Genomic DNA, 56,673 nt, shown 5'->3' on the forward strand with positions numbered 1-56,673 from the left:
GCCGCGATGCCGAGCAGCCACCACGGCGTGGTCCGGCGGTCTCAACCGGCCGGTGCCGGGTACCGTGCCGCAGCGCGCGCAACGGCGGTGTCGGTGCCGTGGCATAGGCTCACTGCTGTGGAACCCGACCTGTTCACCGCCGCCGCCGAAGAGCGCCAGATCCGCGAGCCGGGCAGCAGCCCCCTGGCTGTCCGGATGCGTCCGCGCACCCTGGACGAGGTGGTGGGCCAGCGTCATCTCCTCAAGCCCGGATCACCACTGCGCCGGCTGGTCGGCGAGGGCGGCGGCGGGCCCGCCGGGGCGTCCTCGGTGATCCTGTGGGGCCCGCCCGGTATCGGAAAGACGACGCTGGCGTATGTGGTCAGCCAGGCGACCGAGAAGCGGTTCGTCGAGCTCTCGGCGATCACCGCGGGCGTCAAGGAGGTCCGCGCGGTCATCGAGAGCGCCAAGCGGCAGTCCGGCGGCTATCAGCGTGACACGGTGCTCTTCCTCGACGAGATCCACCGCTTCAGCAAGGCCCAGCAGGATTCCCTGCTGCCCGCCGTGGAGAACCGCTGGGTCACCCTGATCGCGGCCACCACCGAGAATCCGTACTTCTCGATCATCTCCCCGCTGCTCTCCCGCTCCCTGCTGCTCACCCTCGAGCCCCTCACCGACGAGGACCTGCGCGCACTGCTGCGCCGGGCGCTCACCGAGGAGCGCGGGCTGAATGGCGCCGTGCGGCTCCCGGAGGACAGCGAGGCACATCTGCTGCGGATCGCCGGCGGGGACGCGCGGCGTGCCCTCACCGCGCTGGAGGCGGGTGCGGGGTCGGCCATAGCGAAGGGCGAGGAGGAGATCACCCTCGCCACTCTGGAGGACGCCGTCAACCGGGCCGCGGTCAGGTACGACCGGGACGGCGACCAGCACTACGACGTGGCGAGTGCCCTGATCAAGTCCATCCGCGGCTCGGACGTGGATGCCGCGCTGCACTACCTCGCCCGCATGATCGAGGCCGGCGAGGACCCGCGCTTCATCGCGCGGCGGCTGATGATCTCCGCCAGCGAGGACATCGGTCTGGCCGACCCGACCGCGTTGCCCACCGCCGTGGCGGCAGCCCAGGCGGTCGCGCTCATCGGCTTCCCCGAGGCCTCGCTCACCCTCAGCCATGCCACCATCGCCCTCGCCCTGGCCCCCAAGTCCAACGCCGTGACGACCGCGATAGGGGCCGCGCTCGCCGACGTACGGGCGGGCAAGGCCGGGCCGGTGCCGCCGCATCTGCGGGACGGGCACTACAAGGGCGCCGCCAAGCTGGGGCATGCCCAGGGGTATGTGTATCCGCATGATGTGCCGGGTGGCATCGCCGCCCAGCAGTATGCGCCGGACGCGATTCACGGCACCCGGTACTACGAGCCCACCCGCCATGGCGCGGAGGCCCGCTATGCCGACGTGCTGGACCGTGTCCGTGGGCGGCTGGCGGGGGAGCAGTAGCCGGTCACTCTTCACTCCCTGGCCGCCGCCTCGTGCGCGAGGGTGAAGAGCGCATGCATGACCCGGTGCAGTTCCTGGTGGCCGGCTCGGGGAATTCGAAGCGGGCGTCGAACATCCCGCCGTCGCCGCTGAACCGCACCCGCAGCCGGAACCGGTCCAGCGCCAGGGGCACGGCGCTCAGGGCCTGTCCGGCCCCGGGACCGCGCCCGTCGGTGAGGGCGCGGAAGCACCCCACCTCGTTTCCGTGGGCGGCGGCCAGGTGCTGGAGCAGTTCGGCCTCGTGCGCGGCGAGCGGGTCGGGGAAGGCGGCCGTGAAGTCCTCGGGCTCGATGGGCTCGGCGCCTCACAGGTCGTCCACCGAGCCCTCGCGGACCTCCAGCCGCAGCTGGGCCCAGCCGGGGGCCGTGCGGTCCCAGTGACGTGGTGACCCAGCCCTCGAGCCAGGCGCGGCCGCGGATCCGGCGCGGCACCACGACGGGGGCTGGGTCACGACGTCACCGTCACCCTCGGTGTGGCGCGCCGCACGGGCGGCCGGGGAAGCGGAGGGAAAGAAGAGCAGCAGCACATCTCCGTCGGCGGTCACGCTCCGTTCAGCGGGTACCATGTGCTGTAGGTCCACGCGGTCCAGCTCTGGGATGACCAGTACGCCGGACGCGTTACCCTGCACGAGGGTTCGTGCGTGCTCGGCTGCCGATGGCAACCGGGCCGTTTCGTCTGCTTCGGGACGCGGCTGACCGTGCCTACTGGGCATGGGGTTCCCGGGACGGAATATGCGATCTCCTCCGATAAGGTAAGCCTAACCTAACCCACAATGGAGGTCTGGAGAACGTGCCTAACCAGTCGCGTCCCAAGGTCAAGAAGTCCCGAGCGCTCGGTATCGCGCTCACCCCGAAGGCTGTGAAGTACTTCGAGGCTCGCCCCTACCCGCCGGGTGAGCATGGCCGTGGCCGCAAGCAGAACAGTGACTACAAGGTCCGTCTGCTGGAGAAGCAGCGCCTCCGTGCGCAGTACGACATCTCCGAGCGGCAGATGGCCCGGGCCTACGACCGCGCTCGGAAGGTCGAAGGCAAGACCGGCGAAGCGCTGATCATCGAGCTTGAGCGCCGTCTGGACGCGCTCGTCCTGCGGGCCGGCCTGGCCCGCACGATCTACCAGGCCCGCCAGCAGGTGGTCCACGGTCACATCGAGGTCAACGGCCGCAAGGTCGACAAGCCGTCCTTCGTGGTCCGCCCGGACGATGTCGTCCAGGTCCGCGAGCGCTCCCGTGCGAAGACCCCGTTCCAGGTCGCCCGTGAGGGTGGCTGGGCCGGCGAGGGCGAGACCCCGAAGTACCTGCAGGTCAACCTCCAGGCGCTGGCTTTCCGCCTGGACCGCCTGCCGAACCGCCGCGAGGTCCCGGTGATCTGCGACGAGCAGCTCGTCGTCGAGTACTACGCCCGCTGATCCGGCTCCGCCGGAGGGTTCCAGCCCGTCGTCCCCCCGCCCCTCGCGGCAGCGGGACGACGGGCTGTCGCATGTTCAACCCGGCGCTCGCCGGGTTCGGACGAGACCGCCCGCACAGCACCCCCGGTTAATGCGGTAGGGAGCGCGAGGCCAACCGCGATAAGGTCGGTATCTGGTTTTCCCGGCAATCGAGGAGCGCAGCGCAACGTGTCCGGTGGAGAGGTAGCCAGCCTCATCGTGGCCGTCTTCTGGGCGATCCTGGTGTCCTTCCTGGCCGTGGTCCTGGTACGGCTCGCCCAGGCACTCCGGCAGGCCACAAAGCTCGTGGCGGACGTCACCGAGCAGGCCGTACCGCTGCTCGGCGAGGCCTCGACGGCGCTCCGGTCCGCGCACGCGCAGCTCGCGCGGGTCGACACGATCACCGCCGATGTGCAGGAGGTCACCGCCAACGCCTCCGCGCTCTCCTCGACCGTCGCCGCCACCTTCGGCGGCCCGCTGGTGAAGGTCGCCGCCTTCGGCTTCGGCGTACGCCGCGCGGTGAACCTCCAGGCCGGCGACCGTACGAAGACCCGCACCGTGCTCGTCGGCAAGGCGCTGCCGGGCCGGCGCCGCCGAGGATCGAAGGGCTGACACGCAGATGTTCCGCCGCCTGTTCTGGTTCGTCACCGGCGCCGCCGCCGGCGTCTGGGCCACCACCAAGGTCAACCGCGCGATGCGCCGCCTGACCCCCGACAGCCTCGCCGCGGGCGCCGCCGACAAGGCGGTCGAAGCCGGTGCCCGGCTCAAGCTCTTCGCGTCCGACGTCCGGACCGGCATGGCCGTGCGTGAAGCACAGCTCAATGACGCACTGGGCCTCGCCGCCCCCGAGGCGGAACATCCCGAACTCCCCGCGCCGCGTCGCAAGGGGATCGCACGCGACACGCACAACCGGAAGGACGATCACTGATGGAGTCGGCAGAAATCCGCCGCCGCTGGCTGCGCTTCTTCGAGGAGCGCGGGCACACCGTCGTGCCGTCGGCGTCCCTCATCGCCGACGACCCCACCCTGCTGCTCGTCCCCGCCGGAATGGTGCCTTTCAAGCCGTACTTCCTCGGTGAGGTCAAGCCGCCCTTCCCGCGTGCCACCAGCGTGCAGAAGTGCGTTCGCACCCCCGACATCGAAGAGGTCGGCAAGACCACCCGGCACGGCACTTTCTTCCAGATGTGCGGCAACTTCTCCTTCGGCGACTACTTCAAGGAAGGCGCCGTCAAGTACGCCTGGGAGCTGCTCACCAGCTCCGTGGCGGACGGCGGCTTCGGCCTGGACCCGGAGCGGCTCTGGATCACCGTCTACAAGGACGACGACGAAGCCGACCGGATCTGGCGCGAGGTCGTGGGTGTCCCCGCCGAGCGCATCCAGCGCCTGGGCATGAAGGACAACTACTGGTCGATGGGCGTCCCCGGCCCCTGCGGACCGTGCTCGGAGATCAACTACGACCGCGGCCCGGAGTTCGGCGTCGAGGGCGGCCCGGCCGTCAACGACGAGCGCTATGTGGAGATCTGGAACCTGGTCTTCATGCAGTACGAGCGCGGTGAGGGCGCCGGCAAGGAGGATTTCCCGATCCTCGGCGACCTGCCCGCCCAGAACATCGACACCGGCCTCGGTCTCGAACGCCTCGCCATGATCCTGCAGGGCGTGCAGAACATGTACGAGACCGACACCCTGCGCGTCGTCATCGACAAGGCCACCGAGCTCACCGGAGTCGCCTACGGCGCCGCCCATGAGTCCGACGTCTCGCTGCGCGTCGTCGCAGACCACGTACGGACGTCGGTGATGCTGATCGGCGACGGCGTCACCCCCGGCAATGAGGGCCGCGGCTATGTGCTGCGCCGCATCATGCGCCGCGCCATCCGCAACATGCGGCTCCTGGGCGCCACCCAGCAGGTCGTCGGCGACCTCGTGGATGTCGTCATCAAGACGATGGGCCAGCAGTACCCGGAGCTTCTCGAGGACCGCAAGCGCATCGAGACCGTCGCCCTCGCCGAGGAGGCCGCCTTCCTCAAGACACTGAAGGCCGGCACCAACATCCTCGATACCGCCGTTACCGAGACCAAGGCATCCGGCGGCCAGGTGCTCTCCGGCGACAAGGCGTTCCTGCTCCACGACACCTGGGGCTTCCCGATCGACCTCACCCTGGAAATGGCCGGCGAGCAGGGCCTGTCCGTGGACGAGGACGGCTTCCGCCGTCTGATGAAGCAGCAGCGCGACCGTGCCAAGGCCGACGCCATGGTGAAGAAGAGCGGCCACGTCGACCTCTCCGCGTACCGGGCCGTCGCCGACTCGGCGGGCACCACCGTCTTCACCGGCTACACCCACAACGAGGGCGAGGCCACCGTCGTCGGCCTGCTCGTCGACGGTGTGCCGGCTCCGGCCGCCAGCGAGGGCGACGACGTCGAGGTCATCCTCGACCGCACCCCGTTCTACGCCGAGGGTGGCGGCCAGCTCGCCGACACCGGCCGGATCCGGATCGACACCGGCGCCGTCATCGAGGTTCGCGACGTCCAGCAGCCGGTGCCCGGAGTCAGCGTGCACAAGGGTGTCGTCCAGGTCGGCGAGGTCACCATCGGTGCCGTCGCGCTGGCCCAGATCGATCTGGTCCGCCGCCGGGCCATCGCCCGCGCCCACAGCGCCACCCACCTCACCCATCAGGCGCTGCGCGACGCCCTGGGTCCGACCGCCGCCCAGGCCGGCTCGGAGAACTCCCCGGGCCGCTTCCGCTTCGACTTCGGCTCGCCGACCGCCGTCCCCGGCACAGTGCTCACCGACGTCGAGCAGAAGATCAACGAGGTGCTCACCCGTGAGCTCGACGTAACGGCCGAGGTCCTGCCCATCGCCGAGGCCAAGAAGCAGGGCGCCATCGCCGAGTTCGGCGAGAAGTACGGCGAGCAGGTCCGCGTCGTCACCATCGGCGATTACTCCAAGGAGCTGTGCGGCGGCACCCACGTCGGCAACACCGCCCAGCTCGGCCTGGTCAAGCTGCTCGGCGAGTCCTCGATCGGCTCCGGGGTGCGCCGTGTCGAGGCACTGGTCGGCGTGGACGCGTACAACTTCCTCGCCCGCGAGCACACCATCGTCTCCCAGCTCACCGATCTGGTGAAGGGCCGTCCCGAGGAGCTGCCGGAGAAGATCTCCGGCGTGCTCGCCAAGCTCAAGGACGCCGAGAAGGAGATCGAGCGCTTCCGCGCCGAGAAGGTCCTGCAGGCCGCCGCAGGGCTCGCCGCCGGCGCCGAGGACGTCAAGGGCGTCGCGCTGGTCACCGGTACCGTCCCCCAGGGCACCGGCGCCGACGACCTGCGCAGGCTCGTCCTCGACGTCCGCCAGCGTGTCACGGGCGGCCGTCCGGCCGTCGTGGCCCTGTTCACCGTCAGCGGCGGCCGTCCGCTGACCGTCATCGCCACCAATGAACCGGCCCGCGAGCGCGGCATCAAGGCAGGTGAGCTGGTCCGCACCGCTGCCAAGACGCTCGGTGGCGGCGGTGGCGGCAAGGACGACCTCGCCCAGGGCGGTGGCCAGAACCCCTCCGCCGTGGACGAGGCCGTCGCCGCGGTCCAGCGGCTCGTCGCCGAGAAGGCCTGACGGCAGATGCGCAGGGGCCGCCGGATCGCCGTCGACGTCGGGGATGCAAGGATCGGGGTCGCCAGTTGCGACCCCGACGGGGTCCTCGCCACCCCGGTCGAGACCGTGCCGGGGCGGGATGTGCCGGCGGCGCTGCGCCGGCTCTCCGCGATTGTCGGGGAGTACGAACCGATCGAGGTCGTCATCGGCCTCCCGCGGTCCCTGAGCGGGAGCGAAGGGCCGGCGGCGGCCAAGGTCCGGGCCTTCGCCCAGGATGTGGCGAAGATCATTTCACCGGTCCCGGTCCGGCTCGTCGACGAGCGGATGACCACGGTCACCGCCACCCACGGGCTACGAGCCTCGGGCGTCAAGGCCAAGAAGGGCCGGGCGGTGGTCGACCAGGCGGCTGCGGTCGTGATCCTGCAGAGCGCTCTGGAAGCCGAACGGGTGTCGGGTAAAGCTCCCGGCGAGAGCGTCGAACCGTTTATCTGATCGCGGTACGGTAACGTTCCGCGCGGCACAGCGGCTCCACAGGGGGCGCCGTGCCGACGGGGCGGGCCCCATGGCCGCGCCACAAGCGCAAGCCAGCTGCCGCCTCGCAAGGTTTAAGGGACCGCGATGACTGACTATGGCCGGGACTCCGGTTCCGAACAGTGGCACCCCGAGGACCCACTCTTCGGAGACCAGTGGGGCGACCAGCAGCAGTACCAGCAGAACCAGACCCAGCACCAGCAGCAGCAGTACCAGCAGAACCAGACCCAGCACCAGCAGCAGCACCACCAGCAGAACCAGACGCAGCAGCAGCACCAGCAGAACGAGCAGCAGCAATATCAGCAGCAGCACGGCGGCTGGCACGAGCCCTACGCCAACGGGCAGCCGCAGTACCAGCAGCAGCCGCAGTACCAGCAGCAGTACGCGCCGGAGCAGTACGCCCAGCCGCAGTACCAGCAGTGGGACACCGCCACCTATGGCACCGGCCAGGGCGATCCGTACGCCGATCCCTACGGCGGCCAGCAGCAGCCCGACTTCTACGGCCAGGGCGGCTACCCCCCTCCCCAGCCGCCGCCGTACGAGGAGCAGCAGGCCCACCAGACACAGCAGCAGCCCCCTCCGCAGCAGCAGCGGCAGGAGCCGCTGACCGACACACAGCAGGCCCCCTCGGACTGGGACGCGGACGCCGAGCTGCTTCCCGACGACACCGAGCACGCCTTCTTCTCCGGCGGCCAGGACGACGAGGACGAGGATGACGCGCCCGCCGGCCGCCGGGCAGGCAAGAAACGCGGTGGAAAGGGCAAGGACGGCGGCGGCAAGAAACGACGTAGCGGAATGGCCTGCCTGATGGTAGTTGTCGTCCTCGGCGGCGGTGTCGCCGGCGTGGGCTACTACGGCTACACGTTCTACCAGAACCATTTCGGCCCGGCGCCGGACTTCTCCGGCAGCGGCAAGGGCGACGTCCAGATCGAGGTCCCCGCCGGATCCTCGGGCGTGGCCATGGGCAACATCCTCAAGAAGGCGGGCGTGGTCAAGAGCGTCACGGCGTTCACCGACGCGGCCGAGAAGAACCCCAAGGGACGCACCATCCAGCCCGGCATCTACATCCTGCGCAAGGAGATGTCGGGGGCCGCCGCCGTCTCGATGATGCTCAATCCCAAGGCGCAGAGCTTCCTGATCGTCGCCGAGGGCATGCGCGATTCCCAGATCTACGCGGCGATCGACACCAAGCTGAAGCTGGCTGCCGGGACCACCAAGAGCATCGCCAAGGCCCAGGCCAAGAGTCTGGGCCTGCCGAGCTGGGCGAACGACAACGCCAAGATCAAGGATCCGCTGGAGGGCTTCCTCTACCCGACCCGATACAGCGTTGGCGCGAAGACCAAGCCGGCTGACCTGCTGCGGCAGATGGTCACCCAGGCCAGCAACGAGTACGCGAAGACCGATCTCAAGGCCGAGGCGAAGCAGCTCGGCCTGGGCTCGCCGCTCCAGGTGATCACCGTCGCCAGCCTGGTGCAGGCGGAGGGCAAGACCGACAGCGACTTCCGCAAGATGGCCCGCGTCGTCTACAACCGTCTGAAGCCGACCAATACCGAGACCAACGGCAAGCTCGAGTTCGACTCGACGTTCAACTACCTGAAGAACCAGAGCAAGATCAATATCTCGCTCGCCGAGATCCGCAATTACAACGACCCGTACAACACATACTTCTACAAGGGGCTCCCGCCCGGTCCCATCGGCAATCCGGGGGCCGCGGCCCTCAACGGCGCGCTGGACCCGGAACAGGGCGGCTGGTACTACTTCGTCTCCGTGGACGGCAAGACGACGCAGTTCGCCAATACGCTGGCCGAGCACGACAAGCTCGTCCAGGAGTTCAACGCAGCCCAGAAGAAGAAGAACGGTCAGTGACCCATCGACACCGGGCGGCGGTCCTCGGCTCGCCCATCGAACACTCCCTCTCCCCAGTGCTGCACCGCGCCGCCTATGCCGAACTCGGCCTGAGCGGCTGGTCCTACGACCGCTTCGAGGTCGACGAGGCCACGCTGCCCGGCTTCCTGAAGGAGATCGGATCCGGGCAGGACATCTGGGCCGGGCTGTCCCTCACGATGCCCCTCAAGCGGGCCGTGATCCCGCTGCTCGACGCCATCAGCGACACCGCGGCCTCCGTCGAGGCCGTCAACACGGTCGTCTTCACCCATGACGGCCGCTGCGTCGGCGACAACACCGATATCCCCGGCATGGCCGCCGCTCTCCGTGAGCGCGATGTACGGCAGGTCGAATCCGCCGCGGTCCTCGGCGCCGGTGCCACCGCCTCCTCCGCGCTCGCCGCCCTCGCCCAGATCTGCACGGGGGAGGTGACCGTCTACGTCCGAACCCCCGCCCGCGCCGCCGAGATGCGGCAGTGGGGCGAGCGCCTCGGCGTCGCCGTACGCATCGAGGACTGGGCGGACGCCGCGCTGGCCCTCACCGCGCCGCTGGTGATCGCCACCACCCCGGCGGGCGCCACCGACGTCCTCGACGCCGCCGTCCCCGACCGCCCGGGCGCGCTCTTCGACGTTCTCTACGACCCCTGGCCGACGCCGCTCGCCGCCGCCTGGGCGGCGCGCGGTGGCGCCGTCCTCGGCGGCCTGGACCTCCTGGTGCACCAGGCGGTGCTCCAGGTCGAGCAGATGACCGGCCGGTCCCCGGTCCCGCTGGCCGCCATACGGGCGGCGGGCGAGGCCGCGCTCTCGGCCCGTACGACCTGACACAATCCCGTCCATTCTCTGGACCGGCGGCGGGGCACAGCCGCCGGACGTGGGAGGATCGGGGTTGGCGGGCCAGGGCCGCGCACCCGGCCGCGCTGAAGGAGTCGTAGGCGCGAGCAAGAGGAGCACCGTTGAGCAGGTTGCGCTGGCTGACCGCGGGGGAGTCGCATGGCCCCGCACTCGTCGCGACGCTGGAGGGACTGCCCTCCGGTGTGCCGGTCACCACGGACATGGTGGCGGACGCGCTGGCGCGGCGGCGGCTCGGCTATGGCCGCGGTGCCCGGATGAAGTTCGAGCGTGACGAGGTCACCTTCCTCGGCGGCGTACGGCACGGTCTGACCCTGGGCTCCCCGGTGGCGGTCATGGTGGGCAACACCGAGTGGCCCAAGTGGGAACAGGTCATGGCGGCCGACCCGGTGGACCCGGAGATCCTGGCCAATCTGGCGCGCAACGCCCCGCTGACCCGCCCGCGCCCCGGCCACGCGGATCTGGCCGGCATGCAGAAGTACGGTTTCGACGAGGCCCGGCCGATCCTGGAGCGCGCCAGTGCCCGGGAGACCGCCGCGCGGGTCGCACTGGGCACGGTGGCCCGTTCGTACCTCAAGGAGACGACGGGCATCGAGATCGTCAGCCATGTCGTCGAGCTGGCGGGGGTGAAGGCTCCGTACGGTGTCGTGCCGGTGCCCGGGGACGAGACGAAGCTCGACGCCGACCCGGTGCGCTGCCTGGACGCCGACGCCGGCAAGGCGATGGTCGCCGAGATCGACCAGGCCCACAAGGACGGCGACACCCTGGGCGGTGTCGTGGAGGTCCTCGCCTACGGTGTGCCCGTCGGCCTGGGCAGCCATGTGCACTGGGACCGCCGGCTGGACGCCCGCCTCGCTGCGGCGCTCATGGGCATCCAGGCCATCAAGGGCGTGGAGGTCGGCGACGGCTTCGGGCTGGCCCGGGTGCCCGGCTCCAAGGCCCACGACGAGATCGTCCCGACAGCGGACGGCATCCGCCGCACATCGGGCCGCTCCGGTGGCACCGAGGGCGGACTGACCACCGGTGAGCTGCTGCGGGTGCGGGCCGCGATGAAGCCGATCGCGACGGTGCCGCGCGCTCTGGCCACCATCGACGTCACCACTGGCGAGGCCGCCCAGGCCCACCACCAGCGCTCCGACGTCTGCGCGGTGCCGGCCGCCGGGATCGTCGCCGAGGCGATGGTCGCCCTGGTCCTGGCGGACGCGGTCGCGGAGAAGTTCGGCGGCGACAGCGTGGCCGAGACCCGCCGCAATGTCACCGGCTACCTCGACAACCTGGTCATCCGGTGAGCGGGACGGGACCAGTGGTCGTGCTGGTCGGTCCGATGGGCGTGGGCAAGACCACCGTCGGCGAGCTGATCGCCGAGCGGCTGGGTGTGTTCTGCCGGGACACCGACGCCGATATCGTCGCGGCCCAGGGAAGACCGATCGCGGACATCTTCGTGGAGGACGGCGAGGAGCACTTCCGCGCCCTGGAATCCGCCGCCGTGCGCACCGCCCTCGCCGGCCACCCCGGTGTCCTGGCGCTGGGCGGCGGCGCGATCCTCGACCCCGCCACCCGTAGGCTGCTGGCCGGGGTGCCGGTGGTCTTCCTGGACATGGGCCTGCGCGAGGCGGTCAAGCGCGTCGGGCTGGACACCGCGCGCCCGCTGCTCGCCGTGAACCCCCGGCAGAAGTGGCGCGAGCTGATGGAGGCCCGCCGCCCGCTCTACACCGAGGTCGCCCGAGCGGTCGTCAGCACCGAAGGCCGCACCCCGGAGGACGTCGCGGACGCCGTTATGGACGCACTGGAGCTGAAGACCGTATGACCACCCCCGCCCCCACCCGTATCCACGTAGGCGGCTCCGCGGGCACCGCACCGTACGAGGTGCTCGTCGGCCACCAGCTCCTCGGCGAGCTGGCCGGCCTGATCGGCACCGCCGCCAAGCGCGTCGCCGTACTGCACCCGGAAGCGCTGGCCACCACCGGCGAGGCGCTGCGCGAGGACCTGGCGGCCCAGGGCTACGAGGCGATCGCCATCCAGCTGCCCAATGCCGAGGAGGCCAAGACCGTCGAGGTCGCGGCGTACTGCTGGAAGGCGCTCGGCCAGACCAACTTCACCCGCACCGATGTGATCGTCGGCGTCGGCGGCGGTGCCACCACCGACCTCGCCGGCTTCGTCGCCGCGACCTGGCTGCGCGGGGTGCGCTGGATCGCCGTACCGACCACCGTGCTCGGCATGGTGGACGCCGCAGTCGGCGGCAAGACCGGCATCAACACCGCCGAAGGCAAGAACCTCGTCGGCGCGTTCCACCCGCCCGCCGGAGTCCTCTGCGACCTCGCCGCGCTGGACTCCCTCCCGGTCAACGACTTCATCAGCGGCCTCGCCGAGATCATCAAGGCCGGGTTCATCTCCGACCCGGTGATCCTCGACCTGATCGAGGCCGACCCCGTCACCGCCCGCACCCCGGCCGGACCGCACACCGCCGAGCTCATCGAACGCGCCATCCGGGTCAAGGCCGAGGTCGTCTCCGCAGACCTCAAGGAATCCGGCCAACGCGAGTTCCTCAACTACGGCCACACCCTCGCCCACGCCATCGAGAAGAACGAGCGTTACAGCTGGCGGCACGGCGCCGCCGTCTCCGTCGGCCTGGTCTTCGCCGCCGAACTCGGCCGCCTCGCAGGGCGGCTGGACGACGCCACCGCCGACCGGCACCGCGCCGTCCTGGAGTCCGTCGGACTGCCGCTCAGCTACCGCGGCGATCAGTGGCCCAAGCTTCTGGACAATATGAGGGTCGACAAGAAATCCCGCGGCGACCGGCTGCGCTTCATCGTCCTGGACGGCCTCGCCAAACCCACCGTCCTGGAGAGCCCGGACCCCGCGGTGCTGGTCGCGGCCTATGCCGAGGTCTCCAAGTAACAACCCGGGGTTCGCACAACCGCAGGCGGGAACGGTACCGTTCGGTCACGAAACAGATCTCCTGAGACGGAGTTGGCCGATGCAGCATGTGGGGGCGCCGTTCCCGCCGCCGCCGCACGACGGGCCGTCCGCCGGCGCCACCGGGGCCTTCCCGATGCCGGCCGCCGCCCCGGCCCACCGGCCCGCGCCGAACGGTTCAGTCGTGCCCATCGCCGTGCTACTGATCGGCGCCGCGGGTGCCGGCAAGACCACCATCGCCCGCCACTGGGCCGACACCCGCGGTGTCCCCACCGCTCACATCAGCCTCGACGACGTCCGTGAATGGGTCCGCTCCGGCTTCGCGGACCCCCAGTCCGGCTGGAACGAGAACTCCGAGGCCCAATACCGCCTCGCCCGCCGCACTTGCGGCTTCTCCGCCCGGAACTTCCTCGCCAACGGTATCTCCTGCATCATCGACGACGCCGTCTTCCCCGACCGCCCGGTCGTCGGCCTCGGCGGCTGGAAACGCCATGTAGGCCCCGGCCTGCTGCCCGTCGTCCTCCTCCCCGGCCTCGACGTCGTCCTCGCCCGCAACGCCCAGCGCTCTGGCAACCGCCGCCTCTCCGACGACGAGGTCGCCCGCATCCACGGCCGCATGGCCGGCTGGTACGGCTCCGGGCTGCCCATCATCGACAACTCCGCGCTCGACGTCGCCGGAGCCGCGGCCGCGCTCGAGGAAGTCGTCGCCCGCGCGTGGTAGGCGTTTGTCCGGCCGGTCCGGCGCGGCAGATTGTCCCGGCTGCGGGTGCGCGGGTTCCGCCCCCTCTGCGGTGGTTGCCGCTCTGTCCTCAAACGCCGGACGGGCTGGGTTTGCCCTGCTGGGCCAGCACGGTCCCGCCTCCTCTGCCGGGGTTGTCGAGCCTCCCCCAGCCACCGCTGGGAGGTGCCCCCACAAGCGCCGGACGGGCTGGGTTTGTCCGGCCAGACCGGCACGGCAGGGTTCCCCCTGCTGGTGTGCGGGTTCCGCCCCGTCTGCCGGGGTTGGGGGGCCGCCCCCCCCCCAAAAGGGGGGGGGGGGCCCCACCCCCCCCCCCGGCGGGGGCGTAACCCGCCAACCCCGGCAGAGGGCGAGAGAGTACCGCGCCAAGAGGCGAGCCGCGCGAGCCACGCGTACGCTCGCCACATGTCCGAGGTGCACGCCGCCCGCAGGGACCGACTGCGCGATCGTTGCTCCGTGGCCGGAGCCGCAGCGGTACTGGTCTCCCGGCCCGCCAATGTCCGCTATCTGACCGGCTGCGCGCCGGCCGGCTCGGTGTTGCTCATCGGCCCCGGTCCGCTGGACGCGCTGGTGCACCGCCGCAGCCCCTCCGAGGAACCGGCCGAGGGCCGGCAGCCCGAGGACGTACGCGCGGTCGTCCTGCCGTCGCCGGACGGCGACCCAGCGGTGGCAGCCGCTGAGCTGGCAGCCGCCGAGCTGGCAGCCACCGGGCCGGCGGGCGCCTGCCTCGCGGTCGAGGAGCACCACCTGACGGTGGCCCGGCACCGGGCAATAGGCTCCATCGCGCCCGGATTGCGGCTGAGCGACCTCGGCGGCGCCGTGGAGCAGCTGCGGCTGGTCAAGGACGGCCAGGAGATCGCAGCCCTGCGGATCGCCGCCGAGATCGCCGACCAGGCCCTGGGCGAGCTGCTGGAGTCGATCCTCGTCGGCCGCACCGAACGGCACCTCGCCCTGGAGCTGGAGCGCCGCCTCGTCGACCACGGCGCGGACGGCCCCGCCTTCCCCACCCATGTCGGCACCGGCCCGCACTCCGGCGCCGCGCGCCATGTTCCCACCGACCGCCGGGTGGAGGAGGGCGACCTCCTGACCGTCAGCCTTGGCGCGTGCTATCGCGGATACCGCTGCGAGGTGGCCCGGACCTTCGTCATCGGGACTTCTCCGGCGGATTGGCAGATCGAGCTGTACGACCTGGTATTCGCCGCCCAGCGGGCCGGGCGGGAGGCGCTCGCACCCGGTGTGGCCTGCCGTGATGTGGACCTGGCGACCCGCCGGGTACTGGCGTCCACCGGGCACGGGGACGCGGCGGGGGAGGCCACCGGATACGGCGTCGGGCTTGAAATCGGCGAGGACCCTCGGCTGTCACCAGCTGCCATGGGTAAACTGGACGCTTGCGTCCCGGTCACCGTCGAACCGGGGGTCCACCTCCCGGACCGAGGCGGTGTCCGGATCGGCGACACACTCGTCGTACGCCCTTCGGCGGACGGCGGGCCCGAGCTACTCACCATCACGACCAAGGAGCTGCTCGCCCTGTAGCGGGCGCGCACCTTTGGTCTCCGCAGCAGCAGTCCAGGAGATTCCGCAACCGTGGCATCCACGAACGACCTCAAGAACGGCCTCGTGCTCAAGCTCGACTCGGGCCAGCTCTGGTCCGTAGTCGAGTTCCAGCACGTCAAGCCTGGCAAGGGCCCCGCATTCGTGCGCACCAAGCTCAAGAACGTCCTGTCCGGCAAGGTGGTCGACAAGACCTTCAACGCCGGTGTGAAGGTCGAGACGGCCAATGTCGACAAGCGGGGCATGCAGTTCTCCTACAAGGACGGTGAGTCCTTCGTCTTCATGGACACCGAGACCTACGACCAGATCTACATCACCCCGGAGGTCGTCGGCGACAACGCCAGGTTCCTCTTGGAGGGCTTCGACGCCGTAGTGGCGATGTACGAGGGTTCCCCGCTCTACGTCGAGCTCCCGGCCTCCGTCGAGCTGGTCATCGAGTACACCGAGCCGGGTGTCCAGGGTGACCGCTCCACCGGCGGCAGCAAGCCCGCGAAGCTGGAGACCGGATACGAGATCGGCGTCCCGCTCTTCATCACCACCGGTGAGAAGATCAAGGTCGACACCCGCTCGGGTGAGTACCTCGGCCGGGTGAACAGCTAACCGTGGCTGCCCGGAACAAGGCCCGTAAGCGCGCATTCCAGATCCTCTTCGAGGCGGAGCAGCGGGGTGTCGACCCGAAGACCGCCATGGCGGACTGGATCCGGCTCGCCCGGACCGATGACCGGCAGCCGCCGGTCACCGAGTACACCATGCGGCTCGTCGAGGGATACGCCGCCCACGCGCCGCGTATTGACGAGCTCCTCAGCACCTACTCGGTCGGCTGGACGCTTGACCGGATGCCGGTCGTCGACCGCAATGTGCTGCGGCTCGGCGCCTACGAGCTGATCTGGGAGGACGACGTCCCCGACGCGGTCGTCCTCGACGAGGCCGTCCAGCTCGCCAAGGAGTTCTCCACCGCGGAGTCCCCGGCCTTCGTCAACGGCCTGCTGGCCCGCTTGAAGGACCTGAAGCCGACGCTCCATCGCGACTGAGCACTGCCGGTCGCAGCACCCCGGGCCCGGAACGCCATGCGTTCCGGGCCCGCGTCGCGCGCTGCCGTCGGCGCAGCGCAAAACGCAAAACCCGCCCCGTGGACGGCACCCTCAAGGGCACAGCCCACCGGGGCGGGACGTTTCTGCGCTGCCGAGGGGTCAGCCCTCTTCGTGCTGTACCGCGCGTCGTGCGTCCGAGTCGAGGACGCCCCAGCCGATCAGCTGTTCGGTCAGGACGGACGGCGACTGGTCGTAGATGACAGCGAGGGTACGCAGATCGTCCTGACGGATTGACAGCACCTTGCCGTTGTAGTCGCCACGCTGGCTCTGGATGGTGGCGGCGTACCGCTGCAGCGGGCCGGCCTTGTCGGACGGCACCTGGGAGAGGCGCTCGAGGTCGAGCACCAGCTTCGGCGGCGGCTCGGCGGCACCACCGGGGGCGGAGCCGGGCAGTAGCTCTTGCACCGGGACGCCGTAGAACTCGGCGAGCTCGGCGAGGCGCTGGACGGTCACGGCACGGTCGCCGCGCTCGTAAGAGCCGACAACCACGGCCTTCCAGCGGCCCTGGGACTTTTCCTCGACGCCGTGGAGGGAGAGTCCCTGCTGTGTGCGGATGGCTCGGAGCTTGGCTCCGAGCTGTTTGGCGTAATCGCTGGACATAAGGCTCCCCGGACGGAAACTCGGTAACTCACTGTGAGGTTACTCAGCGTAATTCGACTGCGTCAAGCCGAATGGTCCACGCCGACCTCCAGGAGGGTAGGGAACGCCCGATTTCGAACGTTATGTGTACTCCGTGGATGGCTGTGCGAGGGCCTGCCGACGTGCCTGCTACGGTTGCAGCGTAACCCTGGCGTCCTTTAAGGCCCGTCCCGTGAGGCGGGGAAGGAGGTCCATTTCCAATGGCCGAAAACCGTATCGCTCCGCCGACACCACCGCGCCCCGTCCTGGAGGCCCCGGACATCGCGCGGGTCCTGACCCGCATCGCCCACGAGATCGTCGAGCGTGCCAAGGGCGCGGACGACGTGGTGCTGCTCGGCATCCCGACCCGTGGCGTCTTCCTCGCCCGGCGGCTGGCCGACAAGCTTGCCGAGATCACCGGACGCAAGGTGCTAGTCGGCTCCCTCGACATCACCATGTACCGCGATGACCTGCGGCTCCGTCCTGCGCGAGCGCTGGCCCGCACCGACATCCCGGGTGACGGCATCGACGGCCGCCTCGTCGTCCTCGTCGACGACGTGCTCTTCTCCGGCCGCACCATCCGCGCCGCCCTCGACGCTCTGGGCGACATCGGCCGCCCGCGGGCGGTACAGCTCGCGGTGCTCGTCGACCGCGGCCACCGCGAGCTGCCGATCCGGGCCGACTACGTCGGCAAGAACATCCCCACGTCGCTGCGCGAGAGCGTCAAGGTCCATCTCACCGAGGAGGACGGCCGCGACACCGTGCTCCTCGGGCAGCAGGACCCGGCGCAGCACGACGGCTCCCCGGCGGACGAATAGCGCTCCAGGGCCCGCTCCAGGGCCCCTCTATGCCCTCCGCCGCCCCCCGTACCGCCACCGGAGTGAACCCGATGAAGCGCCACCTCATCTCGGCCGCCGACCTCACCCGCGACGACGCCCTGCTCGTCCTGGATACCGCCGAGGAACTCGCCCGCCTCGCCGACCGCCCCATCAAGAAGCTGCCCACCCTGCGCGGCCGCACCGTCGTCAACCTCTTCTTCGAGGACTCGACCCGCACCCGCATCTCCTTCGAGGCCGCCGCCAAGCGCCTCTCCGCCGACGTCATCAACTTCTCCGCCAAGGGCTCCTCGGTGTCCAAGGGCGAATCGCTGAAGGACACCGCGCTCACCCTGGAGGCCATGGGCGCCGACGCCGTCGTCATCCGCCACCACTCCTCCGGCGCCCCGCACCGCCTCGCCACCTCCGGCTGGATCGGCGGCTCGGTCGTCAATGCCGGTGACGGCACCCACGAGCACCCCACCCAGGCGCTGCTCGACGCCTTCACCATGCGCCGCCACCTGTCCGGCCCCGGCCGGGACCTGGCCGGGCGGCGCGTCACCATCGTCGGCGACGTCCTGCACAGCCGGGTCGCCCGCTCCAACGTCCACCTGCTGGGCACGCTCGGGGCCCAGGTCACGCTGGTCGCTCCGCCGACCCTGCTGCCCGTAGGCGTCGAGACCTGGCCCTGCGAGGTGTCCTACGACCTCGACGGGGTGCTCGCGAAGTCCGACGCCGTGATGATGCTCCGGGTGCAGAGCGAGCGCATGAACGCCGCCTTCTTCCCCACCGAGCGCGAGTACTCGCGTCGCTACGGCCTCGACGGCACCCGGATGGCGGCGATGCCCGAACACGCCATAGTGATGCACCCCGGCCCGATGAACCGAGGCATGGAGATCACCGCCGAGGTCGCGGACTCCCCCCGCTGCACCGTCGTCGAGCAGGTGGCCAACGGCGTCAGCATCCGGATGTCCGTGCTGTATCTGCTGCTCGGCGGCTCCGAGTCGGCCATTTCGGCCGTCCGCCCGGAGGAGGGCCGTTGAGCCGCGAACCCGGATCTCCCCCGCCGCGGGGAGGGGGCTTCTCACTCGGCCGTCGTGGCGACCTCATGACGGCCAAGCCCTGACCGGCACCCAACGAAGCATCACAGATCGTAGCGAAGTGGATGCACTCCGCACAATCAAGCCAGGGATCACACACCCCTGCCGGCTGAAGCCGGCAGGGCCCTGGGAAGGAGTATCGATGGGCAAGATCCTTATCCGGGGAGCGAAGCCGCTCGGCGGCGAGCCGCAGGATGTGCTGATCGACGGCGAGACCATCGCCGCCGTGGGCAGCGGCCTGGAGGCCGGCGACGCCACCGTCGTCGAGGCCGAGGGGCAGATCCTCCTGCCCGGCCTGGTCGACCTCCACACCCACCTCCGCGAGCCCGGCCGCGAGGATTCCGAGACCGTCCTGACCGGTACTCGTGCCGCGGCCGTCGGTGGCTACACAGCCGTGCACGCCATGGCGAACACCTTCCCGGTCGCCGACACCGCCGGTGTCGTGGAGCAGGTATGGCGGCTGGGCAAAGAGCACGGCTACTGCGACGTCCAGCCGGTCGGCGCTGTCACTGTCGGCCTGGAGGGCAAGAAGCTCGCCGAACTCGGCGCCATGGCCGACTCGGCGGCGGCCGTGCGGGTCTTCTCCGATGACGGCAAATGTGTCGATGATGCCGTGATCATGCGCCGCGCGCTGGAGTACGTGAAGGCGTTCGGCGGAGTCGTCGCCCAGCACGCCCAAGAACCACGCCTCACCGAGGGCGCCCAGATGAACGAGGGTGCCGTCTCCGGCGAGCTGGGTCTCACCGGCTGGCCGTCCGTCGCAGAAGAGTCGGTCATCGCCCGCGATGTGATGCTCGCCGCTCACGTCGGCTCCCGCGTGCACATCTGCCACCTCAGCACCGCGGGCTCGGTCGAGATCGTCCGCTGGGCCAAGTCCAAGGGCTGGGACGTGACCGCCGAGGTCACCCCGCACCACCTGCTTCTCACCGACGAGCTGGTACGTACGTACAACCCGGTCTACAAGGTCAATCCGCCGCTGCGCACCGGGGCCGATGTCATGGCGCTCCGTGAGGCACTGGCGGACGGCACGATCGACTGCGTGGCCACCGACCACGCCCCGCACCCGCGCGAGGACAAGGACTGCGAGTGGGCAGCGGCCGCCATGGGCATGGTCGGGCTGGAGACCGCGCTGTCGGTCGTCCAGCACACCATGGTCGACACCGGCCTCCTCGACTGGGCGGGAGTCGCGGACCGCATGTCGCTGCGCCCGGCGGTCATCGGCCGGCTCGCCGGACACGGCCGTCCTGTCTCAGCGGGTGAGCCCGCCAACCTCACGCTGGTCGATCCCGCATACCGTGGAGTGGTGAATCCCGCCGCCTTCGCCTCGCGCAGCCGCAACACCCCGTACGAGGGGCGTGAGCTGCCGGGCCGGGTGAACGCCACCTTCCTGCGGGGCAAGGCCACGGTCCTGGACGGAAAGCTCACGTGACACCGACACCCATGACACCTCTGACCGTCCTCGCCGTCGAGAAGCACTCCCAGCAGGTCACCGACTGGTCGGGCCGCATCGGCTGGATCGTCGGCCTGCTGCTCTTCGTCGTCCTCGTCTACTGGCTCATGTGCGAGGGCTGGAAGTGGCGTGGCACGCTCCAGAGCGACCTCCCCGCCCTCCCCGCCGCCCCCGAGCGGCCCGGGGAGCCCCAGCTGACGCTGAAAGGCCGCTACCACGGCAGCACCACCGCCGGACAGTGGCTGGACCGGATCGTCGCCCACGGCCTCGGCGTACGCAGCCTTGCCCAGCTCACCCTCACCGAGCAGGGGCTCCAGGTCGAGCGGACCGGAGCAGCGAGCTTCTACGTCCCGGCCGCCGCACTGCGCGGCGCCCGCCTCGACAAGGGCATCGCGGGCAAGGTCCTCACCGAGGGCGGCCTGCTGGTGATCACCTGGGCGCACGGCGACAAGCTGATCGACTCCGGCTTCCGCTCCGAGCACGCCGCCGAGCACGACGCCTGGGTCCAGGCCGTCAACACCCTTACGCACGACGAGGAAGGCGCAGCATGACCACCTCCGCCCTGGGGACCGCGAAGATCCCCGCCGTACTCGTCCTGGAGGACGGCCGCACTTTCCGTGGCCGTGCCTACGGGGCGGTGGGGGAAACGTTCGGCGAGGCGGTGTTCTCCACCGGTATGACCGGCTACCAGGAGACGCTCACCGACCCCTCGTACCACCGCCAGGTGGTCGTCATGACCGCCCCGCACATCGGCAACACCGGCGTCAACGACGAGGACGCGGAGTCGTCCCGCATCTGGGTGGCCGGCTTTGTCGTCCGCGACCCCGCCCGCGTCCCGTCCAACTGGCGCTCCCGGCGCTCGCTGGACGCGGAACTGATCACGCAGGGCGTCGTCGGCATCAGCGGTATCGACACGCGTGCCCTCACCCGTCATCTGCGCGAGCGCGGCGCCATGCGGGTCGGCATCTTCTCCGGTGCCGCCGTCGCGGACGCGGACACGCTCCTCGCGAAGGTGCAGGCCAGCCCTCAGATGAAGGGCGCGGACCTGTCCGCCGAGGTCGCCACCACCGAGACGTACGTCGTCCCCGCGATCGGAGAGAAGAAGTTCACCGTCGCCGCCATAGACCTCGGCATCAAGGGCATGACCCCGCAGCGGATGGCCGAGCGCGGCATCGAGGTGCACGTCCTGCCCGCGACCGCGAGCCTGGAGGATGTGTACGCGGTACAGCCCGACGGCGTGTTCCTCTCCAACGGCCCCGGCGACCCGGCCACCGTCGACCTCACCGTCATCAAGGGCGTCCTGGACCGCAAGACCCCGCTGTTCGGCATCTGCTTCGGCAACCAGATCCTGGGCCGCGCGCTCGGCTTCGGCACCTACAAGCTCAAGTACGGCCACCGCGGCATCAACCAGCCCGTGCAGGACCGTGCCACCCGCAAGGTCGAGGTCACCGCCCACAACCACGGCTTCGCGGTCGACGCCCCGCTCGACCGGGTCTCCGACACGCCGTACGGCCGGGCCGAGGTCTCCCACGTATGCCTCAACGACAAGGTGGTCGAAGGCCTCCGGCTGCTCGACCAGCCCGCGTTCAGCGTTCAGTACCACCCCGAAGCGGCAGCGGGCCCGCACGACGCGGCATACCTGTTCGACCGTTTCGTCGAGCTCATGCGAGACGAGCAGAACAAGCACAGCACCCAGCTCATGGAGGGCCAGCGTGCCTAAGCGCACCGATATCCAGTCCGTCCTGGTCATCGGCTCGGGCCCGATCGTCATCGGTCAGGCCGCCGAGTTCGACTACTCCGGCACCCAGGCCTGCCGCGTCCTGAAGTCCGAGGGCCTTCGGGTCATCCTTGTCAACTCCAACCCGGCCACGATCATGACGGACCCGGAGATCGCCGACGCCACCTACGTCGAGCCGATCACTCCGGAGTACGTAGAGAAGATCATCGCCAAGGAGCGCCCCGACGCCCTTCTGCCGACCCTCGGCGGCCAGACCGCCCTCAACACCGCGATCTCCCTCCACGAGGCCGGTGTCCTCGACAAGTACGGCGTCGAGCTGATCGGCGCCAATGTCGAGGCGATCCACAAGGGCGAGGACCGGCAGCTGTTCAAGGGCGTCGTCGAGGCCGTCAAGGCCAAGATCGGCCATGGCGAGTCGGCCCGCTCGGTCATCTGCCACTCCATGGATGACGTCCTCGCCGGAGTGGACACCCTCGGCGGCTACCCCGTCGTCGTCCGCCCCTCCTTCACCATGGGCGGCGCCGGCTCCGGCTTCGCCCACGACGAGGAGGAGCTGCGCCGTATCGCCGGCCAGGGCCTCACGCTCTCCCCGACGACCGAGGTGCTCCTGGAGGAGTCCATCCTCGGCTGGAAGGAGTACGAACTGGAGCTGATGCGCGACAAGCACGACAACGTCGTGGTTGTCTGCTCCATCGAGAACTTCGACCCCATGGGCGTGCACACCGGTGACTCCATCACCGTCGCCCCGGCCATGACGCTGACCGACCGCGAGTACCAGCGGCTGCGTGACATCGGCATCGCGATCATCCGCGAGGTCGGCGTGGACACCGGCGGCTGCAACATTCAGTTCGCGATCGACCCCGAGGACGGCCGGGTCATCGTCATCGAGATGAATCCGCGCGTCTCGCGCTCCTCGGCGCTCGCCTCCAAGGCCACCGGCTTTCCGATCGCCAAGATCGCCGCCCGGCTCGCCGTCGGCTACACCCTCGACGAAATCCCCAACGACATCACCGAGAAGACCCCGGCGTCCTTCGAGCCCACCCTCGACTACGTCGTGGTCAAGGTGCCGCGTTTCGCCTTCGAGAAGTTCCCCGCAGCCGACGCCACCCTCACCACCACCATGAAGTCGGTCGGCGAGGCCATGGCCATCGGCCGCAACTTCCCCGAGGCCCTGCAGAAGGCGCTGCGCTCGCTGGAGAAGAGGGGCAGCCAGTTCGCCTTCACCGGCGAGCCGGGCGAGAAGAAAGAACTGCTCGTCAAGGCGGGCGTGCCGACCGACGGCCGGATCAACACCGTCATGGACGCGATCCGCGCCGGCGCCACCCCGGAGGAGGTCTTCGACGCCACGAAGATCGACCCCTGGTTCATCGACCAGCTCTTCCTGATCAAGGAGATCGCCGACGAGCTCGCCGCCGCCGACCGGCTCGACCCCGAGCTGCTCGCCGGCGCCAAGCGCTATGGCTTCTCCGACGCCCAGATCGGCGGTATCCGGGGCCTGCGCGAGGACGTCGTCCGCGAGGTCCGGCACGCGCTCGGCGTGCGCCCGGTCTACAAGACCGTCGACACCTGCGCCGCCGAGTTCGCCGCCAACACCCCGTACTTCTACTCCTCCTACGACGAGGAGAGCGAGGTCGCGCCGCGAGAGAAACCCGCGGTCATCATCCTCGGCTCCGGGCCCAACCGCATCGGACAGGGCATCGAGTTCGACTACTCCTGCGTCCACGCCTCCTTCGCGCTGCACGACGCCGGGTACGAGACCGTGATGGTCAACTGCAACCCCGAGACCGTCTCCACCGACTACGACACCTCCGACCGGCTCTACTTCGAGCCGCTCACCCTGGAGGACGTCCTGGAGATCGTCCACGCCGAGACCCAGGCCGGTCCTGTCGCGGGCGTCATCGTCCAGCTCGGCGGCCAGACCCCGCTCGGCCTCGCCCAGGCCCTCAAGGACAACGGCGTCCCCGTTGTCGGCACCTCACCCGAGGCCATCCACCTCGCCGAGGACCGCGGCGCCTTCGGCCGGGTCCTCGCGGAGGCCGGCCTCCCGGCGCCCAAGCACGGCACCGCGACCTCCTTCCCCGCTGCCAAGGCCATCGCCGACGAGATCGGCTACCCCGTCCTCGTACGCCCGTCGTACGTCCTCGGCGGACGCGGGATGGAGATCGTCTACGAAGAGGCCCGGCTCGCCACCTACATCGCCGAATCCACCGAGATCAGCGCCGACCGCCCGGTGCTGGTCGACCGTTTCCTCGACGACGCCATCGAGATCGACGTGGACGCCCTCTATGACGGCCACGAGCTCTACCTCGGCGGCGTCATGGAGCACATCGAGGAAGCCGGCATCCACTCCGGCGACTCCGCCTGCGCCCTGCCCCCCATCACCCTCGGCGGCCACGACGTCAAGCGGCTGCGCGCCTCCACCGAAGCCATCGCCCGCGGGGTCGGGGTCCAGGGCCTGATCAACATCCAGTTCGCGCTCGCCGGGGACATCCTCTACGTCCTCGAAGCGAACCCCCGCGCCTCCCGCACGGTGCCCTTCACCTCCAAGGCCACCGCGGTACCCCTCGCCAAGGCCGCCGCCCGCATCTCCCTCGGCGCCACCATCGCCGAGCTGCGCGCCGAAGGCCTGCTCCCGAAAACGGGCGACGGCGGCACTCTCCCGCTCGACGCGCCGATCTCCGTCAAGGAGGCCGTCCTGCCCTGGAGCCGCTTCCGGGACGCCTCCGGGCGCGGCGTCGACACCATCCTCGGCCCGGAGATGCGCTCCACCGGCGAGGTCATGGGCATCGACACCGTCTTCGGCACCGCCTACGCCAAGTCCCAGGCCGCCGCCTACGGCGCCCTCCCCACCAAGGGCCGCGCCTTCATCTCGGTCGCCAACCGCGACAAGCGCGCCCTGATCTTCCCGGCGCGCGCCCTGGCGGCGTACGGCTTCGAACTGCTCGCCACCTCCGGGACCGCGGAGGTCCTCAAGCGCAACGGCATCGAGGCCACCGTGATCCGCAAACTGAGCGAGGGCACCGGCCCGGGCGGCGAGCCGACCGTCGTCCAGCTCATCCACGACGGCGGAATAGACCTCATCGTCAACACCCCGTTCGGCACCGGAGGCCGCCTCGACGGCTACGAGATCCGCACCGCCGCCGTCGCCCGCGGCGTCCCGTGCCTCACCACCGTCCAGGCGCTCGCCGCCGCGGTCCAGGGCATCGACGCCCTCAACCGCGGCGACATCGGAGTCCGCTCCCTCCAGGAGCACGCGCAGCAACTGACCGACGCCCGCGAGGCATAGGGCCTGCCCGGTTGTGCCCACCCGTTTCGCAGGGCGGAACGGGTGGGCACAACCGGGCCACCGGCCCGCACGTAAAACGGGGTCTGGGGCGCAGCCCCCCACGCGGCGCCAGCCGCATATCAGACGCAGCCGGGAAGGGGCGGGGAGGGAAAAGCGCCGCAGGCACCCCCGCCCCGCCGGACCGGCCCAGGGCCCAGAGCAGAAAGAGCCCGAATGTACTCCCTCCTCTTCAAGCTGATCCTCACCCGCCTAGACCCCGAGCGGGCCCACCACCTCGCCTTCGCCTGGATCCGCCGCGCCGCCCGCACCCGCGTCCTGCGCACCTTCCTCACCGCGGCTTTCGCTCCCCGGTCCAGGTACGAGGCGCTGCGCACCGAGGCGTTCGGCAGGACCATGCACGGCCCCTTCGGGCTCGCGGCCGGCTTCGACAAGAACGCCATCGGCATCGACGGGCTGACGATGATGGGCTTCGACCATGTCGAGATCGGCACCGTCACCGCCGAGCCGCAGCCCGGCAACCCGCAGCCGCGGCTCTTCCGCCTCGTCAAGGACCGCGCCCTGGTCAACCGGATGGGCTTCAACAACGAGGGCTCGGCGGCCGTCGCCGCGCGCCTCGCGGCCCGTGACGCGGCCCTGGGCAAGAAGCGCAGCCGGACGACCGTCGGCGTCAACATCGGCAAGACCAAGCTCACGCCCGAGTCCGAGGCCGTCGCCGACTACGTCACCTCCACCGAACGGCTCGCCGCCCACGCCGACTACCTCGTCGTCAACGTCTCCTCGCCCAACACGGCCGGGCTCCGCGACCTCCAGGCCGTCGGACATCTGCGCCCGCTGCTCACCGCCGTACGCGAGGCCGCCGACCGTGCGGTCACCGACCGGCGGGTGCCGCTGCTCGTCAAGATCGCCCCGGACCTCGCCGACGAGGACATCGACGCCGTCGCCGACCTCGCCGTCGAGCTCGGCCTGGACGGCATCATCGCCACCAACACCACCATTTCCCGCGACGGCCTCAGCACCGACAGCGCCACCGTCGAGGCCATCGGCGCCGGAGGCCTGTCCGGCGCGCCCCTCAAAGCCCGATCCCTGGCGGTGCTGCGCAGGCTGTACGCCCGCGTGGGGGACCGGATCACACTGGTCGGTGCCGGCGGCGTCGAGACCGCCGGCGACGTCTGGGAGCGCATCCTGGCTGGCGCCACCCTGGTCCAGGGGTACAGCGCCTTCATCTACCAGGGCCCCTTCTGGTGCTCCGCGATCCACCGCGGCCTGGCGGAGCGGCTCAAGGACAGCCCTTACGACACCCTCGCCGAGGCCGTCGGCGCCGGCACCCGGAAGGCAGCCACCCGATGACAATCCTGGAACCCTTCGGCGCGCGCCTGCGCCACGCCATGGACACCCGGGGCCCGCTCTGTGTCGGCATCGACCCGCACGCCGCGCTGCTCACCTCTTGGGGCCTGGGCGACGACATCGCGGGTCTGGAGCGCTTCAGCCGCACCGTTGTGGAGGCCCTCGCCGACCGGGTGGCCGTTCTCAAGCCGCAGAGCGCCTTCTTCGAGCGCTTCGGCTCGCGCGGCATCGCGGTGCTGGAGCAGGCCGTCGCGGACGCCCGCGCCGCCGGGACGCTCGTCCTGATGGATGCCAAGCGCGGCGACATCGGCTCCACCATGGCCGCGTACGCGTCCGCCTTCCTCGACAAGGACTCGCCGCTCTTCTCGGACGCGGTCACCGTCAGCCCGTACCTGGGTTTCGGATCCCTGCGCCCGGCCCTGGACGCCGCCCGGATCAGCGGAGGCGGAGTCTTCGTCCTCGCGCTGACCTCCAATCCGGAAGGCGCTGAGGTCCAGCGGTCAATCGCGGCGAACGGAAGATCACTCGCCCAGGTGATCCTCGACCACATCGCCGACGAGAACGAGGGCGCCGAGCCGCTCGGCTCCGTCGGTGCTGTCGTCGGCGCGACCCTCGACGAGGCCGGTGTCGATCTCGGCATCAACGGCCCGCTGCTCGCTCCCGGCATCGGAGCGCAGGGCGCGACCGCCGCCGACTTGCGGAGGGTCTTCGGCAGCGCCGTAGCCGATGTCGTGCCCAGCGTGAGCCGGGGCGTGCTGAAGCACGGCCCGTCGGTGGCCGCGCTGCGCGCTGCCGCTGCCCGTGCGGCCGGGGAGCTGGCCGCGGTCATCGGCTGAGTCCGGAATTCGCCTGCTTCGCAGGTGCGGGGGTGCTCCGGCGAACGTCAGCGTCCTGCCGGAGAGTCAGCTGTTGACCTCGCTCGGGCGGGTGATTTGACCGAAAAGTCCTGATCAGCTGAGGCTGACCAGGACTTTTCTTCTTGTTTGCGCTGACTGCGGGCGTTCCGCCCGCTAGTCTCCGTCGGGAGCGCGCAAAATGAAAGGCGTTGCGCGTTGCCCCGCAGGTGAGGGGCCGCTAGGTTCCTCACCGGTCCGAATCCAATCGTTCTAACCCTGAGGTGAACGGCGTGGCACTTCCGCCCCTTACTCCTGAACAGCGCGCTGCCGCGCTCGAAAAGGCCGCCGCGGCTCGCCGGGAGCGCGCCGAGGTCAAGAACCGGCTCAAGCACTCCGGCGCGTCGCTGCATGACGTGATCAAGTCGGGCCAGGAGAACGACGTCATCGGCAAAATGAAGGTTTCGGCGCTCCTCGAGTCGCTCCCGGGCGTGGGAAAGGTCCGCGCCAAGCAGATCATGGAGCGTCTCGGTATCTCGGAGTCCCGTCGTGTACGCGGCCTCGGCTCCAACCAGATCGCTTCGCTTGAGCGTGAGTTCGGCAGCCCGGCCGCTTGACGGTCCCCAGCACTTCCGGGAACCGGGGATAATCGCTCCATGAGTACTGCAGTTTCCCGGGGGACGACCCCCGTCCCTCCGGGACATCCGCGGCTGACCGTGCTCTCCGGCCCCTCAGGGGTCGGCAAGAGCACGGTCGTCGCCCATATGCGCAAGGTCCACCCCGAGGTCTGGCTCTCGGTGTCGGCCACCACCCGTAAGCCGCGTCCCGGTGAGAAGCCCGGAGTGCAGTACTACTTCGTGGACGACGACGAGTTCGACAAGCTCGTCGCCAACGGAGAGCTGTTGGAATGGGCCGAGTTCGCGGGCAACCGCTACGGCACGCCACGGGGTGCCGTACTGGAAAAGCTCGCCGCGGGCGAGTCGGTGCTGCTCGAAATCGATCTGCAGGGCGCCCGGCTGGTCCGGGAGTCGATGCCCGAGGCCCAGCTGATCTTCCTGGCCCCGCCGAGCTGGGAGGAGCTGGTCCGCCGGCTCACCGGGCGCGGTACTGAATCGCCCGAGGTGATCAAGGAGCGGCTGGCGGCGGCGCGAGTGGAGCTGGCGGCGGAATCGGAGTTCGACGTGACCCTTGTCAACACCTCCGTCGAGGATGTAGCGCGCGAGCTGCTAACCTTCATGAACGTAGCCTGATCGCATTCTGATCAGTTCCACTCTTATCGGAAGGCAGAGCGTGTCCTCTTCCATGACCCAGCCCGAGGGCATCATCAATCCGCCGATCGATGAGCTGCTTGAGGCCACCGATTCCAAGTACAGCCTGGTGATCTACGCGGCCAAGCGTGCACGTCAGATCAACGCTTACTACTCCCAGCTCGGTGAAGGCCTGCTGGAGTACGTCGGCCCGCTCGTCGACACCCACGTCCACGAGAAGCCGCTGTCGATCGCACTGCGCGAGATCAACGCGGGCCTGCTGACCTCCGAGGCCGTCGAGGCGGCCCAGTAGCGGCACCCGGTATCTGTCACCACGGGCCTGGCGGCACAGCCGCCAGGCCCGTGGTGTGTGATGGAGCCAGTGCCGGTACACCACCTACACCTCGGCGGGAGAGACGATGGGCAAGCCACAGGTCGTTCTGGGCGTGAGCGGCGGGATCGCCGCCTACAAGGTGTGCGAGCTGCTTCGGCGGTTCACCGAGTCCGGCCATGACGTACGGGTGGTGCCCACCGAGTCCGCTCTGCACTTCGTCGGCGAGGCGACCTGGTCCGCGCTCTCCGGCCACCCCGTCTCCACCCAGGTCTGGGACGCCGTGCACGAGGTCCCGCACGTTCGCATCGGCCAGGGCGCCGATCTGCTGGTCGTCGCCCCGGCCACCGCCGACATCCTCGCCAAGGCTGCGCACGGCCTCGCCGACGACCTGCTGACCAACACCCTCCTCACCGCCCGATGCCCGGTGCTCTTCGCCCCCGCCATGCACACCGAGATGTGGGAACACCCGGCCACCCAGGAGAACGTCGCGACACTCCGCCGCCGGGGCGCCCTCGTCCTCGAGCCCGCAGTCGGCCGGCTCACCGGCGTCGACACCGGCAAGGGCCGGCTCCCCGACCCCGCCGAGATCTTCGAGATCTGTCGCCGGGTACTGGCCCGCGGCCCGCAGTCCGCGGTCGCTGACCTCGCCGGACGCAATGTCGTCGTCAGCGCCGGCGGCACCCGCGAGCCGCTGGATCCCGTGCGCTACCTCGGCAACCGCTCCTCCGGCAAGCAGGGTTACGCCCTCGCCCGCACCGCCGTCGCCCGCGGCGCCCGGGTCACGCTCATCGCCGCCAACACCACCCTGCCGGACCCGGCCGGCGTAGATGTCGTACGGGTCGGCACCGCCGCACAGCTGCGCGAAGCGGTACTGAAGGCCGCCGCGGACGCCGACGCGGTCGTCATGGCCGCCGCCGTGGCCGATTTTCGACCGGCCCACTACGTAACGGGAAAGATCAAGAAGAAGGACGGCGAAGAGCCGCCGCCCCTTGAGCTGGTGCGGAACCCGGACATCCTGGCCGAGCTCTCCACAGACCGCCAGCGACCGGGCCAGATCGTCGTCGGCTTCGCCGCCGAGACCGACGACGTGCAGGCCAACGGACGGGCCAAGCTCGCCCGCAAGGGCTGCGACCTGCTCGTTGTCAACGAAGTGGGCGAACACAAGGCCTTTGGTTCCGAGGAGAACGAGGCCGTGGTCCTCGGAGCCGACGGCAGTGAGACGCCCGTCCCCTACGGACCCAAGGAAGATCTCGCCGAACTGGTGTGGACCCTGGTGGCACCGAAATTCAGCTGAACTTGACACACCGGTGCCAATAAAACCCTGACATCCGCTCAACGCAATAAGGTGTCGCAGGTCACAGCACTCCCAAGCTTCGGGGTGCCGTGCCCGTACGGACGAGTCGAACGATAAACTAGCCGAGGCATGCCGGGCGCAGCCCCGCGCGAGCCAACAATGATCTAGCCAGCAGCCGCTGCAACCCCAGGGAGCGATGTGTCCCGCCGCCTGTTCACCTCGGAGTCCGTCACCGAGGGACACCCAGACAAGATCGCTGACCAGATCAGCGACACCATTCTCGACGCTCTTCTCAAAGAGGACCCCACCTCCCGGGTGGCCGTCGAGACGTTGATTACCACCGGCCTGGTGCATGTCGCCGGTGAAGTCACTACCAAGGGCTACGCGGACATCGCGACCCTCGTGCGAAACAAGATCCTCGAGATCGGCTACGACTCGTCGAAGAAGGGCTTCGACGGCGCCTCCTGCGGTGTCTCCGTCTCCATCGGCGCCCAGTCCCCGGACATCGCGCAGGGTGTGGACACCGCGTACGAGAATCGCGTCGAGGGCGATGAGGACGAGCTCGACCGGCAGGGCGCGGGCGACCAGGGCCTGATGTTCGGCTACGCCTGCGACGAGACGCCCGAGCTCATGCCCCTGCCGATCACGCTGGCGCACCGGCTTTCCCGCCGTCTGTCGGAGGTCCGCAAGAACGGGACCATCCCCTATCTCCGCCCCGACGGCAAGACCCAGGTCACCATCGAGTACGACGGAGCCAAGGCCGTCCGCCTCGACACCGTCGTCGTCTCCTCCCAGCACGCCTCCGACATCGACCTCGAGTCGCTGCTCGCCCCTGACATCCGCGAGTTCGTGGTCGAGCCGGAGCTCAAGGCGCTGCTCGAAGCAGGCATCAAGCTCGATATCGAGGGGTACCGCCTGCTCGTCAACCCCACCGGCCGCTTCGAGATCGGCGGCCCCATGGGCGACGCCGGCCTTACCGGGCGGAAGATCATCATCGACACCTACGGCGGTATGGCCCGCCACGGCGGCGGTGCCTTCTCCGGCAAGGACCCCTCCAAGGTCGACCGCTCCGCCGCCTATGCCATGCGCTGGGTCGCCAAGAACGTCGTCGCCGCCGGACTCGCCTCGCGCTGCGAGGTCCAGGTCGCCTACGCCATCGGCAAGGCAGAGCCCGTCGGTCTCTTCGTCGAGACCTTCGGCACCGCCACGGCGGATGTGGACCGGATCGAGCAGGCCATCGGCGTGGTCTTCGACCTCCGCCCCGCCGCGATCATCCGTGACCTGGACCTGCTCCGGCCGATCTACGCCCAGACCGCGGCGTACGGGCACTTCGGCCGCGAGATCCCGGACTTCACCTGGGAGCGCACCGACCGCGTCGAGGCGCTGCGCAAGGCTGTCGGCCTGTAGGGCGCTGATTGCTGGTCACCCGCATGTACTGAGGCCCGGACCCCGCTGGCTGGGGGCCGGGCCTCAGTTGTCGCGGCGGACGGTTGAGCGGCCACGGCTTGGGCAACCCCGCAGGTCACGCCGAGGGCGGCGCCTTTGCCGACCCCAGTGGACGGCGACTGCCCCCGCCTTGTCGGACGTGCCGTCCGGGTAGGACGCCCGGACGTATGAGTGCCCTAGCATATGTCTAAGGCTCTCAAGCGCACCATGGTCTACGCGGATCCGGACGACCTCGGCCACCGGGACTTCCGTACGGTGCGGCCGCTGACCGGCCACAAGGCGTTTCGCCTGCTGCCTGCCGATCGGTAGGCAGCCCGGGAATCCGGGAGGAGCGGCGAGGACCGGCGGGCCGATCCTGGACCGGCGCCTCGGGGCGGCCCCAGGGAGCGCATCGCGCGGGGCGGTGATGTCGGTGCGGTCTGCTAAGACTGGAGCTGTGAGCAGGGAGGACGGGCAGCCGGAGGCGGGCGGCGGGGGTGAGCAGCTCGCGTTTATCCGGGAGACGGTGCGGAAGGCCAGGGAACCGAGGGCCAAGCCGCGGACGTGGCGTGGGGCGGCGCTGGCGGGGGAGCTGCCGGTGGCGCGGGTGCTGGTGGACAAGGGGCTGCTGCATCTGGACCAGTACTTCGACTACGCGGTGCCGGAGGCGATGGACGCCGAGGCGCAACCGGGGGTTCGGGTGCGGGTGAGGTTCGGGGCGAGGGTGGTGAAGGGGCGGCGGGAGGGCGGGGAGCTGCATGACGGATTTGTGGTGGAGCGGCTGACGGAGAGCGATTACCGGGGGCCGCTGGCGCCGCTGGCGCAAGTGCTGTCGCCGGAGCCGGTACTGACCCCGAGTCTGCTGGCGCTGTGCCGGGCGGTGGCGGACCGGTATGCGGGGGCGCTGGCGGATGTGGTGCAGCTGGCGGTGCCGCCCAGGAGGGCGAAAGCGGAGGCGGAGCCGGTGACTGAACCGCTGCCGCGTCCGGAGGCGCCGGCGCGGGGGAGCTGGTCGCGCTATGGGACGGGGCCGGCGTTTTTGCTGGCTCTGGCCAGGGGGGACGCGCCGAGGGCGGTGTGGACGGCGCTGCCGGGTCCGCATTGGCCGCAGGAGCTGGCGCGGGCGATAGCGGCGACACTGGCGTCGGGGAGGGGAGCGCTGGCCGTGCTGCCGGACGGCCGGGCGGCGGGGCGGGTGGACGCGGCGCTCACCGAGCTGTTGGGCGCGGGCCACCATGTGCTGCTCACGGCGGACGCGGGGCCGGAGGAGCGGTACCGGCGATGGCTTGCGATCAGCCGGGGTTCGGCGCGGGCCGTGGTCGGCACGCGTGCGGCGATGTTCGCTCCGGTGGCGGACCTGGGGCTGGTGGCGTTGTGGGACGACGGGGACTCCAGCCATGCAGAGCCGCACGCGCCGCAGCCGCATGCGCGGGAGGTGCTGCTGCTCAGGGCGACCGAGGAGCGGGCCGGATTTCTGCTGGGTGGGCTGACGTGCACCGTCGAGGGGGCGCAGCTCGTCGACACCGGGTGGGCGCTGCCGCTCGGCGCGGGCCGCGAGCAGGTGCGGGCGGCGGCGCCGCTGATACGTACGGTCGGTGAGCTGGACGAGGCGAGGGACGCGGCGGCCAGGGCCGCGCGGTTGCCGTCCCTTGCCTGGCAGGTGACGCGGGACGCGCTGCTGCGTGGGCCGGTGCTGGTGCAGGTGCCGCGCCGCGGGTATGTGCCGAGACTGGCCTGCGAGCGGTGCCGGGAGCCGGCGCGCTGCGGGAATTGTGCGGGCCCGTTGGAGCTGACGGGCGGGGACAGTGCGCCGCGCTGTACGTGGTGCGGCCGTCCGGAAGCGGCCTGGCACTGCCAGGAGTGCGGCGGTTTCCGGCTGCGTGCCCAGGTGGTGGGTGCCCGCCGGACCGCCGATGAGCTGGGCCGGGCCTTCCCGAAGGTCCCGGTCCGCACCTCGGGCCGGGACGGGATACTGCCGTCGGTGCCGGACGCGCCGGCCCTGGTGATCTCGACGCCGGGGGCCGAGCCGGTCGCGGCGGGCGGCTACGCGGCGGCGCTGCTGCTGGACGGCTGGGCACTGCTGAACCGGCCGGATCTGCGGGCCGGTGAGGAGACGCTGCGGCGCTGGACGGCCGCTGCGGCGCTGGTGCGCCCGGCGGGGGAGGGCGGCACAGTCGTCGTACTCGGGGAGCCGACTCTGCGCCCGGTGCAGGCGCTGGTGCGATGGGACCCGGCAGGATTCGCCGTGCGCGAATTGGCGGACCGCGCCGAGCTGGGGTTTCCTCCGGTGTCCCGGATGGCGTCGGTCACGGGGAGCGCGGCGGCGGTGGCCGATCTAGTGGCGACGGCGCACCTCCCGGAGGGGACGGATGTGCTCGGCCCGGTGCCGCTGCCCGTATCGGCGCCCGGACCGGGCAGACCGCGCCGCCCGGGGGATCCTCCGCCGGGGGAGCGGTGGGACCGGGTGCTGCTGCGGGTCCGGCCGGGCACCGGTGCCGCGTTGGCGGCGGCGTTGAAGGCCGCCCAGACGGCTCGTACAGCGCGTAAGCAGAGCGATCCGGTGAGGGTCAGGATCGATCCGCCGGACATCGGGTAGCGGCAGCCCCCACGTCCGGGGCTCTGCGGCGGGGCTGAACCGTCAGCCCTTCACCGCCCCCGCGAGGCCCGAGACCAGTCGGCGCTGCACCAGGACGAAGAAGACCAGCACCGGCACGGTCATCACCGTGGAGCCCGCCATGATGCCTCCCCAGTCGTTCTGCTCGGGCTTGAAGAAGACGAGCGGGGCCATCGGGAGAGTGGAGTACCGGACGGCGCTGATGATGAAGGACTTGGCGAACAGGAAGTCGTTCCAGGCGCCGATGAACGAGGAGCTGCTGGTCGCCGCGAGACCGGGCAGGACCAGGGGGAAGAGCACCTGCCACAGGAAGCGGGCCCGGCTCGCCCCGTCGATCATCGCCGCCTCCTCCAGCTCGTCCGGGACCGACGCGCGGAGCTGTCAGCGGCGCCGTGAGAAGGCCGCGCAGGGCGTCCAGGACCACCATGTCCTCGCCGGGGTCCGGGGGGTTGAGGGCGATCTCGTCGTCGCCGACGGGGGAGGCCGCGCAGGCCGTCGAGCCACCGGTTCACACTGGTCTCCGGCGCGACGCCGCCGCCCCGGCGTCCGGTGTGGCGGACGGCGGGGCGGCGTGGCGTGCCGGGCCCCCGGGAGGAGGGTCAGCCAATGCGGGGGCCGGGCAGCGCCCTCGGCAGGACCTCCTCCCGGGCACCGGGCGAGGTGAGCTGGGGAACGGACCGGGCGACGGGGACAGAGGGCACGACGGAGTGCGCCGCCTCGTTCGCGGCTTCCTCCGCCATGAGCGCGGCGGCCCGCCGGGTCCCGTAGCGGCGGTGCACCGCCTGCTTGGTGACGCCCAGCGCCGAGCCGACGGCGTCCCAGGAGAAGCCCAGCGAGCGGTCGAACTCCACCGCGGCGGTGACCAGGGTCTCCACGCTGTCGCGCAATTCCTGGGCGAGCCGGACGGTGGGGGCGGGGGCGCGGCCGTAGACGACGAATCCCGCGGAGGGTCCGCTGCGCCGTGGACGGTAGACGTTGCCCAACTGGGCGGTGAGGGTCCGCAGTGCGTCGACTTGGCGGCGGACCCTTTCGATGTCCCGCACCAGGAGGTGCAGACTTGCCCTTGCCTGGGCGTCGTGAGTTGCGTGGTCGGGCATCTACAGGCCTCTCGAACCGGCTCTGGAATGGATCGGGCCGTCGGCCCGCTATCGGTCAATCTCGTTTGACCAACGCGCCAGCCTCCCCCGGAGTCACGCATTTGGGGGCGCGGCCACACCCCAGGGGGCGCACTCGGGCGCGTACGCCCCTGTCGTCCGGCCCCATAGACTGGGTTGCTGTCCTTGAACCGTCCGACCACGGGAGCCTGCCGGTGTCCGTCCAGCCGATCCGCCTCTTCGGCGACCCGGTGCTGCGCATGACGGCGCAGCCTGTCACCACCTTCGACAAGGAACTCCGCAACCTCGTGAAGGACCTGACCGAGACGATGCAGCACGCGCCCGGGGCGGGCCTGGCGGCGCCGCAGATAGGCGTTTCCCTGCGCGTCTTCACGTACTACGTGGAGGGCGAGCTCGGCCATCTCGTCAACCCGGACCTCAGCCTCAGCGAGGAGGAGCAGGACGGCCCCGAGGGCTGCCTCTCACTGCCCGGACTCACGTTCGACTGCCTGCGGGCGTACGGCGTGGTCGCCAAGGGCTTCAACATGCACGGCGACCCGGTCACCATCGAGGGCACACAACTGCTCGCCCGCTGCATCCAGCACGAGACCGACCACCTCGACGGCATCATCTTCATCGACCGGCTCGACGAGGAGCACCGCAAGGCCGCGATGAAGGCGATCCGCGAGACGGAGTGGGCCGGGGCCGTCGTCCCGCAGGTCAGGATCTCCCCGCACAGCACCTTCGGCCGCGCTCTCTGATCCCCGTTCCTATCCGGAAAGGCTCCGCAACTACATGAGGCTCGTCTTCGCCGGCACCCCCGAGGCTGCCGTCCCCGCCCTGGACGCCCTGCTGGCGTCCGACCGGCACGAGGTCGTCGCCGTCGTCACCCGGCCCGACGCGACCGCCGGGCGCGGTCGCAAGCTCCTCACGAGCCCGGTGGCGCAGCGCGCGGCGGAGGCCGGTATCGAGGTGCTCAAGCCGACCCGGCCGCGCGACGAGGACTTCCTGACGCGGCTGCGGGAGATCGCGCCGGACTGCTGCCCCGTGGTGGCCTACGGTGCGCTGCTGCCCAAGGCCGCCCTGGAGATCCCGGACCACGGCTGGGTCAACCTGCACTTCTCACTGCTCCCGGCGTGGCGCGGCGCGGCGCCGGTCCAGCACGCTGTGATGGCCGGCGACGACATCACCGGCGCCTCAACGTTCCTCATCGAGGAAGGGCTCGACTCCGGGCCGGTCTACGGCGTCGTCACGGAGGACGTACGGCCCGACGACACCAGCGGTGACCTGCTCACCCGCCTCTCGCACAGCGGGGCGCGGTTGCTCACCGCCACGATGGACGGCATCGAGGACGGCACCCTCGTGGCGCACCCACAGCCGGCGGACGGGATCACCCTCGCCCCGAAGATCACAGTCGAGGACGCGCTGGTCGACTGGACGGCTCCCGCCTTGAGGGTCGACCGATTGGTACGCGGCTGCACCCCGGCGCCGGGGGCCTGGACCCGCTTCCACGGCGAGCGGCTCAAGCTGGGCCCGGTCCGCCCGGCGCCGGACGGGGGCGAGCTCGCGCCGGGCGAGCTCGCGGTCGCCAAGAACGCGGTGCTCGTCGGCACGGGCAGCCATGCGGTTGAGCTCGGCGAGGTTCAGCCGCAGGGCAAGAAGCGGATGCGGGCCGCGGACTGGGCACGCGGTGCCCGCATCGCCTCCGGCGAGCGGCTCGGGCTATAGCTCTGGCCTGGCCGGCGCGCGGCGGCAGGCGCGCCTCTGCCGGGGTACCCGGCGCCGCACCGGCCGGCCCGGCGAGGGCGACGTAGTGTGGCCTCAGCACTGTCATCCTGATCCCGGAGCACCTTTCACGTGAGCGAAGCGTCGAGCCGCCGCCCCAGTCCCGCCGCCCGGAAGGGCAAGCCGTACCGCAGGCCGCAGCGCGACCCCGTGCGGATTCTGGCGTTCGAGGCGCTGCGGGCGGTGGACGAGCGGGACGCGTACGCGAACCTGGTGCTGCCGGGGCTGCTGCGGGGAGCCGAGGCGGAGGCGGCGAAGAAGGGCCAGGAATTCGACCGGCGGGACGCGGCGCTGGCGACGGAGTTGGTGTACGGGACGCTGCGGAGGCAGGGGACCTACGACGCGGTGATCGCGGCGTGCGTGGACCGGCCGCTGCGGGAGGTGGACCCGCCGGTGCTGGATGTGCTGGCGCTGGGGGCGCACCAGTTGCTGGGGACGAGGATCCCGACGCATGCCGCGGTGTCGGCATCGGTGGAGCTGGCGCGGGTGGTGCTCGGCGACGGGCGCGCGAGGTTCGTGAACGCGGTGCTGCGCAGGATCGCCGCGCAGGACCTGGAGGCCTGGCTGGACCAGGTGGCGCCGCCGTACGACGAGGATCCGGAGCAGCATCTGGCCGTCGTGCACTCGCATCCTCGCTGGATCGTCTCCGCGTTGTGGGACGCGCTGGGCGGCGGCCGGGCCGGCATCGAGGACCTGCTGGAGGCGGACAACGAGCGCCCCGAGGTGACGCTCGTGGCCCGCCCGGGCCGGTCGAGCGCCGAGGAGCTGGCGCAGTCGCTCCCGCCGGACGCGACGGAGCCGGGCCGCTGGTCGCCGTACGCCGTGCGGCTGACCGAGGGCGGTGACCCGGCGGCGGTGGAGGCGGTGCGCGAAGGCCGGGCGGGGGTGCAGGACGAGGGCAGCCAGCTGGTCGCGGCCGCTCTGGCCGCGGCCCCGCTGGAAGGCCCGGACGGGCGCTGGCTGGACGGCTGCGCGGGTCCCGGCGGCAAGGCGGCACTGCTCGCGGCGCTCGCCGCGCAGCGCGGGGCGGTGCTGGTGGCGGCGGAGAAGCAACCGCACCGCGCGCGGCTGGTGGCCAGGGCGCTGGCCGGCAACCCGGGCCCGTACCAGGTGGTCGTCGCGGACGGCACGCGGCCGGTCTGGGCGGAGGGCGCCTTCGACCGCGTACTCGTCGATGTGCCGTGCACCGGTCTCGGCGCGCTGCGCCGCCGTCCCGAGGCACGCTGGCGGCGCCGCGCCGAGGACGTCGCGGGCTTCGCACCGTTGCAGCGCGGGCTGCTGCGCGAGGCTCTGCGCGCGGTTCGGGTCGGTGGGGTGGTGGGGTACGCGACGTGCTCGCCGCACCCGGCGGAGACCCGGGCGGTGGTGACGGACGTACTGCGCGCCGACGGCGTGGAAGCGGAGTGGGTCGACGCCCGGCCGCTTATGCCAGGGGTGCCCGAGCTCGGTGAGGGCCCGGACGTCCAGCTCTGGCCGCACGTGCACGGCACCGATGCGATGTACTTGGCGCTGCTCCGCCGCGTGGGCTGAAAGTGCTTACGTCCCGGCGGCGTAGGGGGCGCAAGTCCGGCTATGCGGGCCGGGAGGGGTGGGGCGGCGGGCGATGCGGCTGCTCATCCTCGGCATCCTGCTGCGCGCGCTGATCGCACCGCTGGTGCTCATCGGGATCGTCGTGCTGTCCTTCGCGGCGGCCCTCGGCGTCAGCACGCTCGTCTTCAACCGAGTGCCGCCGCCGATGACGAGGAGGACGAGGAGTCCCGCACCCATGTGCAGTAGCCGCCGGCGGCACCGCCATACTGGATGGCATGGCCCCGCAGATCAATCCGAGCATCCTGTCCGCCGACTTCGCCCGGCTCGCTGACGAAGCGCGGGCGGTCGAGGGCGCCGACTGGCTCCATATCGACGTGATGGACAACCACTTCGTCCCCAACCTCACGCTCGGCGTTCCGGTCGTCGAGTCGCTCCGCAGGGCGACCGACATCCCGCTCGACCTGCATCTCATGATCGAGGATCCGGACCGCTGGGCCCCGCAGTACATCGAGGCCGGCGCCGGCTCCGTCACCTTTCATGTCGAGGCCGCCGCCGCGCCCGTACGGCTGGCCCGCGAGATCCGCGCCAAGGGAGCCCGCGCCTCCATGGCGCTCAAGCCCGCCACTCCCGTCGAGCCGTACGAGGATCTCCTCCCCGAACTCGACATGCTGCTGATCATGACCGTCGAGCCCGGCTTCGGCGGCCAGGCCTTCCTCGACATCATGCTCCCCAAGATCCGCCGCGCCCGGCAGCTCATCGACCGGCACGGCCTGGAACTCTGGCTCCAGGTGGACGGCGGCGTCTCCGCCGCCACCATCGAGCGCTGCGCGGAGGCCGGAGCCGATGTGTTCGTCGCCGGCTCGGCCGTCTACGGCGCCCAGGACCCGGCCGAGGCGGTGCGGGAGCTGCGTAAGCAGGCAGCTGGGGCATGCGGTCACTGACGGCGGGGCTACGGGTGGTTACGGGCCGCTGAACGGGAATCGCGCGGGTCCCGGAAGCCTTCCGTATCTGCGAGGATGAGCGCAGAGCCGATCAGTTGGGCAATTCGGGAGTACGACGTGACCACAGCCCGCACGCAGGTGCGCATGGGTCCCGGAGAGATGGTCCAAGCAGCCGCTATGGCGCGCCGCTTCTACCTCGAAGGGAAATCCAAGATCCAGATCGCTGAGGAGTTCGGCGTCAGCCGCTTCAAGGTGGCCCGGGTCCTGGAAACCGCGCTCGAGCGCGATCTGGTACGGATCGAGATCCGCGTCCCCGCCGAACTCGACGCCGAGCGTTCGGACGCGCTCCGCGCCAAGTACGGCCTCCGGCACGCCGTCGTCGTGGAGTCCCCGGCGGCCGAGTCAGACGGGCCCGACCCGGAGAACCTCGGCGCCGTCGCAGCCGGCCTGCTCGGTGAGCTGGTCACCGAGGGTGATGTCCTGGGCCTCGCCTGGGGCCGGTCCATCATCACCATGGCCAATTCCCTCGACCGGCTGCCGCCCTGCACCGTCGTCCAGCTCACCGGCGTCTACGACGCCGGCACCGCCGACCGCGGCTCCGTCGAGGCAGTCCGGGCCGCCGCCGCCGTCTCCGGCGGCGAGGCGCACCCCATGTACGCCCCCATGGTGCTGCCCGACCGTGCCACCGCCACCGCTCTGCGCGCGCAGAGCGGCATCGCCGCCGCCATGAGCTACTTCGACAAGGTCACCGTCGCCGTCGTCTCCATCGGCTCCTGGGAGGCAGGCGTCTCCACCGTCCACGACGCCCTCACCGACGCCGAACGCGAGCATTACGTCGATCTCGGTGTCGCCGCCGAGATGTCCTCCCATCTCTTCGACGGCGACGGACGCCGCGTCGGCCGCGACCTCGGCGAGCGCTGCATCACCATCGAGCCCGACCGGCTCCGCCTCATCCCCGAGGTCCTCGCCATCGCCGGCGGCCGCCGCAAGGGCGATGCCATCGACGCGGTCCTCCGCTCGGGCCTCGTCACCAGCCTTGTCACCGACACCGCCGCCGCCGACTACCTCCTGCACGCCACCCGGCCAATGCCCCGGCCCGCCCTGGACCGCGCGGACCCGGACGGCCGGTAGGACCCCTCCGGCGGAGGAGGATCTTGCGGCACCGCCGGTACCATGGCGTGCAGCGGGACCCGCCGGACAGCCTCCCGCCGGGCAGCGGCAGAAATGGGTTCAGATGAAGGCTCCCGATGGCCTGCTCGCCGTACTCGACGGCGCCGCCCCGCCGGCCCTCCTGCCCTGGCAGCCGGCCGCCCTGCCCCCCGCCGACATCGAGGAAGCCGCCCGCCGCGCAGGATGGCGCACTGCTCTGCTCGATCTCACCGGGGTCACCGGCAAGGACGCCTTCATGGACCGGTGCGCACACGACTTGTGGCTCCCCGAATACTTCGGCCGCAACTGGGACGCACTGGCGGACTGCTTCACCGACCTGTCCTGGCCCCCCTACGGCAACGGCGGCGGCAGGCTCCTCCTCGTACGCGGCTGGCAGGCCTACGCCGCCGCGGATCCGCACGGATGGGGCATCGCGCGCGGGATCCTCGCGGACGCTGTCGAGTACTGGCAGGACAAGGCGGACACCCCGCTCGCGGTGCTCCTGGAGGAAGCCACCAGCGGCGACACCTCAGGCCAGGATCTTTGTCCATAGCCGGGTCCCGCGCGATCGCGCAAAGCCGAGGACGTCCCGTGCTGACTTCGTGCTGAATTGCTGCGTGGGTCGGACCCCGCTGACTTCCGGGCCCCACGCACCTGACCACCTGACCCTTGTCGTGTGATTCCAGGGGTCTTGACAACCTCCGCCACAGCTTTTCGGGCACAGGCGAGGCCCCACGCCGCCGCGGCGCACATAGAGAAGCCCCCCACGGGAAGGCGATGGCGGTAGGCCACCGCGAGAGCTTGTCAAGCGTTCGCGTGGAGACCGGGCGGCGCCAATGAAGGAGAATCGACCAGATGCGACAGCGCTCGATAGGGGGGCTCGGCCGCAGGGCCGTGCGCCTGCTCGCACTCGCCGCAACCGCCGTCGTGGTCCTGGCCGGCTGCAGCAGCGGAAACACCGGCGGCAACGGCACGTCCGCGATATCGGTGGAGCCCGCGAGCGGCAGCGGCAAGGTCCCGGTCGGCAAGAGAATCACCGTACGGGCCGAGGGCGGCACACTGTCCTCCGTAGAGGTCAGCGCTCCCGGTCCGGGCAAGGTCAGCGGGTCCTGGTCCAAGGGCAAGGCCATCTGGACCTCCGCCACTGCGCTGGCCCCTGGTGCGACCTACACCGTGAACGCCCATGGCGCGGGTTCCGGTGGCAAGAAGCTGGCCAAGACCGTCACCTTCACCACCGAGGCAGCGAAGAGCACGTTCGCCGGTGAGTACTATCCCGACAAGGGCACCACCGTCGGGGTTGCGATGCCGGTGTCCATCACCTTCAACAAGCCGATCCACGACAGGGCGGCTGTCGAGCGGAAGCTGTCCGTCACTGCTTTCCCAGCGGTCGAGGGGGCGTGGAGCTGGATGAAGGACCGCAACGGCAAGGACAGGATCGACTACCGGCCCAAGACTTACTGGAAACCGGGTACGAAGGTCATCCTGCACATGAACCTGGCAGGGGTGAACGCGGGTGGGGTGTACGGCACCCAGGAGCGGGTCGTCGACTTCACCATTGGCCAGGCGGTCACCAGTACCGTCGACGTGGTGAAGAAGACCATGACCGTGGCCGAGGGCGGCAAGGTGGTCAAGACGCTGCCGGTCTCCTCCGGCAAGGTGGGCTTCGAGACCTGGAACGGCACCATGGTGGTCCTGAACAAGGTCCCGACCATCCGGATGAACTCCTCCACCGTCGGCATCTTCGGATCCCAGGCGTACAACCTCGGCGAGGTCAAGTGGGACGTCCAGCTCACCCCGTCCGGCACATATACGCACGCCGCGCCCTGGAACGAGGGTAAGTTCGGCAAGGTCAACGGCAGCCACGGCTGCATCGGCATGAGCACCAGCGACGCCAAGTGGTTCTTCGAGCAGGTTCATCCCGGCGACCCCGTCACGGTCGTGAAGTCCAAGGACACAGTGGCTACCAACAACGGCTACGGGGACTGGAACGTCGACTGGGCGGCCTGGAAGGCCGGCAGCGCTCTGGCGTAATCGGCCCGATGGCCGACGACGAGGGTGGCCAGAGCCCGGCGCGCGCACGCGGCCACATACTCCCGAGGGCCGCGATATGCGGATGTTTCTCCGGTATCGAACGCTGTACTGAGCATGGCACGATTGTGATGTAGACCACCTTTGGCGGAGGGGCGTGGGGCATGGCCATATCCGAAGTAACCCCCACTCCGGGAGGCAGCCGGCCCGGCCTGAAGCGAGAGATCGGTTTCATCGGGCTGATCTGGGCGTCGGAGGGGTCGATCATCGGATCCGGTTGGCTGTTCGGCGCGCAGGGCGCGCTGGCGGTCGCCGGGCCCGCGGCGATCATTTCCTGGGTCATCGGCGGTGCCGCGATCTTGATCTTGGCGCTGGTGCACGCTGAGCTCGGTGGGATGTATCCGGTGTCCGGAGGCACGGCCCGCTTCCCGCACTACGCGTTCGGCGGGGCCGCGGGAGCGTCGTTCGGGTGGTTCTCCTGGCTGCAGGCGGCCACGGTGGCACCGATCGAGGTGCTGGCGATGATCACTTATGGCCAGCACTACTCGTGGGCGAACGGCTGGCTGAAGATCAAAGGCGGCCAGCACATTCTGACCGGTTCCGGGCTCGCCGTCGCGGTCGGGTTGATGGCGGTCATCACCGCCGTCAACTTCCTCAGCATTCGGCTGCTGGCGCGCACCAACAGCACGGCGACGTGGTGGAAAGTCGGCATTCCGCTGCTGACGATCTTCGTGTTCGCCATCGCCCAGTTCCACGGCAGCAATTTCACGGCCGCTGACGGGTTCAACCCCTACGGCGCGAAGGGAATCCTGTCCGCGGTCTCCACGAGCGGCATCATTTTCGCCCTGCTGGGCTTCGAACAGGCGGACCAGCTCGCGGGGGAGAGCGCCAACCCGAAACACGACATTCCGCGCGCGGTGATCGGCTCCATTGTGATCGGCGCGATCATCTACATCCTGCTGCAGGTCGTGTTCCTCGCCGCACTGCCCCCCTCACAGATCCACGGCACCTGGGCCACGGCCGCGTTCAACACTCTGACCGGTCCGTTCGCCCAAGTCGCCACCCTCATCAGCCTGGGCTGGCTGGCTGCGATCCTCTACCTCGACGCCATCATCTCACCCGGCGGTACCGGCCTGATCTATATCACCGCAAGCTCGCGGGTCTCCTACGGGCTCAGCCGCAATGGATACGTGCCGTCGGCCTTCGAGACGACCAACCGGCGCGGCGTGCCATGGGTCGGACTCCTCACCGCCTTCGTGATCGGCTGTATCTGCTTTCTGCCGTTCCCGAGCTGGCGCTCACTCGTGGGGCTGATCACCAGCGCCAGCGTGCTGATGTATGCCGGTGCACCGCTGTCCTTCGGAGTGTTCCGCAGCCGCCTGCCCAACGCCGACCGTCCCTACCGGCTGCCCGGCGGGACCTGGATATCGCCACTGGCCTTCGTCGTCGCCAACCTGCTGATCCTGTGGTCGGGATGGACCACGGACTGGAAACTGGGCGTCGCGATCCTGATCGGCTACGTCATCCTGATCGCCAACCGTGTGTTCAAGATGAACCCGACGACGCCGCAGCTCGATCTGCGAGCTGCGCAGTGGCTGCCCGTCTATCTGATCGGCATGGGGCTGATCGTCTACCTCAGCGACTTCGGGCCGCTGAAGCACCCGTGGTTCCCACTGTGGTGGGACATGGTCGTCGTCGCAGCGTTCAGTATCGTCATCTACTTCTGGGCGATCGCGGTGGCCCTGCCGACCGAGCAGATCCAACGGATGGTCGATGAGGTGGTCGTGCCGGAAGAAGCCGGCATCCACTGATCCCCGCCTCCAGGTGGGGCGGCACGTGTCCTTGAGGCGTGGAAGACGCTGACCACAGGCCGGCCGCCCGCGGCCGTTCACCAGCGCACTGTCCGGCAGGAGATCACGGACACGCTGTTGGCCGCGCTCGCACTGCGCTCCTCACACGCCCCGGGCGACGCGGTCCGGGCGGAATCAGCACCGGACAGCGACCCGGTCGACCGACCGGCCGCGCCGGGCCGCAGCTACATCCGCTTCGCCGTCAGCGGCGCCGGCTGTTCCAGGCGATGTTGGCCGCCGGAATGGACAAGACCCGCCACCCGGAACTGGAGCAGGCAGCTGCGGCCCTTACCGCCACGGTGTTTGCGCCCGCACTTGTCCTGAGCGGCGGCGACAGCGTGGCGGCCAAGGATCTGGCGACCGCCGCGGGCGCGGTCGCGCCGCCGACCCGAGTTCAACGGAGCCCCCGCCTCCGAACAACTCACGGGCGTCACCTGGAAGTTCCGGGTACCCCTCTTGAGGTGGTCGCACAATGGATTGACTGGATGGCGAGGAGCAGTGACATGACGACCGTGCGTCTCAACGGGATCGACTTCAATTACCAGCGGTCCGGCTCGGGGCCGAGGCTGCTGTTCCTCAACGGGTCCGGTGGCACGCTGGCCGAGAGCGCTCCTCTGCTCGCTTTCCTCGCCCGGCACTTCGACGTCGCAGCCTTTGACCAAAGAGGGCTGGGCCGTACGGGCTTGCCCGACAGCCCGTACGCGATGGCCGATCTGGCGGCGGACGCCGCTGCCTTGGCCGACCACCTCGGGTGGGAGCTGTTCCGGTTGCTGGGAGTGAGCTTCGGTGGCATGGTCGCTCAGGAACTGGCGGTCACGGCCCCGGACCGTATCGAGCGGCTTGCTCTCCTGTGCACCTCGCCGGGCGGGGCCGGCGGCTCGTCGTTTCCGCTCCACACGCTGGTGGACATGGCTCCGGCCGACCGGGCGGCTCTCTATACGCGCATCCTCGACACCCGCTTCACTCCCGAATGGCTGGCCGGCCACGACGCCGACCGGGCCCTGACCGCAGGGCTGGTCGAACGCTCGGCGCCGCAGAAGTCCGACCAGGTGCTCAACGGGGAGGCGCTTCAGATGGCGGCGCGGTCCGGCCACGACGTCTACGAGCGCCTGCCGCGCGTCAACTGCCCGACTCTCGTCGCAGCGGGCCGGTACGACGGCATCGCCCCACCGGAAAACAGCGCCGCCATCGGCAAGCAGATCCCGAACGCCGAGTTGCGGCTGTTCGACGGGGGTCACCTGTTCTTCATCCAGGACCCTGCGGCGTTCCCCGAGATCATTCGATTCCTCACGGCCGACTGACCGGCTGAGACCTGCCGGACGGGACGCGTGCCGGACGCGGGGCCGCACGACCAAGAGGCGTCGGTCAAGCCCGCCGCGGCACTGGCGCGGATCGGCCCTGCCGCGGCCCAACGCGTCGCGGCCAAGATCAGCAGCCCGTACCAGCAGGACAGGGCGTTGAAACGGATCGCCGGGTCACTGGCCGGAGCGAGGTAGCCGCTGGGAAGTCCTGCGGCGTCTTCATGAGCAGGCTCACTCACCACAGCCCTTTGCGGCGCCGTTGTCAGGGGCGGAAGGCGCGGCGTACGGCTTCGGCGAGGCCGGCGCGGCGGCGTTCGTGGTCTGCGTCGGGGTCTTTGGTGGTGGCGGTGTAGGTGAGGCTGCTGGGGGACCAGGTCATGGCGAGGGAGATGACCATGGAGTGCACGTCGGCCGGGGGCAGGGTGGGATCGATGTGTCCAGCGTCCTGCGCCTCGGCGATGGCCCGGACCTTGGGTGCTTCGTCCGCCTCGGCGAAGAGGTGACCCTCGGGTGATCGTTCCAGACGGGCCCAGGTCGCCAGACGCACCAGTTGCGGGTGCTCGAGATAGGCGTCGTAGAGGCGGACGGCATAGCCGGGCAGGTCGTCCGCGGTGAGCGGGACGGTGTCGAGGATCGCGCCGACCTGGTCGGCGAGGACGGCGTCGAAGAGCGGACCGACATCTGACGCGCACCGCGTATCACCCTGCCGACGTCGATGTCGGCCAGAAACGCCTCGACCGCCTCGACCCAGGCCGACAGCGCAGGTGCAGGTCCTACCGGAAGGCGGCGATGTGGCGCTGGGCCCAGTCGGCGAAGGTGCGGGGCGCGCGGCCGAGGATCTGCTCGACGTCGGGGCTGATCCGCTGCTCGGCGGGGTTGGGCTCGCCAAGGACGTCGAGGGTGGTCCCGACCACTGGCTCGGGCATGAACTGCAGCATCTGCGCGCGGGCCTCGTCACGGGTCTGCTCGATGAACCCGATCGGTTCGCCGAGCGCGTCGCCGATCGCCTCGGCTTGTTGCCGGGGCGTGCTGAGGGCAGGCCCGGTCAACTCGTAGACCTGCCCGGCGTGACCGTCCCCGCGCAAGACCGCGGCGGCCACCTCGGCAATGTCGGCCGGGTCGATGGTCGGCAGGCCGACGTCACCGAACGGCGCGGCGACGGTCCGTCGGGCACGGACCGACTCGACCCAGGCGTACGCGTTGGAGTCGAAACCACCAGGCCGCAGGATCGTCCAGCCCATACCCGACTGCCGGACGGCGCTGTCAAAGGACCGTCCCGTGCCTACATGCCAGGCCCCCTGCGGTCGGGTTGCGATTCCTATGGAGGACAGCAACACGATCCGTCCGATTCCGCCGGCTTTCGCGACGTCGAGGATGTCCCGTGGGCTCAGCAGGTGCGCACCGGCACCGGTGTCGTGGAGGAACAGTGCGTCAGCGCCGTCGAAAACGGGCCGAAGGCTCTCAGGATCGGTCAAGTCGGCCTGCCTGTACCGGACGCCCTCCGGTACGGCCGCGTCCGAGACCCCTCGGGACACTGCCGTCACCTGCTCACCGGCTGCCGCGAGTGCCTGCACGAGCGGCCGGCCGACGTTGCCGGTCGCTCCGGTAACTACGATCATGAACAACTCCCGTGTCACTTCATCGTGGTCGTTCACGTCCGGACGGGCGAGAACGTCGCGGGGCGGAGTGACCTCGCTGCGCCCGGTGAAGCTAACACCGTCGGTATAGTAGGTACCTACAGGAAAGTGACTATGCCGAGGGGACCCGCATGGCCGACAGCGCAACCTGGATGGAATCGGCGCCGACCGACCCCGAACATGCCTGTCCGATCGGACCGGTCGTGGACATCGTGTTCAGCCGGTGGACCACACCGATCCTGTGGACCCTCAACATGCACGGTCGGCAACGGTTCGTTGAGCTGGAACGACGGATCACCAGGATCACACCGAAGGTGCTGACCCAGCGGCTGCGGCAACTCGAACGCGACGGCCTGGTCGTGCGCACCTACCACCCAGAGGTCCCCCCTCGGGTCGAGTACGAGATCAGCGAGCTCGGCCGCAGCCTCGCCCCGCTCTTCGCCCACCTCGCTGAATGGACCACCACCAACCTCGACGAAGTCGAGCGGGCCCGGCACGTTTACGACATCGCTTCGGCGCGGTAGCGCGCCGGATTCGCGCGGGCCAGCCGGCCTTTCCCCAGTAACGACCCTTTCCCGGAGCCGGCCCCCTGGAGGAAGACACGGAACATGGGACACCGGTTGGCCACGAGGTGGAGACATCGGTGATGATGGCGTAGGAGCCGCAGCCCTGATCCCGTGCTGACTCCCCGCCCGCTACCCAGCTAAAGCCGCAGGTGAGAGAGTCATAATGCGTTTCCTCAACGATGTGATCCCGCCGTACGACCTTACCTACGATGACGTCTTCATGGTGCCCAGCCGCTCTGCGGTCGGGTCCCGGCAGGGCGTGGACCTGACCGCTCCCGACGGGAGCGGCACCACCATCCCGCTCGTGGTCGCCAATATGACGGCCATCGCCGGCCGCCGGATGGCCGAGACGGTCGCCCGTCGCGGCGGCCTGGTGGTCATTCCCCAGGACATCCCGATCGATGTGGTCGCGGAGGTGATCACCTACGTGAAGCAGCGCCACCTGGTGCTCGACACCCCGATCACGCTGGCCCCCCACGCCACCGTCGCCGACGCGCTCTCGCTGCTGCCCAAACGGGCGCACGGCGCGGCGGTCGTGGTTCAGGACGGCCGCCCGGTCGGCGTCGTCACCGAACACGACCTCACCGGCGTCGACCGCTTCACCCAGTTGTCCGAGGTCATGTCGCGGGACCTGCTTCTGCTGAACGCCGGAATCGATCCGCGGGAGGCCTTCAACCACCTCGAGGAAGCCCACCGCAAGCTGGCCCCGGCCGTCGATGCCGACGGGAAACTGGCCGGCATCCTCACCAGGAAGGCCGCGCTGCGCGCCACGCTGTTCACTCCGGCCACGGACGCCAACGGCAGGCTGCGCATCGCCACCGCCGTCGGCATCAACGGGAATGTGGCCGGCAAGGCCAAGCAACTGCTGGACGCGGGAGCGGACACGCTGGTCGTCGATACGGCGCACGGCCACCAGGAGTCGATGATCGCCGCGGTCGCGATGGTGCGTGCGCTCGACCCGCAGGTGCCGATCGTGGCCGGCAACGTCGTCGCGGCCGAGGGCGTGCGGGACCTGATCGAGGCGGGCGCCGACATCATCAAGGTCGGGGTGGGCCCGGGTGCCATGTGCACCACGCGGATGATGACGGGGGTGGGCCGCCCGCAGTTCTCGGCCGTGCTGGAGTGCGCCGCCGAGGCGAAGAAGTACGGAAAGCATGTATGGGCGGACGGCGGTGTCCGGCACCCGCGTGATGTGGCGATGGCGCTCGCGGCAGGCGCGTCGAATGTGATGATCGGCTCCTGGTTCGCGGGGACGTACGAGTCCCCGGGCGATCTGCAGCAAAGCGCCGACGGGCGGCTCTACAAGGAGAGCTTCGGCATGGCCTCCGCGCGCGCGGTACGGAACCGGACCAGCGAGGAGTCGGCGTACGACCGGGCCCGCAAGGCGCTGTTCGAGGAGGGGATATCCACGTCCCGGATGTTCCTGGACCCGGCCCGGCCGGGCGTCGAGGATCTGATCGACTCGATCATCGCGGGGGTGCGCAGCTCCTGCACCTACGCCGGCGCGGCCTCGCTGGCGGAGTTCGCGGAGAAGGCAGTCGTCGGCATCCAGAGCGCGGCCGGGTACGCGGAGGGCAAGCCACTGGACGCGAGCTGGCAGTAACAGCCCTCGGGCTCGTGCTGTACTTCGGATATGGCTACGGTGTCCGCCGCTCCAGCCCGCCCCGAAGAGAAGTGAACCACCCGCCTTGCGACTGAACGATCTCGACGAACGCATCGTGCACGCCCTCGCCGAGGATGCCCGCCGCTCCTACGCCGACATCGGCGCCCAGGTCGGCCTCTCCGCCCCCGCCGTGAAACGCCGGGTCGACCGGCTGCTCGCGGCGGGCGCCATCACCGGCTTCACCGTGCGGGTCGATCCGGCGGCGCTGGGCTGGGAGACGGAGGCCCTCGTCGAGCTCTACTGCCGTCACAACACCTCGCCGGAGGACATCCGGCGCGGGCTGTCGCGGTACCCGGAAGTGGCGTCCGCCTCGACCGTCACGGGTGAGGCGGACGCGATCGTCCAGGTCTTCGCGTCCGACGTAAGGCACTTCGAGCGGGTGCTGGAGCGCATCGCGGGGGAGCAGTTCGTGGAGCGTACGAAGTCGGTGCTGGTGCTGTCTCCGCTGCTGCGCCGGTACACCTCGGGCTCGCCGACCTGACCCGACCGAGTGAACGCAAGCGGGAACGACTGCTGCCGCAGCCGCCGGTCCCGACACTGTTCGTATGGCTGAATCGATCCACAACGCCGTGCGGGCCCGCGGCAAAGACTGTTCGCCGGGGGAGAGGGCGTTCCTCGCGGCAACGAGGCCTGGGCCGTGCGCTCCGGCCAGGGCGGACGGTCCGGCGTCGCCGGGCGGGCAGACAGAAGCGCCCTCAGCGACTTTGCCGGTAGTCGTGGCCCCGTACAAGGTGGCGCATACGCTCTCGCGGCGGAGCTTCCGGCGTTACCCGGCCTGCGCCTGCGGGCCTGCCGCCGGACGGCCGTTCCCCCGGCACGGGCCGCGCCGCACGGGCGGCACCGATGGCGTCGAGGCAGGGGAGCTGACGCACTGATGGTGTACAGGCTCACACCCGAGCGGGCCCGCCTTGTCGCCGACGGGCTGGGCGTGCGGCTGAGCGGCCTCAGCCCGGCCGGGGCGGACAAGGGCCGCACGATCTTCGCGGTGACGGATGCCGGGCAGCCGGTGGTGGTGAAGTGGCTGGACCGCTGGGGGCAGTGGTTGCCGGGCGCGATCGGGCACAGCACGCAATTGCTCGGCCGCGGGTACCCCACCGCCCGGATCTTCGCCCACGGCCCGGTGCTCGGCGGTTACGGCCTGGTGCAGGAGCGGCTGCCCGGCCGGCCGGCTGTGACCGGCCCCGACAAGGCGGTCCTCGACGAGGTGTGCGCGGCGGTGGCACTGCAGTCCGCCGCACTGCACAACGGAGCCGCGCCGCGCTGCGGCGACCCAGGCTGGATGGCCAAGGTGGTGTACGGCGACACGATGGGCTGGTGGCGTGCGGCGCGGGAGCGCTCGCCGGAGTCCGCTGAGCTCTGCGTCCGGCTGGCGGAGTGGGTACGGGCGGTGCCACGACCGGAACTCCGTGCCGACTTTGTGCATTTCGACCTCAGCTTCACCAGCATCCTCGTACGGCGCGGCCGGCTGGGCGGAATCGTCGACATCGACAATCTCGCGCTGGGCGATCGCGCGCTCGATCTGGTCTGCCTGGCGTGCCAGTACGAGGGGCTGCGGTTCCGGGACGCCCCGGTCCCGGGGCCGGGAGACCCGGTGGACCGGCTGGTGGAGGAGGTGCTGCGGATCTCCGGCCGGCCGGGCTGGCGGCAGGCCGTCGCGTACAACGCGATCGCCCGTCTGGGCTGGGGCGGGCCGCACGGCCGGCGGGACCAGCTGGAGCGGTCGCTGTGGGTCATCCCCAGGATGATGGATCGCGTCATCTGACGGTTGGCCTTCCTGGGGTCTCGGCCGCCCGTGGCATGCGGGCGGCCGACGCGCCTGCCGCACGATCGGACAGGACTTAGAGGCCGCACAAATAGGTGGGGCGGCGTCGCGTGCCGAAGGGCGGCGCCTGGCGGCGTTGTCGTCGGTCAACGACGCTCCGCGTCGCCTCCTCCCCCAGCTACCGCTGGGAGGTGCCCCCACCTCCGCCTTGCCAGACTTGCCCCTCGCCCCGCTCCTTCCTCCACCCCACCTATTCGCGCGGCCTCTTAAGCGGTCCGCGCAACGATTCGCCGCCTTCTGGCCGGAACACGCAACGGATCGCCTGCCGGTGCGCAATATCCGAGCCTTGTCCGCGCCTGATCGCGGAACGTACCGTTCAGGGACGCGCCCTCCTGCCGCGCCTGTCCCCGATCCCTCCCCGGCCTCCCGCCGGGAGGTGCCGCCAGGACGTTCTGGTTTCAACTATCGCAAAGAGGTCCCATGACGCCGCTGCGCATCGCGCTCTACCAAGGCCCCGCGGGCATTCCCGCGACCGTCGACGCGAGCCTGGGCGCGCTCGACGTGGCCGCGCGCAGCGCCGCCGCCTCCGGCGCGGGCCTGCTGGTGTGCAACGAGATGTATCTCACCGGCTACGCGATCGGGGACGGGGTGGAGCGCCTCGCCGAGCCCGCCGACGGCCGGAGCGCCCGCCGGGTCATGGAGATCGCCGCCGGGCACGGGATCGCGATCGCCTACGGTTACCCCGAGCGCGAGGGCGCCGCGGTCTTCAACGCCGCGCAGCTCATCGGCCCCGATGGCCGGCGGCTCGGCAACTACCGTAAGACCCATCTTTTCGGCGACTTCGAGCGCAAGTACTTCACCCCGGGCGACAGCCCCGTCGTCCAAGCCGAACTCAACGGCCTGCGGATCGGCTTCCTCATCTGCTACGACGTCGAGTTCCCGGAGAACGTCCGCGCCCACGCTCTCGCCGGCACCGACCTCCTCCTCGTCCCCACCGCGCAGATGCGTCCCTTCGAATTCGTCGCGGAGACCGTCGTCCCGGTCCGGGCCTTCGAGAACCAGCTCTATGTCGCGTACGTCAACCGCTGCGGCCCCGAGGGCGGGTTCGACTTCGTCGGCCTCAGCTGTCTCTCCGGCCCCGACGGCATCACCCGGGCCCGGGCCGGACGCGGCGAGGAACTGATCATCGGCGACGCCGACCCGGCCCTCCTGCACGCCTCGCGCGAAGCGAATCCGTATCTGCGAGACCGCCGCTCCGAGCTCTACCGCCGCCTCGTCTGAACCGCCCCGCCGTCCTCCACGGAGATCGACCGGATAGGCCCTAGGAGAACTACCCGATGACGTCCACGGTGCCCACCGCCGCGGTCCACGACGAGCAGCCGATCACCATGTTCGGCCCCGACTTCCCGTACGCCTACGACGACTTCCTTGCCCATCCGGCCGGCCTCGGCACCATACCCGCCACCGCCCACGGCACCGAGGTCGCGGTCATCGGCGGCGGCCTCTCCGGCATCGTGGCGGCGTACGAGCTGATGAAGATGGGCCTCAAGCCCGTCGTCTACGAGGCCGACCAGATCGGCGGCCGGCTCCGCACGGTCGGCTTCGAGGGCTGTGACGAGCACCTGACGGCCGAGATGGGCGCCATGCGCTTCCCGCCGTCCTCGACCGCCTTCCAGCACTACATCGACCTTGTGGGCCTGGAGACCAAGCCGTTCCCCAACCCCCTGGCCGCGGACACCCCGTCCACAGTCGTGGACCTCAAGGGCGAGTCCCATTACGCCACCACCGTCGAGGACCTCCCTGAGGTCTACCACCAGGTCATGCACGCCTGGAACGCCTGTCTGGAGGACGGCGCCGACTTCTCGGCCATGCAGCGCGCCATGCGCGAGCGCGACATCCCCGTCATCCGCGCGATCTGGGCGAAGCTCGTCGAGAAGCTCGACAACCAGACCTTCTACGGCTTCCTCTGCGACTCGCCGGCCTTCAAGTCCTTCCGGCACCGCGAGATCTTCGGCCAGGTCGGCTTCGGCACCGGCGGCTGGGACACCGACTTCCCCAACTCCATCCTGGAGATCCTCCGGGTCGTCTACACCGGCGCCGACGACGACCACCGCGGGATCGTCGGCGGCAGCCAGCAACTCCCGCTCCGGCTCTGGGAGCGCGAGCCGGAGAAGACCGTCCACCATCCGTACGGCACCTCGCTGCGCTCGCTGCACGGCGGTGAGCCGCGCCCGGCCGTGACCCGGCTGCACCGCACCGCCGGGAACCGGATCACGGTCGGCGACGCCTCGGGCGACACCCGCACCTACACCGCCGCGGTCTTCACCGCGCAGAGCTGGATGCTGCTCTCCAAGATCGCCTGCGACGACTCGCTCTTCCCGATCGACCACTGGACGGCGATCGAGCGCACCCACTACATGGAGTCGAGCAAACTCTTCGTCCCCGTCGACCGGCCGTTCTGGCTCGACAAGGCCGTCGATGACAGGGGCGAGCCGACCGGCCGTGACGTAATGAGCATGACGCTCACCGACCGGATGACCCGCGGCACCTACCTCCTGGACGACGGTCCGGACCGGCCCGCCGTGATCTGCCTGTCCTACACGTGGTGCGACGACAGCCTCAAGTGGCTCCCGCTGAGTGCGAACGAGCGCATGGAGGTCATGCTCAAGTCACTCGGCGAGATCTATCCCAAGGTCGACATCCGGCGGCACATCATCGGCAATCCCGTCACGGTCTCCTGGGAGAACGAGCCCTACTTCATGGGTGCCTTCAAGGCGAACCTGCCCGGCCACTACCGCTACCAGCGCCGCCTGTTCACCCACTTCATGCAGGACCGCCTCCCTGAGGGCAAGCGCGGCATCTTCCTCGCCGGTGATGACATCTCCTGGACGGCCGGCTGGGCCGAAGGCGCCGTACAGACCGCGCTGAACGCGGTCTGGGGGGTCATGCACCACCTCGGCGGCGCCACCGACCCCGCCAACCCGGGCCCGGGTGATGTGTACGACCGTATCGAGCCGGTGGAACTGGAGGACAGCTGAGGGCCAATTGACGTGCCGACAGGGATTAACTTGACTCGCTCCTGTCAAATCTTCGGGTGAGCGCGGCCCCGCCGGGCCGCCGGACCCCGGAGATGCTGAATGCGTCGTCCTCTCGCCACCGGCCTGGCGGCATCATCGCCGGCCCTTGTCGCCGTCGTCGCCGGTGCGGTACCCGCTTCGGCGGTCCCGGCGGACAAGCCCGCGGTCCTTTCCGGCTGGACCCAGACCAGCGCGAGCAGCTACACCACCTGGCTCACGGCACGTGACAACCAGTCGGGCTGGTCGGCCTACAGCTTCGACTGGTCGACGGACTACTGCTCCGACTCCCCGGGCAATCCCTTCGGATTCCCTTTTAAGTTGTCATGCGCTCGCCATGATTTCGGCTACCGCAACTACAAGGCCGCCGGACAGTTCGATGCCGACAAAGCGAGACCGGACAGCGCCTTCTACGAGGACCTCAAGCGGGTCTGCGCCGCCTACAGCGGTGCGACGAAGGCCTCGTACAACGGCACCGCCTGGACCTACTACGAAGCGGTCAAGGCCTCCGGCTGACAGCCAGTCAGTCCAGCGGGGTGAGCAGGAAGCGGCCCACGAGGCCGACGCCGGCGTCGAGGCGCTCCTCGAACTCCTCGCAGACGTCCCGGAGGCCGCGCAGCGACCAGAGGGCGCGGGCCGCCGCCCAGGCGGCGTCCCGGGCCCTCTCCAGGCTCCACGAGCCGACCAGATGGGTGAGCGGATCGGCGATGTCCAGCAGATCGGGGCCGGGCATCAGCTCCTCCCGTACCCGCTCCTCGATGACGGTCAGCAACTCGCCGACGCGGTCGAAGTCCCGCTGCAGGAGCGGCGGCGCGACATCCAGTGCCCGGCAGGCGTCCACCACGGCGAGCGCCAGGTCGTGCCCCACATGCGCGTTGATGCCGCAGAGAGCGAACTGCAGCGGCCGTACCCCGCGATGGCCGCGCATCTGCAACAGCGGCCGCCAGCAGGCGGGCGCCCGCCGCCCCGCCGCATCATCCTCAACGGCCGCCAGATAACGCCCGGCGAAGCGGACGCCCAGTTCGGCGGCAGCGGCCGGATCCTCGAAGGCGTCCGCGGCGATCAGCCGCCGCAGTTCCTCGGTGACCGACAGATACACCCGGTTGAACACCGCGACCCCGTCACGCGACGGCAGCGCGTCGCTCAAAGCGTGCATCCGGGCCATCACTCGGTCCACCGTCATACGCCCAGCGTCCCAGGCGGTACGGGAAACCACGGCGAACGCTCGCCGCAGCGTCGCCGGAACGGGTGACCTCAGACCCCGCCCGCGGCACACGCCGTTGCCGGCCGGCCCAACCAGTGGCATCCGTCACAGAACCGGCACGGGTGGGCGCCGGGCGGGAGCGGCCGGCCGATCCAGGGACCAGCACTCCCCGGCTGTGACCTGGTAAGAGCTCGCGGCGATGCCGCATGCTGGAGGGGTGGACCGCTCCGAACCGGCCGACTTCCTGCGCCGCAGCCGCGCCCGCCTCGCCCCCGTCGACGTGGGTCTCGCCGAGGAGCCGCGGCGGCGCACCCCCGGCCTGCGCGGCGAGGAGGTGGCGCAGCTCGCCGGGATGTCCGTCGACGACGCTCCGCGTCGCCTCCTCCCCCAGCTACCGCTGGGAGGTGTCCCCACCTCCGCCTTGCCGGGCTTGCCCCTCGCCCCACCTGTTCACGCGGCCTCTAAACCGCACCGCAGACCGGGTGGACCGGTCGCCTCCGTGTTCGCGCACGGGCACCGTCGGCGCAGCGGGGCGCAGTACGGGCGCGCCCATGATCAGCCCGGAAGCCAGCAGGGTGACCAGGCCGAAGGAGACCGTGAGGGAGGTGGCCTGGGCGATCGTTCCCATCGCCGCAGGGGCGACAAGCCCGGAGGTGTAGGTGATCGTGGCGACTCCGGCGATCGCCTGCGCGGGCACCGTCCCGCTCCTGCCGGCCGCCGCGAAGCACAGCGGGACGACGATCGCGATGCCGACCCCGATCAGCGCGAAGCCCGCGATCGCCGCCGGCTGGGACACCGCGGTCACCACCATGACGCCGCCGGCCGTCGCGAGCACCCCGCCCGCCCGCACGGTGCGCACCGGTCCGAACCGCCGCACCACCAGGTCACCCAATAGCCGGGCGGCGGCCATGGTGCAGGCGAACG

General features: G+C 70.3%; 55 protein-coding genes and 3 pseudogenes (1 of these 58 only partly in view). 49 read left to right on the plus strand and 9 right to left on the minus strand.

Features of this window, described 5'->3' with window-relative positions; all coding sequences use genetic code 11:
- Positions 1–117: 117 nt before the first annotated feature.
- The gene (locus tag FCI23_RS06665) at positions 118–1,470 is read left to right on the plus strand and encodes a replication-associated recombination protein A (protein ID WP_136722504.1); all 1,353 of its coding nucleotides are present in this window, start codon (positions 118–120) and stop codon (positions 1,468–1,470) included.
- A gap of 11 nt (positions 1,471–1,481) precedes the next feature.
- On the opposite strand, the pseudogene FCI23_RS06670 reads toward FCI23_RS06665, so the two are convergent.
- Positions 1,482–2,170 (minus strand): annotated as a pseudogene (locus FCI23_RS06670) (DUF2470 domain-containing protein).
- Positions 2,171–2,298: 128 nt separating this feature from the next.
- On the opposite strand from FCI23_RS06670, the gene rpsD reads away from it, so the two are divergent.
- The 14 genes from rpsD to nusB all read left to right on the plus strand — a co-directional run bounded on the left by rpsD (position 2,299) and on the right by nusB (position 16,007).
- Positions 2,299–2,913, plus strand: a complete 615-nt coding sequence (rpsD, locus tag FCI23_RS06675; RefSeq protein WP_136722505.1) for a 30S ribosomal protein S4 — start codon at positions 2,299–2,301, stop codon at positions 2,911–2,913.
- Positions 2,914–3,120: 207 nt separating this feature from the next.
- On the plus strand, positions 3,121–3,543 hold the full coding sequence (locus tag FCI23_RS06680; protein WP_136722506.1) for a DUF948 domain-containing protein: 423 nt from the start codon (positions 3,121–3,123) through the stop codon (positions 3,541–3,543).
- 7 nt (positions 3,544–3,550) lie between these two features.
- Complete coding sequence (locus FCI23_RS06685) at positions 3,551–3,859, plus strand: DUF6167 family protein (protein ID WP_136722507.1); 309 nt, start codon at positions 3,551–3,553, stop codon at positions 3,857–3,859.
- The gene (alaS, locus tag FCI23_RS06690; RefSeq protein ID WP_136722508.1) at positions 3,859–6,528 is read left to right on the plus strand and encodes an alanine--tRNA ligase; all 2,670 of its coding nucleotides are present in this window, start codon (positions 3,859–3,861) and stop codon (positions 6,526–6,528) included. Before FCI23_RS06685 ends, alaS begins: the two co-directional genes overlap by 1 nt.
- Positions 6,529–6,534: 6 nt before the next feature.
- Positions 6,535–6,999, plus strand: coding sequence for a Holliday junction resolvase RuvX (ruvX, locus tag FCI23_RS06695; RefSeq protein WP_136722509.1), 465 nt, complete (start codon positions 6,535–6,537; stop codon positions 6,997–6,999).
- Between the two features lie 126 nt (positions 7,000–7,125).
- Positions 7,126–8,904 (plus strand): endolytic transglycosylase MltG, encoded by a 1,779-nt coding sequence (mltG, locus tag FCI23_RS06705; protein WP_136722510.1) that lies wholly within the window; start codon positions 7,126–7,128, stop codon positions 8,902–8,904.
- Positions 8,901–9,743, plus strand: a complete 843-nt coding sequence (locus FCI23_RS06710; RefSeq protein ID WP_136722511.1) for a shikimate dehydrogenase — start codon at positions 8,901–8,903, stop codon at positions 9,741–9,743. The genes mltG and FCI23_RS06710 overlap by 4 nt, the downstream gene beginning before the upstream one ends.
- 131 nt (positions 9,744–9,874) lie before the next feature.
- Complete coding sequence (gene aroC / locus FCI23_RS06715; protein ID WP_136722512.1) at positions 9,875–11,059, plus strand: chorismate synthase; 1,185 nt, start codon at positions 9,875–9,877, stop codon at positions 11,057–11,059.
- 35 nt (positions 11,060–11,094) lie between these two features.
- Positions 11,095–11,577 carry a shikimate kinase gene (locus FCI23_RS06720; protein WP_136722586.1) on the plus strand — a complete coding sequence of 161 codons (483 nt, stop codon included), beginning with the start codon at positions 11,095–11,097 and terminating at the stop codon, positions 11,575–11,577.
- The gene (gene aroB, locus FCI23_RS06725) at positions 11,574–12,668 is read left to right on the plus strand and encodes a 3-dehydroquinate synthase (RefSeq protein WP_136722513.1); all 1,095 of its coding nucleotides are present in this window, start codon (positions 11,574–11,576) and stop codon (positions 12,666–12,668) included. The genes FCI23_RS06720 and aroB overlap by 4 nt, the downstream gene beginning before the upstream one ends.
- Positions 12,669–12,747: 79 nt before the next feature.
- A complete protein-coding gene (locus FCI23_RS06730; protein ID WP_136722514.1) occupies positions 12,748–13,407 on the plus strand; it encodes an AAA family ATPase in 660 nt (219 codons plus the stop codon).
- A 423-nt stretch (positions 13,408–13,830) separates the two neighbouring features.
- Positions 13,831–14,958, plus strand: coding sequence for a M24 family metallopeptidase (locus FCI23_RS06735; protein ID WP_136722515.1), 1,128 nt, complete (start codon positions 13,831–13,833; stop codon positions 14,956–14,958).
- Positions 14,959–15,009: 51 nt separating this feature from the next.
- Positions 15,010–15,576: an elongation factor P gene (efp, locus tag FCI23_RS06740; RefSeq protein WP_136722516.1), complete on the plus strand. Its 567-nt coding sequence runs from the start codon at positions 15,010–15,012 to the stop codon at positions 15,574–15,576.
- Between the two features lie 2 nt (positions 15,577–15,578).
- Positions 15,579–16,007: a transcription antitermination factor NusB gene (gene nusB / locus FCI23_RS06745; protein ID WP_136722517.1), complete on the plus strand. Its 429-nt coding sequence runs from the start codon at positions 15,579–15,581 to the stop codon at positions 16,005–16,007.
- 159 nt (positions 16,008–16,166) lie between these two features.
- Here the strand turns inward: nusB and bldD are convergent, their stop codons facing one another.
- Positions 16,167–16,667, minus strand: a complete 501-nt coding sequence (gene bldD / locus FCI23_RS06750; RefSeq protein ID WP_136722518.1) for a transcriptional regulator BldD — start codon at positions 16,665–16,667, stop codon at positions 16,167–16,169.
- Positions 16,668–16,906: 239 nt separating this feature from the next.
- Here bldD and pyrR point away from each other — a divergent pair, with 239 nt between their 5' ends.
- The 15 genes from pyrR (at position 16,907) to FCI23_RS06820 (ending at position 34,147) form a co-directional block, all read left to right on the plus strand.
- Positions 16,907–17,503, plus strand: coding sequence for a bifunctional pyr operon transcriptional regulator/uracil phosphoribosyltransferase PyrR (gene pyrR, locus FCI23_RS06755; RefSeq protein WP_136722519.1), 597 nt, complete (start codon positions 16,907–16,909; stop codon positions 17,501–17,503).
- Positions 17,504–17,574: 71 nt separating this feature from the next.
- Complete coding sequence (locus FCI23_RS06760; protein ID WP_136722587.1) at positions 17,575–18,543, plus strand: aspartate carbamoyltransferase catalytic subunit; 969 nt, start codon at positions 17,575–17,577, stop codon at positions 18,541–18,543.
- 199 nt (positions 18,544–18,742) lie between these two features.
- On the plus strand, positions 18,743–20,029 hold the full coding sequence (locus FCI23_RS06765; protein ID WP_136722520.1) for a dihydroorotase: 1,287 nt from the start codon (positions 18,743–18,745) through the stop codon (positions 20,027–20,029).
- 11 nt (positions 20,030–20,040) lie between these two features.
- Complete coding sequence (locus FCI23_RS06770) at positions 20,041–20,601, plus strand: PH-like domain-containing protein (protein ID WP_136722521.1); 561 nt, start codon at positions 20,041–20,043, stop codon at positions 20,599–20,601.
- The gene (gene carA / locus FCI23_RS06775; protein ID WP_136722522.1) at positions 20,598–21,770 is read left to right on the plus strand and encodes a glutamine-hydrolyzing carbamoyl-phosphate synthase small subunit; all 1,173 of its coding nucleotides are present in this window, start codon (positions 20,598–20,600) and stop codon (positions 21,768–21,770) included. Before FCI23_RS06770 ends, carA begins: the two co-directional genes overlap by 4 nt.
- The gene (carB, locus tag FCI23_RS06780; protein WP_136722523.1) at positions 21,763–25,074 is read left to right on the plus strand and encodes a carbamoyl-phosphate synthase large subunit; all 3,312 of its coding nucleotides are present in this window, start codon (positions 21,763–21,765) and stop codon (positions 25,072–25,074) included. Before carA ends, carB begins: the two co-directional genes overlap by 8 nt.
- Positions 25,075–25,287: 213 nt before the next feature.
- Positions 25,288–26,421 carry a quinone-dependent dihydroorotate dehydrogenase gene (locus FCI23_RS06785; protein WP_136722524.1) on the plus strand — a complete coding sequence of 378 codons (1,134 nt, stop codon included), beginning with the start codon at positions 25,288–25,290 and terminating at the stop codon, positions 26,419–26,421.
- The gene (pyrF, locus tag FCI23_RS06790) at positions 26,418–27,254 is read left to right on the plus strand and encodes an orotidine-5'-phosphate decarboxylase (RefSeq protein WP_136722525.1); all 837 of its coding nucleotides are present in this window, start codon (positions 26,418–26,420) and stop codon (positions 27,252–27,254) included. The genes FCI23_RS06785 and pyrF overlap by 4 nt, the downstream gene beginning before the upstream one ends.
- A 290-nt stretch (positions 27,255–27,544) precedes the next feature.
- On the plus strand, positions 27,545–27,868 hold the full coding sequence (locus FCI23_RS06795; RefSeq protein WP_136722526.1) for an integration host factor: 324 nt from the start codon (positions 27,545–27,547) through the stop codon (positions 27,866–27,868).
- 39 nt (positions 27,869–27,907) lie between these two features.
- The gene (gene gmk, locus FCI23_RS06800; protein WP_136722527.1) at positions 27,908–28,501 is read left to right on the plus strand and encodes a guanylate kinase; all 594 of its coding nucleotides are present in this window, start codon (positions 27,908–27,910) and stop codon (positions 28,499–28,501) included.
- 40 nt (positions 28,502–28,541) lie between these two features.
- Positions 28,542–28,811, plus strand: a complete 270-nt coding sequence (gene rpoZ, locus FCI23_RS06805; RefSeq protein ID WP_136722528.1) for a DNA-directed RNA polymerase subunit omega — start codon at positions 28,542–28,544, stop codon at positions 28,809–28,811.
- A gap of 106 nt (positions 28,812–28,917) precedes the next feature.
- Positions 28,918–30,126 carry a bifunctional phosphopantothenoylcysteine decarboxylase/phosphopantothenate--cysteine ligase CoaBC gene (coaBC, locus tag FCI23_RS06810; protein WP_136722529.1) on the plus strand — a complete coding sequence of 403 codons (1,209 nt, stop codon included), beginning with the start codon at positions 28,918–28,920 and terminating at the stop codon, positions 30,124–30,126.
- Between the two features lie 198 nt (positions 30,127–30,324).
- A complete protein-coding gene (metK, locus tag FCI23_RS06815) occupies positions 30,325–31,533 on the plus strand; it encodes a methionine adenosyltransferase (protein WP_136722530.1) in 1,209 nt (402 codons plus the stop codon).
- A 222-nt stretch (positions 31,534–31,755) separates the two neighbouring features.
- Complete coding sequence (locus FCI23_RS62295) at positions 31,756–31,881, plus strand: hypothetical protein (RefSeq protein WP_265737725.1); 126 nt, start codon at positions 31,756–31,758, stop codon at positions 31,879–31,881.
- A gap of 97 nt (positions 31,882–31,978) precedes the next feature.
- Positions 31,979–34,147 carry a primosomal protein N' gene (locus tag FCI23_RS06820; RefSeq protein ID WP_136722531.1) on the plus strand — a complete coding sequence of 723 codons (2,169 nt, stop codon included), beginning with the start codon at positions 31,979–31,981 and terminating at the stop codon, positions 34,145–34,147.
- 42 nt (positions 34,148–34,189) lie between these two features.
- Here FCI23_RS06820 and FCI23_RS06825 read toward each other — a convergent pair.
- Together FCI23_RS06825 and FCI23_RS06830 are read right to left on the minus strand one after the other, a co-directional pair.
- Positions 34,190–34,534 (minus strand): annotated as a pseudogene (locus tag FCI23_RS06825) (ABC transporter permease subunit); the annotation flags it as partial.
- Positions 34,535–34,764: 230 nt separating this feature from the next.
- The gene (locus FCI23_RS06830; protein WP_136722532.1) at positions 34,765–35,262 is read right to left on the minus strand and encodes a hypothetical protein; all 498 of its coding nucleotides are present in this window, start codon (positions 35,260–35,262) and stop codon (positions 34,765–34,767) included.
- A 212-nt stretch (positions 35,263–35,474) separates the two neighbouring features.
- On the opposite strand from FCI23_RS06830, the gene def reads away from it, so the two are divergent.
- The 3 genes from def to FCI23_RS06845 all read left to right on the plus strand — a co-directional run bounded on the left by def (position 35,475) and on the right by FCI23_RS06845 (position 38,574).
- Positions 35,475–36,020 carry a peptide deformylase gene (gene def / locus FCI23_RS06835; protein WP_136722533.1) on the plus strand — a complete coding sequence of 182 codons (546 nt, stop codon included), beginning with the start codon at positions 35,475–35,477 and terminating at the stop codon, positions 36,018–36,020.
- Between the two features lie 34 nt (positions 36,021–36,054).
- Entirely contained in the window at positions 36,055–36,987 is a 933-nt protein-coding gene (fmt, locus tag FCI23_RS06840; RefSeq protein ID WP_136722534.1) for a methionyl-tRNA formyltransferase, read from the plus strand.
- 129 nt (positions 36,988–37,116) lie between these two features.
- Positions 37,117–38,574, plus strand: coding sequence for an RsmB/NOP family class I SAM-dependent RNA methyltransferase (locus tag FCI23_RS06845; RefSeq protein WP_136722535.1), 1,458 nt, complete (start codon positions 37,117–37,119; stop codon positions 38,572–38,574).
- Between the two features lie 6 nt (positions 38,575–38,580).
- Here FCI23_RS06845 and FCI23_RS56185 read toward each other — a convergent pair whose 3' ends face one another.
- Positions 38,581–38,811, minus strand: coding sequence for a hypothetical protein (locus FCI23_RS56185; protein WP_169316696.1), 231 nt, complete (start codon positions 38,809–38,811; stop codon positions 38,581–38,583).
- A gap of 38 nt (positions 38,812–38,849) precedes the next feature.
- Here FCI23_RS56185 and rpe point away from each other — a divergent pair, with 38 nt between their 5' ends.
- The 7 genes from rpe to FCI23_RS56190 all read left to right on the plus strand — a co-directional run bounded on the left by rpe (position 38,850) and on the right by FCI23_RS56190 (position 46,038).
- Positions 38,850–39,515, plus strand: a complete 666-nt coding sequence (rpe, locus tag FCI23_RS06855; protein WP_136722537.1) for a ribulose-phosphate 3-epimerase — start codon at positions 38,850–38,852, stop codon at positions 39,513–39,515.
- 144 nt (positions 39,516–39,659) lie between these two features.
- Entirely contained in the window at positions 39,660–40,646 is a 987-nt protein-coding gene (locus FCI23_RS06860; RefSeq protein ID WP_211265232.1) for a sugar-binding transcriptional regulator, read from the plus strand.
- A 103-nt stretch (positions 40,647–40,749) separates the two neighbouring features.
- Positions 40,750–41,217 (plus strand): barstar family protein, encoded by a 468-nt coding sequence (locus FCI23_RS06865; RefSeq protein ID WP_136722539.1) that lies wholly within the window; start codon positions 40,750–40,752, stop codon positions 41,215–41,217.
- A gap of 302 nt (positions 41,218–41,519) precedes the next feature.
- Complete coding sequence (locus FCI23_RS06870) at positions 41,520–42,695, plus strand: L,D-transpeptidase (RefSeq protein ID WP_136722540.1); 1,176 nt, start codon at positions 41,520–41,522, stop codon at positions 42,693–42,695.
- 161 nt (positions 42,696–42,856) lie between these two features.
- Entirely contained in the window at positions 42,857–44,503 is a 1,647-nt protein-coding gene (locus tag FCI23_RS06875; RefSeq protein WP_136722541.1) for an APC family permease, read from the plus strand.
- A gap of 542 nt (positions 44,504–45,045) precedes the next feature.
- Positions 45,046–45,843, plus strand: coding sequence for an alpha/beta fold hydrolase (locus tag FCI23_RS06880; RefSeq protein ID WP_136722542.1), 798 nt, complete (start codon positions 45,046–45,048; stop codon positions 45,841–45,843).
- Between the two features lie 27 nt (positions 45,844–45,870).
- On the plus strand, positions 45,871–46,038 hold the full coding sequence (locus tag FCI23_RS56190; RefSeq protein WP_169316697.1) for a hypothetical protein: 168 nt from the start codon (positions 45,871–45,873) through the stop codon (positions 46,036–46,038).
- A gap of 67 nt (positions 46,039–46,105) precedes the next feature.
- On the opposite strand, the gene FCI23_RS59315 is transcribed toward FCI23_RS56190, so the two are convergent.
- Positions 46,106–46,390, minus strand: coding sequence for a hypothetical protein (locus tag FCI23_RS59315; RefSeq protein WP_246143434.1), 285 nt, complete (start codon positions 46,388–46,390; stop codon positions 46,106–46,108).
- 9 nt (positions 46,391–46,399) lie between these two features.
- Between FCI23_RS59315 and FCI23_RS62300 the strand changes: the two genes are divergently transcribed.
- Positions 46,400–46,528, plus strand: coding sequence for a hypothetical protein (locus tag FCI23_RS62300; RefSeq protein WP_265737726.1), 129 nt, complete (start codon positions 46,400–46,402; stop codon positions 46,526–46,528).
- Between the two features lie 88 nt (positions 46,529–46,616).
- Here the strand turns inward: FCI23_RS62300 and FCI23_RS06890 are convergent, their stop codons facing one another.
- Positions 46,617–47,462 (minus strand): NAD(P)H-binding protein, encoded by an 846-nt coding sequence (locus tag FCI23_RS06890; RefSeq protein WP_136722543.1) that lies wholly within the window; start codon positions 47,460–47,462, stop codon positions 46,617–46,619.
- 149 nt (positions 47,463–47,611) lie between these two features.
- Between FCI23_RS06890 and FCI23_RS06895 the strand changes: the two genes are divergently transcribed.
- From FCI23_RS06895 to FCI23_RS06925, 7 genes are all read left to right on the plus strand, one after another.
- Entirely contained in the window at positions 47,612–48,004 is a 393-nt protein-coding gene (locus FCI23_RS06895; RefSeq protein ID WP_136722544.1) for a winged helix-turn-helix transcriptional regulator, read from the plus strand.
- Positions 48,005–48,209: 205 nt separating this feature from the next.
- Positions 48,210–49,649 (plus strand): GuaB1 family IMP dehydrogenase-related protein, encoded by a 1,440-nt coding sequence (locus FCI23_RS06900; RefSeq protein ID WP_136722545.1) that lies wholly within the window; start codon positions 48,210–48,212, stop codon positions 49,647–49,649.
- Positions 49,650–49,734: 85 nt separating this feature from the next.
- Complete coding sequence (locus FCI23_RS06905; RefSeq protein ID WP_136722546.1) at positions 49,735–50,190, plus strand: Lrp/AsnC family transcriptional regulator; 456 nt, start codon at positions 49,735–49,737, stop codon at positions 50,188–50,190.
- A gap of 393 nt (positions 50,191–50,583) precedes the next feature.
- Positions 50,584–51,471, plus strand: a complete 888-nt coding sequence (locus FCI23_RS06910) for a phosphotransferase family protein (RefSeq protein WP_136722547.1) — start codon at positions 50,584–50,586, stop codon at positions 51,469–51,471.
- 480 nt (positions 51,472–51,951) lie between these two features.
- Complete coding sequence (locus FCI23_RS06915) at positions 51,952–52,752, plus strand: carbon-nitrogen hydrolase family protein (RefSeq protein ID WP_136722548.1); 801 nt, start codon at positions 51,952–51,954, stop codon at positions 52,750–52,752.
- Positions 52,753–52,808: 56 nt separating this feature from the next.
- Positions 52,809–54,509 carry a flavin monoamine oxidase family protein gene (locus FCI23_RS06920; protein ID WP_136722549.1) on the plus strand — a complete coding sequence of 567 codons (1,701 nt, stop codon included), beginning with the start codon at positions 52,809–52,811 and terminating at the stop codon, positions 54,507–54,509.
- Positions 54,510–54,608: 99 nt separating this feature from the next.
- The gene (locus FCI23_RS06925; RefSeq protein ID WP_136722550.1) at positions 54,609–55,061 is read left to right on the plus strand and encodes a phospholipase; all 453 of its coding nucleotides are present in this window, start codon (positions 54,609–54,611) and stop codon (positions 55,059–55,061) included.
- 7 nt (positions 55,062–55,068) lie between these two features.
- Here FCI23_RS06925 and FCI23_RS06930 read toward each other — a convergent pair whose 3' ends face one another.
- Positions 55,069–55,728, minus strand: a complete 660-nt coding sequence (locus tag FCI23_RS06930; protein ID WP_169316698.1) for a DUF5995 family protein — start codon at positions 55,726–55,728, stop codon at positions 55,069–55,071.
- Between the two features lie 238 nt (positions 55,729–55,966).
- Here FCI23_RS06930 and FCI23_RS59320 point away from each other — a divergent pair.
- A pseudogene (locus FCI23_RS59320) lies at positions 55,967–56,113 on the plus strand (transcriptional regulator); the annotation flags it as partial.
- 27 nt (positions 56,114–56,140) lie between these two features.
- On the opposite strand, the gene FCI23_RS06940 reads toward FCI23_RS59320, so the two are convergent.
- Positions 56,141–56,673, minus strand: the final stretch of a protein-coding gene (locus FCI23_RS06940; protein WP_136722551.1) for an MFS transporter. The gene runs 745 nt beyond the window's last position; the window shows 533 of its 1,278 coding nt (coding positions 746–1,278); the start codon falls outside the window, past its right edge — the gene reads right to left on this strand; the stop codon is at positions 56,141–56,143.

Source organism: Actinacidiphila oryziradicis, assembly GCF_005047355.1.
Taxonomy (GTDB): domain Bacteria; phylum Actinomycetota; class Actinomycetes; order Streptomycetales; family Streptomycetaceae; genus Actinacidiphila; species Actinacidiphila oryziradicis.

Bases quoted from the DNA above. Each gene is read 5' to 3' on its own strand.
- FCI23_RS06685 (WP_136722507.1), top strand. From the start codon at position 3,551: ATGTTCCGCCGCCTGTTCTGGTTCGTCACCGGCGCCGCCGCCGGCGTC.
- alaS (WP_136722508.1), top strand. From the start codon at position 3,859: ATGGAGTCGGCAGAAATCCGCCGCCGCTGGCTGCGCTTCTTCGAGGAG.
- ruvX (WP_136722509.1), top strand. From the start codon at position 6,535: ATGCGCAGGGGCCGCCGGATCGCCGTCGACGTCGGGGATGCAAGGATC.
- mltG (WP_136722510.1), top strand. From the start codon at position 7,126: ATGACTGACTATGGCCGGGACTCCGGTTCCGAACAGTGGCACCCCGAG.
- FCI23_RS06720 (WP_136722586.1), top strand. From the start codon at position 11,095: ATGGGCGTGGGCAAGACCACCGTCGGCGAGCTGATCGCCGAGCGGCTG.
- aroB (WP_136722513.1), top strand. From the start codon at position 11,574: ATGACCACCCCCGCCCCCACCCGTATCCACGTAGGCGGCTCCGCGGGC.
- FCI23_RS06730 (WP_136722514.1), top strand. From the start codon at position 12,748: ATGCAGCATGTGGGGGCGCCGTTCCCGCCGCCGCCGCACGACGGGCCG.
- FCI23_RS06735 (WP_136722515.1), top strand. From the start codon at position 13,831: ATGTCCGAGGTGCACGCCGCCCGCAGGGACCGACTGCGCGATCGTTGC.
- bldD (WP_136722518.1), bottom strand. From the start codon at position 16,667: ATGTCCAGCGATTACGCCAAACAGCTCGGAGCCAAGCTCCGAGCCATC.
- pyrR (WP_136722519.1), top strand. From the start codon at position 16,907: ATGGCCGAAAACCGTATCGCTCCGCCGACACCACCGCGCCCCGTCCTG.
- FCI23_RS06760 (WP_136722587.1), top strand. From the start codon at position 17,575: ATGAAGCGCCACCTCATCTCGGCCGCCGACCTCACCCGCGACGACGCC.
- FCI23_RS06765 (WP_136722520.1), top strand. From the start codon at position 18,743: ATGGGCAAGATCCTTATCCGGGGAGCGAAGCCGCTCGGCGGCGAGCCG.
- FCI23_RS06770 (WP_136722521.1), top strand. From the start codon at position 20,041: ATGACACCTCTGACCGTCCTCGCCGTCGAGAAGCACTCCCAGCAGGTC.
- carA (WP_136722522.1), top strand. From the start codon at position 20,598: ATGACCACCTCCGCCCTGGGGACCGCGAAGATCCCCGCCGTACTCGTC.
- FCI23_RS06785 (WP_136722524.1), top strand. From the start codon at position 25,288: ATGTACTCCCTCCTCTTCAAGCTGATCCTCACCCGCCTAGACCCCGAG.
- pyrF (WP_136722525.1), top strand. From the start codon at position 26,418: ATGACAATCCTGGAACCCTTCGGCGCGCGCCTGCGCCACGCCATGGAC.
- gmk (WP_136722527.1), top strand. From the start codon at position 27,908: ATGAGTACTGCAGTTTCCCGGGGGACGACCCCCGTCCCTCCGGGACAT.
- coaBC (WP_136722529.1), top strand. From the start codon at position 28,918: ATGGGCAAGCCACAGGTCGTTCTGGGCGTGAGCGGCGGGATCGCCGCC.
- FCI23_RS62295 (WP_265737725.1), top strand. From the start codon at position 31,756: ATGTCTAAGGCTCTCAAGCGCACCATGGTCTACGCGGATCCGGACGAC.
- FCI23_RS06820 (WP_136722531.1), top strand. From the start codon at position 31,979: ATGTCGGTGCGGTCTGCTAAGACTGGAGCTGTGAGCAGGGAGGACGGG.
- FCI23_RS06830 (WP_136722532.1), bottom strand. From the start codon at position 35,262: ATGCCCGACCACGCAACTCACGACGCCCAGGCAAGGGCAAGTCTGCAC.
- fmt (WP_136722534.1), top strand. From the start codon at position 36,055: ATGAGGCTCGTCTTCGCCGGCACCCCCGAGGCTGCCGTCCCCGCCCTG.
- FCI23_RS56185 (WP_169316696.1), bottom strand. From the start codon at position 38,811: ATGGGTGCGGGACTCCTCGTCCTCCTCGTCATCGGCGGCGGCACTCGG.
- rpe (WP_136722537.1), top strand. From the start codon at position 38,850: ATGGCCCCGCAGATCAATCCGAGCATCCTGTCCGCCGACTTCGCCCGG.
- FCI23_RS06860 (WP_211265232.1), top strand. From the start codon at position 39,660: ATGGGTCCCGGAGAGATGGTCCAAGCAGCCGCTATGGCGCGCCGCTTC.
- FCI23_RS06865 (WP_136722539.1), top strand. From the start codon at position 40,750: ATGAAGGCTCCCGATGGCCTGCTCGCCGTACTCGACGGCGCCGCCCCG.
- FCI23_RS06870 (WP_136722540.1), top strand. From the start codon at position 41,520: ATGCGACAGCGCTCGATAGGGGGGCTCGGCCGCAGGGCCGTGCGCCTG.
- FCI23_RS06875 (WP_136722541.1), top strand. From the start codon at position 42,857: ATGGCCATATCCGAAGTAACCCCCACTCCGGGAGGCAGCCGGCCCGGC.
- FCI23_RS06880 (WP_136722542.1), top strand. From the start codon at position 45,046: ATGACGACCGTGCGTCTCAACGGGATCGACTTCAATTACCAGCGGTCC.
- FCI23_RS06890 (WP_136722543.1), bottom strand. From the start codon at position 47,462: ATGATCGTAGTTACCGGAGCGACCGGCAACGTCGGCCGGCCGCTCGTG.
- FCI23_RS06895 (WP_136722544.1), top strand. From the start codon at position 47,612: ATGGCCGACAGCGCAACCTGGATGGAATCGGCGCCGACCGACCCCGAA.
- FCI23_RS06900 (WP_136722545.1), top strand. From the start codon at position 48,210: ATGCGTTTCCTCAACGATGTGATCCCGCCGTACGACCTTACCTACGAT.
- FCI23_RS06910 (WP_136722547.1), top strand. From the start codon at position 50,584: ATGGTGTACAGGCTCACACCCGAGCGGGCCCGCCTTGTCGCCGACGGG.
- FCI23_RS06915 (WP_136722548.1), top strand. From the start codon at position 51,952: ATGACGCCGCTGCGCATCGCGCTCTACCAAGGCCCCGCGGGCATTCCC.
- FCI23_RS06920 (WP_136722549.1), top strand. From the start codon at position 52,809: ATGACGTCCACGGTGCCCACCGCCGCGGTCCACGACGAGCAGCCGATC.
- FCI23_RS06925 (WP_136722550.1), top strand. From the start codon at position 54,609: ATGCGTCGTCCTCTCGCCACCGGCCTGGCGGCATCATCGCCGGCCCTT.
- FCI23_RS06930 (WP_169316698.1), bottom strand. From the start codon at position 55,728: ATGACGGTGGACCGAGTGATGGCCCGGATGCACGCTTTGAGCGACGCG.